General features: G+C 65.7%; 54 protein-coding genes (2 of these 54 cut by a window edge). 31 read left to right on the top strand and 23 right to left on the bottom strand.

What is annotated here, in order from left to right:
* Positions 1-838, top strand: the 3' portion of a protein-coding gene (locus tag AC3D24_RS18700) for an MATE family efflux transporter (protein ID WP_489033232.1). Its footprint begins 644 nt before the window's first position; the window shows 838 of its 1,482 coding nt (coding positions 645-1,482); its start codon lies beyond the left edge, outside the window; its stop codon occupies positions 836-838.
* A 162-nt stretch (positions 839-1,000) separates the two neighbouring features.
* On the opposite strand, the gene AC3D24_RS18705 is transcribed toward AC3D24_RS18700, so the two are convergent.
* The 3 genes from AC3D24_RS18705 to AC3D24_RS18715 all read right to left on the bottom strand — a co-directional run bounded on the left by AC3D24_RS18705 (position 1,001) and on the right by AC3D24_RS18715 (position 4,508).
* Entirely contained in the window at positions 1,001-1,771 is a 771-nt protein-coding gene (locus AC3D24_RS18705) for an NYN domain-containing protein (RefSeq protein ID WP_489032568.1), read from the bottom strand.
* Between the two features lie 62 nt (positions 1,772-1,833).
* Entirely contained in the window at positions 1,834-2,310 is a 477-nt protein-coding gene (gene greB, locus AC3D24_RS18710; RefSeq protein ID WP_489032569.1) for a transcription elongation factor GreB, read from the bottom strand.
* Between the two features lie 212 nt (positions 2,311-2,522).
* Entirely contained in the window at positions 2,523-4,508 is a 1,986-nt protein-coding gene (locus tag AC3D24_RS18715) for a lytic transglycosylase domain-containing protein (RefSeq protein ID WP_489032570.1), read from the bottom strand.
* A gap of 102 nt (positions 4,509-4,610) precedes the next feature.
* On the opposite strand from AC3D24_RS18715, the gene dapA reads away from it, so the two are divergent.
* The 11 genes from dapA (at position 4,611) to AC3D24_RS18770 (ending at position 19,589) form a co-directional block, all read left to right on the top strand.
* Complete coding sequence (gene dapA, locus AC3D24_RS18720) at positions 4,611-5,495, top strand: 4-hydroxy-tetrahydrodipicolinate synthase (RefSeq protein WP_489032571.1); 885 nt, start codon at positions 4,611-4,613, stop codon at positions 5,493-5,495.
* A 209-nt stretch (positions 5,496-5,704) separates the two neighbouring features.
* Positions 5,705-6,187, top strand: a complete 483-nt coding sequence (smpB, locus tag AC3D24_RS18725) for an SsrA-binding protein SmpB (protein ID WP_055879372.1) — start codon at positions 5,705-5,707, stop codon at positions 6,185-6,187.
* Between the two features lie 78 nt (positions 6,188-6,265).
* A complete protein-coding gene (locus AC3D24_RS18730) occupies positions 6,266-6,751 on the top strand; it encodes a DUF2062 domain-containing protein (protein WP_489033234.1) in 486 nt (161 codons plus the stop codon).
* A 93-nt stretch (positions 6,752-6,844) separates the two neighbouring features.
* Complete coding sequence (locus tag AC3D24_RS18735) at positions 6,845-8,911, top strand: M13 family metallopeptidase (protein ID WP_489032572.1); 2,067 nt, start codon at positions 6,845-6,847, stop codon at positions 8,909-8,911.
* A gap of 175 nt (positions 8,912-9,086) precedes the next feature.
* On the top strand, positions 9,087-11,129 hold the full coding sequence (locus AC3D24_RS18740) for a M13 family metallopeptidase (protein WP_489032573.1): 2,043 nt from the start codon (positions 9,087-9,089) through the stop codon (positions 11,127-11,129).
* Between the two features lie 390 nt (positions 11,130-11,519).
* Complete coding sequence (locus tag AC3D24_RS18745; protein WP_489032574.1) at positions 11,520-13,934, top strand: hybrid sensor histidine kinase/response regulator; 2,415 nt, start codon at positions 11,520-11,522, stop codon at positions 13,932-13,934.
* A gap of 22 nt (positions 13,935-13,956) precedes the next feature.
* On the top strand, positions 13,957-14,307 hold the full coding sequence (locus AC3D24_RS18750; RefSeq protein ID WP_380778601.1) for a response regulator: 351 nt from the start codon (positions 13,957-13,959) through the stop codon (positions 14,305-14,307).
* 303 nt (positions 14,308-14,610) lie between these two features.
* Positions 14,611-16,332: a dihydroxy-acid dehydratase gene (gene ilvD / locus AC3D24_RS18755; RefSeq protein WP_489032575.1), complete on the top strand. Its 1,722-nt coding sequence runs from the start codon at positions 14,611-14,613 to the stop codon at positions 16,330-16,332.
* Between the two features lie 130 nt (positions 16,333-16,462).
* Positions 16,463-16,876 (top strand): hypothetical protein, encoded by a 414-nt coding sequence (locus tag AC3D24_RS18760; protein ID WP_489032576.1) that lies wholly within the window; start codon positions 16,463-16,465, stop codon positions 16,874-16,876.
* Positions 16,873-18,363 (top strand): NAD(P)H-hydrate dehydratase, encoded by a 1,491-nt coding sequence (locus tag AC3D24_RS18765; protein WP_489032577.1) that lies wholly within the window; start codon positions 16,873-16,875, stop codon positions 18,361-18,363. The genes AC3D24_RS18760 and AC3D24_RS18765 overlap by 4 nt, the downstream gene beginning before the upstream one ends.
* Positions 18,360-19,589: a class I SAM-dependent RNA methyltransferase gene (locus AC3D24_RS18770; protein ID WP_489032578.1), complete on the top strand. Its 1,230-nt coding sequence runs from the start codon at positions 18,360-18,362 to the stop codon at positions 19,587-19,589. The genes AC3D24_RS18765 and AC3D24_RS18770 overlap by 4 nt, the downstream gene beginning before the upstream one ends.
* A gap of 55 nt (positions 19,590-19,644) precedes the next feature.
* Here AC3D24_RS18770 and truA read toward each other — a convergent pair whose 3' ends face one another.
* Complete coding sequence (truA, locus tag AC3D24_RS18775; protein WP_489032579.1) at positions 19,645-20,403, bottom strand: tRNA pseudouridine(38-40) synthase TruA; 759 nt, start codon at positions 20,401-20,403, stop codon at positions 19,645-19,647.
* Positions 20,400-21,326: a methionyl-tRNA formyltransferase gene (gene fmt / locus AC3D24_RS18780; protein WP_489032580.1), complete on the bottom strand. Its 927-nt coding sequence runs from the start codon at positions 21,324-21,326 to the stop codon at positions 20,400-20,402. Before fmt ends, truA begins: the two co-directional genes overlap by 4 nt.
* A gap of 52 nt (positions 21,327-21,378) precedes the next feature.
* On the opposite strand from fmt, the gene recR reads away from it, so the two are divergent.
* The 3 genes from recR (at position 21,379) to AC3D24_RS18795 (ending at position 24,415) form a co-directional block, all read left to right on the top strand.
* Positions 21,379-21,975, top strand: coding sequence for a recombination mediator RecR (gene recR / locus AC3D24_RS18785; protein ID WP_056052820.1), 597 nt, complete (start codon positions 21,379-21,381; stop codon positions 21,973-21,975).
* Positions 21,976-22,006: 31 nt separating this feature from the next.
* On the top strand, positions 22,007-22,531 hold the full coding sequence (gene def, locus AC3D24_RS18790; protein WP_489032581.1) for a peptide deformylase: 525 nt from the start codon (positions 22,007-22,009) through the stop codon (positions 22,529-22,531).
* Positions 22,532-22,966: 435 nt separating this feature from the next.
* The gene (locus tag AC3D24_RS18795) at positions 22,967-24,415 is read left to right on the top strand and encodes a DNA recombination protein RmuC (protein WP_489032582.1); all 1,449 of its coding nucleotides are present in this window, start codon (positions 22,967-22,969) and stop codon (positions 24,413-24,415) included.
* 399 nt (positions 24,416-24,814) lie between these two features.
* Here the strand turns inward: AC3D24_RS18795 and rplI are convergent, their stop codons facing one another.
* From rplI to AC3D24_RS18815, 4 genes are all read right to left on the bottom strand, one after another.
* On the bottom strand, positions 24,815-25,411 hold the full coding sequence (gene rplI / locus AC3D24_RS18800) for a 50S ribosomal protein L9 (protein WP_056050886.1): 597 nt from the start codon (positions 25,409-25,411) through the stop codon (positions 24,815-24,817).
* A gap of 11 nt (positions 25,412-25,422) precedes the next feature.
* Entirely contained in the window at positions 25,423-25,647 is a 225-nt protein-coding gene (gene rpsR, locus AC3D24_RS18805) for a 30S ribosomal protein S18 (protein ID WP_031393978.1), read from the bottom strand.
* Positions 25,648-25,649: 2 nt separating this feature from the next.
* Positions 25,650-26,084, bottom strand: a complete 435-nt coding sequence (gene rpsF / locus AC3D24_RS18810; RefSeq protein ID WP_056062596.1) for a 30S ribosomal protein S6 — start codon at positions 26,082-26,084, stop codon at positions 25,650-25,652.
* A 160-nt stretch (positions 26,085-26,244) separates the two neighbouring features.
* Complete coding sequence (locus tag AC3D24_RS18815) at positions 26,245-26,601, bottom strand: RcnB family protein (RefSeq protein ID WP_489032583.1); 357 nt, start codon at positions 26,599-26,601, stop codon at positions 26,245-26,247.
* 186 nt (positions 26,602-26,787) lie between these two features.
* On the opposite strand from AC3D24_RS18815, the gene fabD reads away from it, so the two are divergent.
* From fabD to mltG, 6 genes are all read left to right on the top strand, one after another.
* Positions 26,788-27,747, top strand: coding sequence for an ACP S-malonyltransferase (gene fabD, locus AC3D24_RS18820; RefSeq protein ID WP_489032584.1), 960 nt, complete (start codon positions 26,788-26,790; stop codon positions 27,745-27,747).
* A gap of 33 nt (positions 27,748-27,780) precedes the next feature.
* Positions 27,781-28,200, top strand: coding sequence for a GxxExxY protein (locus AC3D24_RS18825; RefSeq protein ID WP_489032585.1), 420 nt, complete (start codon positions 27,781-27,783; stop codon positions 28,198-28,200).
* 12 nt (positions 28,201-28,212) lie between these two features.
* On the top strand, positions 28,213-28,953 hold the full coding sequence (gene fabG, locus AC3D24_RS18830; protein WP_489032586.1) for a 3-oxoacyl-[acyl-carrier-protein] reductase: 741 nt from the start codon (positions 28,213-28,215) through the stop codon (positions 28,951-28,953).
* A 77-nt stretch (positions 28,954-29,030) separates the two neighbouring features.
* Positions 29,031-29,267: an acyl carrier protein gene (locus tag AC3D24_RS18835; protein ID WP_031393971.1), complete on the top strand. Its 237-nt coding sequence runs from the start codon at positions 29,031-29,033 to the stop codon at positions 29,265-29,267.
* A 121-nt stretch (positions 29,268-29,388) separates the two neighbouring features.
* Positions 29,389-30,651 carry a beta-ketoacyl-ACP synthase II gene (gene fabF, locus AC3D24_RS18840; RefSeq protein WP_489032587.1) on the top strand — a complete coding sequence of 421 codons (1,263 nt, stop codon included), beginning with the start codon at positions 29,389-29,391 and terminating at the stop codon, positions 30,649-30,651.
* 72 nt (positions 30,652-30,723) lie between these two features.
* Positions 30,724-31,692 carry an endolytic transglycosylase MltG gene (gene mltG, locus AC3D24_RS18845; RefSeq protein ID WP_489032588.1) on the top strand — a complete coding sequence of 323 codons (969 nt, stop codon included), beginning with the start codon at positions 30,724-30,726 and terminating at the stop codon, positions 31,690-31,692.
* Between the two features lie 159 nt (positions 31,693-31,851).
* Here the strand turns inward: mltG and eda are convergent, their stop codons facing one another.
* The 8 genes from eda to AC3D24_RS18885 all read right to left on the bottom strand — a co-directional run bounded on the left by eda (position 31,852) and on the right by AC3D24_RS18885 (position 39,239).
* Positions 31,852-32,460 (bottom strand): bifunctional 4-hydroxy-2-oxoglutarate aldolase/2-dehydro-3-deoxy-phosphogluconate aldolase, encoded by a 609-nt coding sequence (gene eda / locus AC3D24_RS18850; RefSeq protein ID WP_093399289.1) that lies wholly within the window; start codon positions 32,458-32,460, stop codon positions 31,852-31,854.
* Entirely contained in the window at positions 32,457-33,425 is a 969-nt protein-coding gene (glk, locus tag AC3D24_RS18855) for a glucokinase (RefSeq protein ID WP_056486103.1), read from the bottom strand. Before glk ends, eda begins: the two co-directional genes overlap by 4 nt.
* A gap of 156 nt (positions 33,426-33,581) precedes the next feature.
* Positions 33,582-35,396 carry a phosphogluconate dehydratase gene (gene edd, locus AC3D24_RS18860; RefSeq protein WP_489032589.1) on the bottom strand — a complete coding sequence of 605 codons (1,815 nt, stop codon included), beginning with the start codon at positions 35,394-35,396 and terminating at the stop codon, positions 33,582-33,584.
* Between the two features lie 2 nt (positions 35,397-35,398).
* Positions 35,399-36,103 carry a 6-phosphogluconolactonase gene (gene pgl / locus AC3D24_RS18865; protein ID WP_132739130.1) on the bottom strand — a complete coding sequence of 235 codons (705 nt, stop codon included), beginning with the start codon at positions 36,101-36,103 and terminating at the stop codon, positions 35,399-35,401.
* Positions 36,104-36,152: 49 nt separating this feature from the next.
* Entirely contained in the window at positions 36,153-37,616 is a 1,464-nt protein-coding gene (gene zwf / locus AC3D24_RS18870; protein WP_489032590.1) for a glucose-6-phosphate dehydrogenase, read from the bottom strand.
* A 27-nt stretch (positions 37,617-37,643) separates the two neighbouring features.
* Positions 37,644-38,567 carry an N-acetyl-gamma-glutamyl-phosphate reductase gene (gene argC / locus AC3D24_RS18875; RefSeq protein ID WP_489032591.1) on the bottom strand — a complete coding sequence of 308 codons (924 nt, stop codon included), beginning with the start codon at positions 38,565-38,567 and terminating at the stop codon, positions 37,644-37,646.
* Complete coding sequence (locus AC3D24_RS18880) at positions 38,564-38,983, bottom strand: SH3 domain-containing protein (RefSeq protein ID WP_489032592.1); 420 nt, start codon at positions 38,981-38,983, stop codon at positions 38,564-38,566. Before AC3D24_RS18880 ends, argC begins: the two co-directional genes overlap by 4 nt.
* Positions 38,910-39,239 (bottom strand): MarR family transcriptional regulator, encoded by a 330-nt coding sequence (locus AC3D24_RS18885; RefSeq protein WP_132897785.1) that lies wholly within the window; start codon positions 39,237-39,239, stop codon positions 38,910-38,912. The genes AC3D24_RS18880 and AC3D24_RS18885 overlap by 74 nt, the downstream gene beginning before the upstream one ends.
* A 234-nt stretch (positions 39,240-39,473) precedes the next feature.
* Here AC3D24_RS18885 and secG point away from each other — a divergent pair, with 234 nt between their 5' ends.
* Both secG and pyrG read left to right on the top strand, forming a co-directional pair.
* A complete protein-coding gene (gene secG / locus AC3D24_RS18890; protein WP_056050855.1) occupies positions 39,474-39,869 on the top strand; it encodes a preprotein translocase subunit SecG in 396 nt (131 codons plus the stop codon).
* 84 nt (positions 39,870-39,953) lie between these two features.
* Positions 39,954-41,588 (top strand): CTP synthase, encoded by a 1,635-nt coding sequence (pyrG, locus tag AC3D24_RS18895; RefSeq protein ID WP_060526950.1) that lies wholly within the window; start codon positions 39,954-39,956, stop codon positions 41,586-41,588.
* Positions 41,589-41,686: 98 nt separating this feature from the next.
* Here pyrG and AC3D24_RS18900 read toward each other — a convergent pair whose 3' ends face one another.
* Positions 41,687-42,163, bottom strand: coding sequence for an Hsp20 family protein (locus AC3D24_RS18900; RefSeq protein WP_489032593.1), 477 nt, complete (start codon positions 42,161-42,163; stop codon positions 41,687-41,689).
* A 231-nt stretch (positions 42,164-42,394) separates the two neighbouring features.
* On the opposite strand from AC3D24_RS18900, the gene AC3D24_RS18905 reads away from it, so the two are divergent.
* The 8 genes from AC3D24_RS18905 (at position 42,395) to AC3D24_RS18940 (ending at position 50,845) form a co-directional block, all read left to right on the top strand.
* Positions 42,395-44,839: a TonB-dependent receptor gene (locus tag AC3D24_RS18905; protein WP_489032594.1), complete on the top strand. Its 2,445-nt coding sequence runs from the start codon at positions 42,395-42,397 to the stop codon at positions 44,837-44,839.
* Between the two features lie 279 nt (positions 44,840-45,118).
* A complete protein-coding gene (locus tag AC3D24_RS18910; RefSeq protein WP_489032595.1) occupies positions 45,119-45,472 on the top strand; it encodes a hypothetical protein in 354 nt (117 codons plus the stop codon).
* A gap of 48 nt (positions 45,473-45,520) precedes the next feature.
* On the top strand, positions 45,521-46,381 hold the full coding sequence (gene panB / locus AC3D24_RS18915) for a 3-methyl-2-oxobutanoate hydroxymethyltransferase (protein WP_489032596.1): 861 nt from the start codon (positions 45,521-45,523) through the stop codon (positions 46,379-46,381).
* 70 nt (positions 46,382-46,451) lie between these two features.
* The gene (locus tag AC3D24_RS18920; protein ID WP_489032597.1) at positions 46,452-47,192 is read left to right on the top strand and encodes a tetratricopeptide repeat protein; all 741 of its coding nucleotides are present in this window, start codon (positions 46,452-46,454) and stop codon (positions 47,190-47,192) included.
* On the top strand, positions 47,189-48,514 hold the full coding sequence (locus AC3D24_RS18925) for an outer membrane protein assembly factor BamB family protein (RefSeq protein ID WP_489032598.1): 1,326 nt from the start codon (positions 47,189-47,191) through the stop codon (positions 48,512-48,514). Before AC3D24_RS18920 ends, AC3D24_RS18925 begins: the two co-directional genes overlap by 4 nt.
* A 194-nt stretch (positions 48,515-48,708) precedes the next feature.
* Positions 48,709-50,097 (top strand): ribosome biogenesis GTPase Der, encoded by a 1,389-nt coding sequence (der, locus tag AC3D24_RS18930; RefSeq protein ID WP_489032599.1) that lies wholly within the window; start codon positions 48,709-48,711, stop codon positions 50,095-50,097.
* 6 nt (positions 50,098-50,103) lie between these two features.
* Complete coding sequence (locus tag AC3D24_RS18935; protein ID WP_489032600.1) at positions 50,104-50,322, top strand: sulfurtransferase TusA family protein; 219 nt, start codon at positions 50,104-50,106, stop codon at positions 50,320-50,322.
* 82 nt (positions 50,323-50,404) lie between these two features.
* On the top strand, positions 50,405-50,845 hold the full coding sequence (locus tag AC3D24_RS18940) for an Hpt domain-containing protein (RefSeq protein WP_489032601.1): 441 nt from the start codon (positions 50,405-50,407) through the stop codon (positions 50,843-50,845).
* Between the two features lie 172 nt (positions 50,846-51,017).
* On the opposite strand, the gene bfr is transcribed toward AC3D24_RS18940, so the two are convergent.
* The 5 genes from bfr to AC3D24_RS18965 form a co-directional block, all read right to left on the bottom strand.
* Positions 51,018-51,533 (bottom strand): bacterioferritin, encoded by a 516-nt coding sequence (bfr, locus tag AC3D24_RS18945; RefSeq protein ID WP_132739097.1) that lies wholly within the window; start codon positions 51,531-51,533, stop codon positions 51,018-51,020.
* A gap of 102 nt (positions 51,534-51,635) precedes the next feature.
* Entirely contained in the window at positions 51,636-51,806 is a 171-nt protein-coding gene (locus tag AC3D24_RS18950) for a (2Fe-2S)-binding protein (RefSeq protein WP_489032602.1), read from the bottom strand.
* A gap of 75 nt (positions 51,807-51,881) precedes the next feature.
* Entirely contained in the window at positions 51,882-53,174 is a 1,293-nt protein-coding gene (locus tag AC3D24_RS18955; protein WP_489032603.1) for a DUF418 domain-containing protein, read from the bottom strand.
* 586 nt (positions 53,175-53,760) lie between these two features.
* A complete protein-coding gene (gene purL, locus AC3D24_RS18960) occupies positions 53,761-55,989 on the bottom strand; it encodes a phosphoribosylformylglycinamidine synthase subunit PurL (RefSeq protein ID WP_489032604.1) in 2,229 nt (742 codons plus the stop codon).
* A 79-nt stretch (positions 55,990-56,068) separates the two neighbouring features.
* Positions 56,069-56,313, bottom strand: partial view of a BrnA antitoxin family protein gene (locus AC3D24_RS18965; protein ID WP_489032605.1) — the 3' portion only. Its footprint extends 31 nt past the window's final position; the window shows 245 of its 276 coding nt (coding positions 32-276); the start codon falls outside the window, past its right edge — the gene reads right to left on this strand; its stop codon occupies positions 56,069-56,071.

Consider the following 56,313-nt stretch of genomic DNA (forward strand, 5'->3'; position numbering starts at 1 on the left):
CTCGGCGACCGCGACGCTGATCGCCAGCCACGTCTCGCTGCTGGGATTGGTCATCTACATCTACCTCCGCGACCTGCCGATCCGGCTGCGTGGGCAGGAACTGCGCTATCTGATCCCAGAGCGCGTGCTGACCGGCCTGATCGTGCGCAAAGGCCTGCCAATGGGCGCGCAGATGCTGGTCATGTCGACCGCGGGGTTGGCGATGGTCGGGCTGGTCAACCGGCTCGGCGTTGAAACTGCGGCTGCCTATGCGGTATCGCAACAGCTCTGGACGTATATCCAGATGCCGGCGCTCGCGATCGGTGCGGCGGTCAGCTCGATGGCTGCGCAGAATATCGGTGCGGGCCGCTGGGATCGGGTCGGCGACATCACGAAGTACGGCCTGGTCTTCAATGTGGCACTGACTGGCGCGATGGTCGCCGTGGTGATCTTGTTCGATCGCCCGGTGATGACGCTGTTCGTCAGCGGCGACAGTCCGGCGATACCGATTGCGCGCCACATCCAGTTGATTGCGAGCTGGAACTTCATCCTGTTCGGCGCGACGATGGTGCTGTTCTCGACCGTTCGCGCGAACGGCGCGGTGATCGCGCCGCTGATCGCGCTGATCGTGGCGATGTACCCGGTGCGGATCGGCTTTGCGCTATTGGCCAAGCCGTGGCTCGGGGCGGACTCGTTGTGGTGGAGCTTCCCGCTCGGGTCACTCACCACGCTGGCGATCGCGATCGGTTATTATCGCTACGGCAATTGGCGAAAGGGCGCGCTGGTCGTGCCAGACGAGGGTGAGGAACAGGCGCACGGGTTGAGTGAGCCGGGTGGGCGGTTGCAGCCTACGGGGTAATGCCGAAATCTGGCCCCGCTAGATCAAAGCCACCTCCCCGGCGGAGGCCGGGGTCCAGTTGGAGAGGTTGCAGTAACAAAGCGCGGCGCTCGGTTAGCAACGTTCCCCAACTGGGCCCCGGCCTCCGCCGGGGTGGTGGACCTTTAGTCAGGCTTGAACTGCCTATCGCAGCCGCTTCACGAACGACCGGCCACCCTCGCGCCGCTCATGCTGGAAGTTCGGGATCGTCTCGATCAGGTCCGACAACCGGTTGAAGCCATAGTTCCGCGCATCGAAACTCGATCGGTTGCCCGCCAGCTGCCCCAGTTCGGCGACGCTGGCATAACCCTTCTCGTCGCGCTTCACCGCGTTGTAGGCGTCGATCAGGAGCTTGATGACCTCCTCGTCGATCGGCTGCGCGGTCTTGGGACGCTGAGTCGGCGCCGGCGCCGGTGTCGCCACCTTCTCGCCGGCGACCGGCGCTGGAGCCGGTGCGGGCATCGCCTGAGATGTCTCGTTCAGCGCCCCCACATCGATGAACCGCGTGCAAGCCTGACGGAACCCCTCCGGCGTGCGGCTGGTACCGAAGCCATAGACCGGGATGCCGTCCTGCCGGATGCGGGTTGCGAGCGGCATGAAATCGCTGTCCGACGACATGATGCCGAACCCGTCGATGCGACCGCGGAACAGCAGGTCCATCGCGTCGATCGTCATCTTCATGTCGGTCGCGTTCTTGCCCTTGGTCAGGTCGAACTGTTGTTGCGGCTCGATGCCGTGCTTGATCGACATGTCGCTCCAGGCTTTCAGCGCGGGCTTCGACCAGTTTCCATAGACCCGGCGGACGTTGACCGTGCCGAGCTCGGCGAGGACGGTCAGCACCGGATCGAGGGTCGCGGCGGACGCATTGTCCGCGTCTATCAGGAGGGCGATGTTGCGTGTTGTCGTATCGATCATGCGCGTGAGATTAGACCCCGCCGCGCCCGACGTCCACGCTCCGTACCAAACCCCGGCAATGTTCAGGGATAGGCGATCGCGATCACTTCATACTCGCGCTCGCCGGCCGGCAGGTCGACGCGCCGAACATCGCCGATAGTCGCGCCGCGCAGGGCGCGCGCGAATGGCGAGTTCCAGCCGATCCGCCCGTTGCTCGCATCTGTCTCGTCGTCGCCGACCAGCGTCAGCACGCGCTCGACATCGTCCTCGTCCGCAACCGTCACGCACGCGCCGAACCACACGCGCGAGCGATCTTCCTGGACCGCGGGGTCGACGACCTTGGCCGCCTTCATCCGCTTCGACAGCCAGCCGAGGCGGCGGTCGATTTCACGCAGACGTTTGCGGCCGTAGATATAGTCGCCGTTCTCGGAGCGGTCGCCATTGCCCGCTGCCCAGGAGATGACTTCGACCAAGGCGGGGCGCTCGGTCGACAGGAGTTGCTCGTATTCGGTGCGGAGGACGGTGTAGCCGGCGGGGGTGATGTAGTTGGGGCGATCCATCTCAAATTCCGTCGTGCCGGGCTCGTTCCGGCATCCACCGTTCCGCACACTCTAGGGCGTTTGAGTATGCGGTGGGGTGGACCCCGGAACAAGTCCGGGGTGACGGAAGGCGTGGGAATTGGGGTAAATCCTGCGCGTCCTCGCCGCGTTCTCCCGCGAAGGCGGGAGTCCCGTCTGGGCTCCCGCCTTCAGGGGAGAACAATATTAGGTGATCAACCTGGACGGTTTTTGCCCAGATACCACGACAACCGCGCAGCCCCCCGGCTTTTCGCCCGTGCCGGGTTCATCAGGTCGTACACCACCGCATTCTCCAGCACGCGCTGCACGTAGTTGCGCGTCTCCTGGTACGGGATCGCCTCGACCCAATCGACCATGTCGACAGCCCCGGTCCGCGGGTCGCCGTTCGCGCGGAGCCATTTGTTCACGTTGCCGCCGCCTGCATTATACGCCGCCACCGCCAGCGGATAACTGCCGTAATTGGCGTAGACCCGCTGGAAATAGCTCGAGCCGAGCATGATCGACATGTTCGGATCGGTCGTCAGCGCCGCCTGGTTGTAGGCGAGGCCGATTTTCCCCGACTGCTCGCGCGCGGTCGCCGGCATAAGCTGCATCAGGCCACGCGCACCGGCATGCGACACAGCGGCCCGATCGAACTGGCTCTCCTGCCGCGAGATCGCGTGGATGATCGTCCAGTTGTCCTCATATCCCGCCGGCACCGACACCATCGGGAAGCCCACCGCGGAATAATCGCTGAGCCCGTTCGCCAGCGCGCTGCGCCCGACCATCACGCCGAGATCGGGCCGGTTGAGGCTTTTCGACAGTTCGGCGGCAAGCAGGTGATCGGTGTCGGTCGTTGCATCCGCCGCGATCTGGCGGACGAACGCGGTCTGGTCCTGCCAGTCGCCGATCTGCCCGAGGAACTTCACCGCGCGCACCGTCTCGCGGCGATCGAACGCCGCGCGCGTCGCCGGATCGATCGCCACCGAAGCAACCGACGGCGGCGCGACCAGCGCACGCCCGGTGCGCTCGTTCGCCAGCTGCCCGTAATATTGATCGCGGTACCCCGCCGCCTGACCGTAGAACGCCGCCGCCTGAGGCGCCAACCCGGCAGCCTCCGCCGCACGCCCCGCCCAGTAATACCCCTTCGACCGCACCTGCGGCGAGCGCGAGCCCCGCGCATACCGGTCGAACAGCGTCATAGCGTCCGCCGGCCGCCCGAGCTGCTTCATCGCCACCCGTCCGCCGAGCCAGGCGAGATTGGTATATTCGTCACGCTCGGCATAGGATTTTGCCGCGATGTCCGCGCCATACGGATATGCGTCGTCGATCTGCCGCGCGATGTCGTAGGCGACCTGATACTGCCCGTCGTTCGCCGCGCCGTTCGCGTTGGTAACGAGCACCTCATACCATTCGGCGGCATTGCCCGGCCGCGTCACGAGCGACCGAGGCCGCGCCAGCCACGCGCGCGCCGACGGGCTCGCGCCCGAATTGCGCAACCACTGCGCCCGGTCCGCAACATAGCCCGCGTCGTTCGCATACAGCGTCTGCGTCGAGGCCGAGATATCCGACGCGTTCGGCGCATTCGTCCGGAACGCGAGCCGTGCCTCGAAGATCGGCCGCCGCGCCGCACTCGTCCACACCAGTTGCCGCTGCGCCGCGCCGGTCTGGCCCGCCCACAACAGCGCATCCATCCGCGCATCCTGATCGTCCGGCGTCAGCGCACCCGGAAAGCCCGACACGACCATCGCCTCGTCGGTCGGCGTCAGTCCGCTGCTCCGCCACGCCGTCCGCACCGCCGCATACGCCTGATCCCGCGCGCCCGTCGCTTGCAAGGCCCGCGCATAGGCGACGCCGCCCGACGCGGACTGCGGCGGGTAACGACGGAAAAACGCGACAACGCTGGTCGGCGATCCGGTCGCCGCCTTGCGCTCCGCCGCACGCCGGTTGGCAGTCTCGTTAGGCCAGCCCGGATGCGCCATCAGGAAGCCAGCATAGCTGTCGAACGGCAGCGCATCGGTCTGCTGCAACGCCCGCCACTGCGCGATGGTCGAGGCGATCGCGCCGTCCGTCGCCATCGGCTGTGCATTGGGGCCCATATTGGCCAGTTGCGTGCTGTAGCGATCCAGCGTCTGCTGGCCGCCTCCCGACGCGGCGACCGTCCCCGCCACGACTGCAAGGAGAAGGCTCGTTTTAAACATCGATGCTACCATGTGGACAGCATACGCCCCGAACCCGTATCTGTCCTGAACGAAATCCGGATTTTGCTAGACATCCGGCGCAACAGGACTGCAGGCCACCGCATGTTTTCAGGATCTATTCCGGCGCTCGTCACGCCGTTCGCCGCCGACGGCAGCTTTGACGAACCCGCCTATCGCGACTTCATCGAATGGCAGATCGTCGAGGGCTCGTCGGGGCTGGTCGCGTGCGGGACGACCGGCGAAGCGGCGACCCTGTCGTACGACGAGCATTTCCACGTCGTCCGCGTCTGCGTCGACCAGGCGAAGGGCCGCGTGCCCGTCATCGCCGGTGCAGGCTCGAACGACACGCGCGTCGCATCGGCAAACCTGCGTGCCGCGAAGGATGCCGGCGCCGACGCTGCACTGATGGTGCCACCCTATTACAACCGGCCGGGGCAGGAGGGCATCTTTCGCCATTTCGAGGCGCTGGCGACGTCGACCCCGCTGCCGATCATCCTCTACAATGTCCCCGCACGGACGGTGACGGACATCCAGCCGGCGACGCTGGCGCGGATCGTCGCCGCGTTCCCGGACGTGTTCGTCGGGGTGAAGGATGCCAGCGGCGTCCTCGCCCGCGTTTCTCAGCATCGCGCGGCATGCGGCCCGGATTTCTGTCAGCTGTCGGGCAATGACGACCTCGCGCTGGCGTTCAACGTCATGGGCGGCACCGGCTGCATCTCGGTAAGCGCCAACGTCGCGCCGAAGCTGTGCGCGGAGTTCCAGGCGGCGTGCCAGGCCGGCGATTTCGTCAAGGCACTGGCCTATCAGGATAAGCTCTACCCGTTGCACGAGGCGCTGTTCACCGACGCCTCGCCAGGCCCGGTGAAGTACGCGATGACGAAGGTGCGGGCGGGCTTCCCGGAGACGCTTCGCCTGCCGATGACTCCTGCGGGCGACGCTGCGCGTGCGGCGGTCGACGCGGCGCTGGCACACGCTAAACTCGGCTGAGGCAGACTTACGATCCTCCCCCGCCAGGGGGAGGTGGCTGGCTCTTGCCAGACGGAGGGGGAGGCAGGAGCAACCGCTGTTTCGCATCCTCCCCCTCCGTCGCCTTGCGGCGCCACCTCCCCCTGGCGGGGGAGGATCGAAATGGGGACTACAAGAAACACAAGGCTAAGCTTCCCCTAAGCCCTCGGACCCCCTACATCGCGCGTCCCATGGCACGTCCCAAACCCCCGACCTTCGAGAAGACCAAGATCGTCGCCGAGAACCGGCGCGCGCGGTATGATTATTACATCGAGCAGGTGTTCGAGGCGGGCATCGCGCTCACCGGCACCGAGGTGAAGGCGCTGCGCGGCGGCGAAGGCTCGATCGCCGAGGCGTATGCCGAGGTGAAGGGCAAGAACGTCGTCCTGGTCAATTCGAACATCCCCGAATTCAGCCACGGCAACCGCTTCAACCACGAGCCCAAGCGGCCGCGCAAACTGCTGCTCCACGAGCGCGAGATCAACAAGATGTTCGGTGCGGTCGCGCGCCAAGGTATGACGCTCGTGCCGCTGATGATCTACTTCAATTCGAAGGGCCGTGCGAAGATCGAACTGGCGCTCGCCAAGGGCAAGCAGAACCACGACAAGCGCGATTCGGTGAAGGAACAGGACTGGAAGCGCGAGCAGGGCCGGATCATGCGGGATCGCGGATAGCCTGTGTCGAAGGCGCCGGGCAGTATCTTCGGGCGCCTCGCGGCGTGGTCGCATCGCAATTTGCCGACCCGCGAATCGATGGAGCGGAACCGCCTCCTCCGTCCGGTAGCGCACCGCGTGCTCGCGCCCGAACTCTGGCGCTTCACCCGCCGCTCGGTCCCGCGCGGTGTTGCGCTCGGTATGGTTGCCGGCATCCTGATCCCGGTCGCGCAGACGCCCGTGGCCGCGATCTTCGCGCTGCCGTTCCGCGCCAACGTCCCGACCGCTGCGCTGACCACCTTCATCACCAACCCGCTGACCACGCCTCCGCTCTGGATCGCCGCCTATTGGATCGGCTCGTCGCTGCTCCGGCTGGACGAACACGTCCCCGGGCAACCCGTTGCCGATGCCGCGGCGCGGACCGAATGGATCCCGTGGCTGATGCAGGCGGGCCCCGCCACCGCGCTCGGGCTGCTGGTCATCACGATCGTCTGCTCGATCGGCGGCTATGCGCTCAGTGCGCTCGGCTGGCGGTTGTGGATCGCGCGCAAGTGGCGGCACCGTCACGATAATCGCGGTTCGTAACAATCGTCACTAATATTGACCTACCCGAATTGACGGACCGTCTTATCGGCGTAGAACACGCCGCATCCAGACGATCTTTCTCCGAGGTTCTTGATGCGTAAGTCGATTGTTACCGTGATCCTGCTCGCGTCCGCCGCATCGGCGATCGCGCAAACCGCTACACCGTCGCCGACCCTCGCCAAGGCCGCCAAGGGCCCCGTTGCCGCCAAGGATGCCAACAAGCCGCAGATCGGCGATTTCGGCTTCGACATGGCCGGCCGCGATACGAGCGTGACGCCGGGCACCGACTTTTTCGATTACGCGAACGGCGGCTGGGTGAAGACCACGCCGATCCCCGCCGACCGTTCGTCCTACGGCATGTTCCACGTCCTTCAGGACCTGTCGCTCGAACGCACCCGCACGATCCTCGACGTCTCCGCCAAGACGCCCGGCGACAAGGTCGGCGATTTCTATTCCAGCTTCATGGACGAGGCCGCGGTCAACGCGAAGGGCGCGACGCCGGTCAAGCCGATGCTCGCCGCACTGAAGGCAACCAGCGACAAGACCGCGCTTGTCACCGAGATCGCCAAGCTCCAGCGGCAGGGCGTCGGTGGCCTCGTCGGTGTCGGCGTGCAGCAGGACGACAAGGATCCGACCACCTACGTCGTCAGCCTCGGCCAGAGCGGCATCGGTCTCCCGGACCGTGACTATTACCTGAAGGACGACGCGAAGCTCGCCACGATCCGCACCGCGTACCAGGCGTATCTCACGCGGATGCTGACGCTTGCGGGCGAGCCCAATGCGGCAGCCCGCGCTGCCGCCGTGTTCAACATGGAGAAGGGCCTCGCGACCGCGCACTGGACCCGGATCGAGAGCCGCGACGCCGACAAGACCTATAACAAATGGACCGCCGCCGACTTCGCCGCGAAGGCGCCCGGCTTCCCCTGGGCGCAGTACATGACCGCGATGGGCGTCACCGGCCGTCCGTTCTACCTCGTCGCACAGCCGAGCGCGGTGACGGGCGAGGCGAAGGTGTTCGCCGACACGCCGGTCAACGTCCTCCAGGACTATGCGATGCTCAAGGTGCTGCGCGCGTACGCGCCGTACCTGTCGAGCGATTTCGACAAGACCAACTTCGCCTTCTACGGCACCACGCTGTCCGGCACGCCCGAGCAGCAGGTCCGCTGGAAGCGCGGCGTCTCGACCGTGTCGGGCGCGATGGGCGAGGCGATCGGCCAGCAATACGTGGCGAAGTATTTCCCGCCCGCATCGAAGGCTGCCGCCGACGATCTCGTCAAGAACGTTATCGCGGCGATGGGCGAGCGTCTCCGAAACCTCGAATGGATGGCGCCCGAGACCAAGACCAAGGCGCTCGCCAAGCTTGCCGCCTTCACCCCGAAGATAGGCTATCCGGACAAGTGGCGCGATTATTCGGCGCTCCAGATCCAGCGCGGCGATCTCGTCGGTAACGTCGCGCGCGCCAATGCGTTCGAATATGATCGCGACCTGAAGAAGCTCGGCCAGCCGATCGATCGGGCTGAGTGGTTCATGACGCCGATGACGATCAACGCCTACGCCAACCCGACGATGAACGAGGTCGTCTTCCCGGCCGCGATCCTGCAACCCCCGTTTTTCGATCCGAAGGCTGACCCGGCGGTAAACTACGGCGGCATCGGCGCGGTGATCGGCCACGAGATCAGCCACCATTTCGACGACCAGGGCCGCAAATACGACCTCAACGGCAAACTCACCGACTGGTGGACGCCGCAGGACGTCGCGCGCTTTAAGGTCTTCACCGACGCACTCGTGAAGCAATATGATTCGTACGAACCGCTTCCCGGCCAGCACATCCAGGGTGGCCTGACGCTCGGCGAGAACATCGCCGACTTGGCGGGCCTCACGGTTGCCTACGACGCGTACCACAAGTCGCTCGGCGGCAAGCCGGCGCCGATCATCGACCGCACCACCGGCGACCAGCGCTTCTATTACGGCTGGGCGGGCGTCTGGCGCACCAAGTTCCGCGACGCCGCACTGCAGCAGGCGCTGTTGTCGGACCCGCATTCCCCGGGCCACCAGCGCGTTCTGACGGTCCGCAACCTCGATCCGTGGTACGCCGCGTTCGGCGCCAAGCCGGGTGAGGCCAGCTACCTCGCCCCCGCCGACCGCGTTCGTATCTGGTAGATCAACCTCGCCGCATACCCCGATTTGGTACCTCCCCGGCGAAGGCCGGGGCCCAATTGGGGAACAGGCGTAACGGTAAATTGCCCCTCGTTATCAAGACCTTTCCAGTTGACCCCGGCCTTCGCCGGGGAGGTGGTCTTGATAGTTTGTGCCAACGAAACTCCCGGAGAACCCCATGAAGTCCTTCATCGTCGCCGGCCTGCTCGCCGCAACCGCCATCACCGGCGTCACCGCCGCCATCTCGCAAACCACCGCACCTGCCGCCCCCGAAGCGTCCACCGGCGCCCAATTCGGCAGCTTCGGCTTCGACGAGAAGGGCATGGACAAGACCGTCCAGCCCGGCGACGATTTCTACACCTTCGCCAACGGCAACTGGTCCAAGAACACCCCGATCCCCGCCGACAAGTCGAACTACGGCGCGTTCAATCTCCTCTCCGACCTGTCCGAGACCCGCACCCGCGGTATCCTCGACACCGCCGCGAAGGACCCCAACTCGAAGATCGGCCGCGCCTACGCCACCTTCCTCGACACCGGCACGATCGAGGCAAAGGGGCTCGCGCCGATGCGGCCGTGGCTGAAGAAGATCGCCAGCCTCACCGACCGCGCGCAATATCCCGCCCTCCTCGCCGAAGCCGACCGCGCCGGAATTGGCGGCCCGTTCGGCGGCGGCGTCGGCCAGGACGACAAGCTGCCCGAGCAATACGCGCTCTCGCTCGGCCAGTCCGGCCTCGGCCTGCCCGACCGCGATTACTATCTAAGCGCCGACGCCAAGCTGGTCGAAGCCCGCAACGCCTACCGCGCGCACATCGTCAAGATGCTCACCCTCGCCGGCGAACCCAATGCCGAGACCCGCGCCACCGCCCTGCTCGCGTTCGAGACCGAGATCGCCAAGGTCAGCTGGACCCGCGTCGACAGCCGCGACGCCACCAAGACCTACAACAAGATGACCGTCGCCGATCTCGCCAAGCGCGCCCCCGGCTTCGATTTCGCCGCGTACTTCAAGGGTATCGGCACGCCCGTCCCGACCGTCATCGTCGCGCAGCCCTCCGCGATCACCGGCATCGCCAAGCTCGTCGCGACCGTACCGATCGGCGTGCTCAAGGACCAGCTGATCCTGCGCTCGCTCGACGGCTATGCCGACGTCCTCCCCAAGGCGTTCGACGCCGAGCAGTTCGCGTTCTACGGCACCGTCCTCGGCGGCACGCCCGAGCAGGAAGCCCGCTGGAAGCGCGGCGTCCAGTTCACCTCGGGCGCGCTCGATGACGAGGTCAGCAAGCTCTACGTCGCGCAGTATTTCCCGCCCGAAACCAAGGCCGCGGCCGACAAGCTGGTCAAGAACGTCCTCGCCGCGATGGGCCGCCGGATCGACAAGCTCGAATGGATGGCGCCGGAGACGAAGGTCAAGGCACACGCCAAGCTCGCCGCCTTCACGCCCAAGATCGGCTATCCGAGCCAATGGAAGGATTTCTCCGGCCTGACGATCACATCGGGCGATGCGTTCGGCAACGAATGGCGCGCGAACGAATGGCAGCACCAGGATAATATCTCCAAGCTCGGCAAGCCGTTGCAGCGTTGGGAATGGGGCATGACGCCGATGACGGTGAACGCCTACGCCAATTTCGGCATGGTCGAGATCGTCTTCCCCGCCGCGATCCTGCAGCCGCCATTCTTCGATCCGAAGGCCGACGACGCAGTCAACTACGGCGGCATCGGCGCGGTCATCGGCCACGAGCTGAGCCATCATTTCGACGACCAGGGCTCCAAGTATGACGCCAAGGGCCAGCTCACCGACTGGTGGACGCCCAAGGACATCGCCGGCTTCAAGGCGCTCACCGGCAAGCTCGGCGCCGAATATGACGCGTACGAACCGCTCCCCGGCATGCACGTGAAGGGCGAACTGACGATGGGCGAGAACATCGCCGATCTGGCCGGCCTCACGGTTGCGTACGACGCATACCACACCGCGCTCGGCGGCAAGACCGCACCCGTGCTCGACGGGTTTACCGGCGACCAACGCTTCTATCTCGGCTGGGCGCAGGTCTGGCGCCGCAACTACCGCGAAGCCAATCTCCGCAACCGCCTGCTGACCGACCCGCACTCGCCGTCGCAGCAGCGCGCCTGGGTCGTGCGGAACCTCGACCCCTGGTACGCGGCGTACAAGCCGACGGCCGGGCAGAAGTTGTACCTGACGCCCGAACAGCGCGTCCGGATCTGGTAACGGGTGCACCGAGCGCCTCTAGTTCCCCCCGCGAAGACCGGGGCCCAGGAGTCACAAACGCTAGCGCTTGTAATCCTGGACCCCCGCCTTCGCGGGGGAACGGCGTTGTTGTCTTGCGGTGCGCAAAAACCACTCAGCCTGACAGCGGCCGCAAGCCAATCGACGTCACCCCAGCGAAAGCTGGGGTCTCCCTCCAGGCGGGCGACGCGCGCCAAACAGGAAGATCCCAGCTTTCGCTGGGATGACGTATGCAGCGTGGATGAGGTGTTTCGCGCGGACGTCGGCCTCTGCCGGGCTGAAGCTTTCAACGCACAGCGTCGTGAGCGCTTAGAACCTCCAAAACCGCAACCCGCTTGACGCCCAGCCCCGCAACAGCGGATGACTCTCCCGATGGCATCGTTCGCTTTACCCACCCCCCTGCGCAACGGCGCACGCAACGCAGCACTCGTCGCTGCGCTCGCCGGCATCGCTGCCGCCGGACTCGTCCTCCTGCTCGTCGGCAGCTGGATCGCCGCCGCCGGGTTCTTCGCCGCTGCCATCATCGTCATCGGCGCGCTGATCGCCTGGCGCCTGCTCAACCCGGTGGTCAGGGACGCGCCCCGCCCGGTCGACTGGGACCTCACACGCGCCGTCGCTGAGGCCGGCACCGACGCGATCGCGATCACCGACCGTGCCGGGCGGCTGGTCTGCGCGAACGACGCCTACGAAGCGCTGTTCGAAGGGTTTCCCACACCGCCAAACCTGCCGCTTGATGAAGCCGGCGTCGCGGCCCTCGCCGATGCCGGCCGCGCCGCCTGGCGTGACGGCGCCGCGCACGTTGAGCGCTTGAACGCCCGCGGTATCTGCCTGTCCGCGGCAATCACCCGTGCCGGCGACGATGCCGACATGCTCGTCTGGCGCTTCGTCACCGCGCAGGAGCACGATCTCGCCGAGACGCTAGCCGCCTTGCTCGCCGGTCCGACCGGAGACCGGCTCGGCGGGAGCGGCATCATGGCCGCGTTGCTGTCCCCCGACGGCCGCGTCCGCACCGCAAACCGGGTCCTCCGCAAACGCGCCACCGGCAGCGAATACGAACCGATCGACGGCCGTGACTTCGCCCGCTTCCTGATCACCGACAGCCGCGGCCTCGTCCGATTCGAGCGCGAAGGCCTCGAGGGCACGCCCCTCCGTGTCCTCCAGATCCCGTTTCTCGAAGGCGACGACGCCCCCGTGCTGGTCGCGCTACTCGACGACGAGGAGGACGCGCCCGCGCTCGGCGCGAGCGCGTCGGCGCATGTCCGCAGCCTTGTCAGCCTGATGCCGTTCGGCATGGCACTGGTCGACCGCGACGGTCGCTTCCTGCAAATGAACGATTCGTTCCTGCGCGCGGCCGGCGTCAATGCGGTAGCCCCGCCGCTCTATCCGGGCGATCTCGTCGTGCGCGAGGACAAGGCCGCGGTCGCCGACGCAATCCGCAAGTTCGCGAACGGCGCGACGCACTCCGCCGACATGGCGGTCCGCCTCAAGGACCACCCCGACGAGCCGGTCGCGCTCACCATCGCCGGCGCCCGCGGCCTAGGCGACGCCGCCGTCCTGCTCAGTCTCAAGGACAATAGCGAGGAAAGCCGCCTCAAGCGCGAGGTTGCCCAAGCCACCAAGATGCAGGCGGTGGGCCAGCTCGCGGGCGGCGTCGCGCATGATTTCAACAACATCCTGACTGCGATCATCGGCCACTGCGACCTGATGCTGATGCGCCATTCGCCCGGCGATAGCGATTACGACGACATCCAGCAGGTCCGCACCAACTCGAATCGCGCTGCCAGCCTCACCCGTCAGCTGCTCGCCTTCTCGCGCCAGCAGACGCTGCGCCCGCAGATTCTGCAACTTCCCGACGTCGTCTCGGAAGTCTCGAACCTCCTCAAGCGCCTGATGGGCGAGAACGTCCGCCTCGATATGACCCACGGCCGCAACCTCGGCCCGGTCCGCGCCGATCCCGGCCAGCTCGAACAGGTCGTCGTCAACTTGGCGGTTAACGCGCGCGACGCGATCGTCTCGGCCAACGCCCGCGGCGGCGGCGTGCTGACGATCACCACGCGCTCGGTCCCCGCGGTCGAAGTGCGCGAGATGGCGTCCGATATCCTGCCCGTCGCCGACTACACCGCGCTGGTCGTGTCCGACACCGGCACCGGTATCCCGCCCGACGTGCTGCCCAAGATCTTCGAGCCGTTCTTCACGACAAAGGAATTCGGCAAGGGCACCGGCCTCGGCCTTTCCACGGTCTACGGCATCGTCAAGCAATCCGGCGGCTACATCTTTGCGGACAGCAAGCTGGGGCAGGGCGCCACCTTCACCATGTACCTCCCGGTCCACTCGGCGCCGGCGGCGACGCGCCCCGCAGTGGTCAAGCCTGCGCCCAAGCCCGTCGACCTCTGGGGCACCGGCACGATCCTGCTGGTCGAGGACGAGGACATGGTCCGCGCCGTTGCGGAACGTGCGCTCGCACGCCAGGGGTATACCGTGCTGACAGCCGAGAACGGCGAAGTCGCGCTCGAAGTACTCGAGAAACACGGCCGTCCCGATCTGCTCATCAGCGACGTCGTGATGCCGCAGATGGACGGCCCGACGATGGTGCGTCACGCGCGCGAGAAATACCCCGACCTGCCGATCCTGTTCATGTCGGGCTATGCGGAGGAGCAGTTGCGCAAGTCGATCGACCTCGAAAACGTCGCGTTCCTGCCCAAGCCGTTTTCGGTCCAGGAACTGGCAGAAGCGGCGCGAGACGTGCTCGCTGCGCGGCGACCCGAACAAGATGTTGGCAAGTCGTAACAATCCCGACTATGCGGATGCCATGACCGCTACCCAACAGATCCTCATCGTCGAGGACGAACCGTTGATCGCCATGATGCTGGAGGATTTCCTCGAAGTGCTCGACAAGGGGGTCGCGGGGTCTGTCGACACCGTGGCCGATGCGTTGAAGCGGATCGAACAGGGCGGCGTCGACGGCGCAATCCTGGACGTGAACCTGCGCGGCGGTGAAAAGAGCACGGCAGTCGCCGAGGCTTTGGCCGCGAAAGGCGTCCCCTTCGTCTTCGCCACCGGCGGCGGCGACGATGGCGTAGCCCCCGAATTCCGCGACCGCCCCCGCCTGCAAAAGCCCTTCACCATGGACGGCGTAGCAAAGGCCCTGGAAGGCCTCTAACCCTTCTTCACCCCTCCCTGAAAGGGAGGGGCCGGGGGTGGGTAGGCCCCTTGGCGAGCGCGACGTCAGCCAACGGGCCGACCCAGCCCCTCCCTTCCAGGGAGGGAGCATTCATTCACCCTCTCGTCATTCCCGCGAAGGCGGGAACCCCATACTGGCTGGCCTTAGCGATAGGATAGCGAACCCTTGAGCATCTAGATCCCCGCCTTCGCGAGGATGCCGGAGAACGGGTCGAGCCTCCTACCGAAAAATCTACGCAACTCTCTTGCGCAAATGCCCCCTCCCGCGACATAGGCGTTCGCCATGACCCGCACATTCGATAAATCGCGCCTGCCGAGCCGCCATGTCTCCGTCGGCCCAGAACGCGCCCCGCACCGCAGCTATTACTACGCGATGGGCCTCGACGAGGAGCAGATCGCCCGCCCATTCGTCGCGCTCGCGTCCGCCGGCAACAACTCCGCGCCCTGCAACACGACGCTCGACGCGCAGGCCGATGCCGCGCAGGCCGGCGTCATCCAGGGCGGCGGCATGCCGCGCCGGTTCAATACGATCACCGTCACCGACGGCATCGCGATGGGCCACCAGGGCATGAAGGCCAGCCTCGTTAGCCGCGAAGTCATCGCCGATTCGGTCGAACTCAGCGTCCGCGGCCATTGCTACGACGCGCTCGTCGGCTTCGCGGGCTGCGACAAGTCGCTCCCCGGCATGATGATGGCGATGCTCCGCCTCAACATCCCGTCGGTGTTCGTCTATGGCGGCTCGATCCTGCCGGGCCGCTATCAGGATCGCGACGTCACCGTCGTCGACGTCTTCGAGATCGTCGGCAAATACGCCGCCGGCGCGTGCCCGCTCTCCGAAGTCCACGCGATCGAGAAGGTTGCATGTCCCGGCCACGGCGCGTGCGGCGGCCAGTACACTGCCAACACGATGGCCTGCGTCGCCGAAGCGATCGGTTTGTCGATCCCGAACAGCAACATGGTGCCGGCTCCTTACACCACGCGCGAACAGATCGCCGTGGCGGCCGGCGCCCAAGTCATGGAATGCCTGGCCGACAACATCCGCCCCCGTGACATCTGCACGCGCGAGGCGTTTATCAACGCCGCGCGCGTCGTCGCCGCGACCGGCGGCTCGACCAACGCCGCGCTGCATCTCCCCGCGATGGCGTCCGAAGCCGGGATCGAATTCGACCTGTTCGACGTCGCCGAGATATTCAAGACGACGCCGTACATCGCCGACCTCAAGCCCGGCGGTAAGTACGTCGCCAAGGACATGTACGAGGCCGGCGGCGTCTACATGCTGATGAAGACGATGCTAGCGGGCGGCTTCCTCAACGGCGATTGCCTGACGGTAACCGGTAAGTCGCTGGCTGAGAACATCGACCAGGTGACGTGGAACCCCGACCAGAAGGTCATCTACGACATCAAGACCCCGCTGACGCCTACGGGCGGAGTGGTAGGCTTGCGCGGCAGCCTCGCCCCCGACGGTGCGATCGTGAAGGTCGCCGGCATGCACCGCCTCCAGTTCTCTGGCCCGGCCCGCGTGTTCGATTGCGAGGAAGACACCTTCGCCGCCGTCGAGAAGCGCGAGATCAACGAAGGCGAAGTCATCGTTATACGCTACGAAGGCCCCAAGGGCGGCCCCGGCATGCGCGAGATGCTGTCGACCACCGCCGCGCTTTATGGCCTCGGCATGGGCGAAAGCGTCGCACTGATCACCGACGGCCGTTTTTCGGGCGGCACGCGTGGCTTCTGCATCGGCCATGTCGGTCCCGAGGCAGCGGACGGCGGCCCGATCGCCCTGGTCGAGAATGGCGACATCATCCACATCGACGCCGAAGCCGGTACGATCGACCTCGATGTTCCCGACGACGTCATGGCGACGCGCCGTGCGGCATGGGTGCCGCGCACCAACGATTACGGCGCGGGCGCACTCTGGCGCTATGCGAAGACCGTCGGCCCGGCCTACAAGGGTGCCGTCACGCATCCCGGAGCCGCAGCCGAAACCCATGTCTACGCGGATATTTGAGCCCACGCGGATAGGTAAACGAGACCCGCACTCCGCCCGTCACCCCAGCGAAAGCTGGGGTATCCCGGTTGGCGCGCGTAGTGACCCGATCGGGGAGATCCCAGCTTTCGCTGGGATGACGGAAGGCCGCGTGGATGACGGCTTCGGTAGGACATCCAATCGACTCCTGTGGCTCGCCCTCCTTTCGCTGCCCCTAGCGGCATGCGGGCCCGGCAAGCCATCCAGCACGCAGGTCGCGGCCGAGCAGACCAAGGAGGCCGCCGCCGACCTGCGCATCCCCTGCGCCCGCGGGACCGCCGCGCTCGAAACGGTCTGCACGATCGAGCAGGCCAAGGGTGAGACCGGCCCGATCCTGACGATCCGCCACCCCGACGGCGCGTTCCGCCGCCTGCTCGTCACCGACGACGGCCGCGGCGTCGTCGCGGCCGACGGGGCAGAGGTCGCGAAGGTCGGCCTAATCGATGGCAACGGTATCGAGGTGTCGATCGGCGACGCTCGCTATCGTCTTCCCGCCACCGTCAAAGGTGCGGCCAAGCCGTCATGATCGCGATCGAAGGCCAGCCGATCCTGACCGCTGCCGAAATGCGGGCTGCGGAAAATGCGGTAATCGCAACCGGCGTCTCGGTCGAGACGCTGATGGACCACGCCGGCACCGCGATCGCGCACGCGGTCCGCCGGTTGGCGGGCACGAACGAAGTGCTGATCCTCTGCGGCCCCGGCAACAACGGCGGCGACGGCTATGTCGCAGCGCGCGTACTGGCCGAGATGGGTGTTGCGGTCAGGGTCGCGGCGTTGTCGGAGCCCAGGACGGATGCGGCGAAGTCGGCGAGGGCAGGGTGGCTAGGCCCGGTCGAAACGCTGGCGGAGGCAAACCCCGCGCCAATCCTGGTCGACGCACTGTTCGGCACCGGCCTCACGCGGCCCATTGGTCTTCGCACCGGATCTACCCCGAATACCCCCCCGGCGGAGGCCGGGGCCCATCTGGGCAACGCTATCGATAAGGCGACCGGTTCACCCAATTGGACCCCGGCCTCCGCCGGGGGGGTGTCGGTGGTGGGCCGGCTTCACTCCCTAGCCAGCGCCGCCCAACTCAGCATCGCTGCCGACCTCCCCAGCGGTCTCGCCACCGACTCAGGCGAGGCGCTCAGCACACCCCCGGTCTTCAACCTCACCCTAGCCATCGGCGCCGTAAAACCCGCCCACCTCCTCCAACCGGCAGCCCGCTACTGCGGCGAGATCCGCCTCCTCGACATCGGCGTCCCTACCGTCAGCCAAGCCGAAGTCCTGAAAGCCCCAAGCCTCCCAGCCCCCGGCCCGGACTCACATAAATATACCCGAGGAATGGTCGCGATCATCGCCGGCGGCATGTCCGGTGCCTCCGATCTCGCAGCGCTGGCCGCGATGCGCGCCGGCGCCGGCTACGTGACCCTGCTCGGCGACAGCCAAGGCCCCCCGCACGCGCTCGTCCGCACGCCATTCTCCGATCACGCGCTGGCCAACGACCGCATCGGCGCGCTCGTCATCGGCCCCGGCCTCGGCCGCGATGATACCGCCAAGGCGCGTCTCGAAGCTGCACTGACCTCAGGCCGCCCCCTGATCATCGACGGCGACGCCCTCCGCCTGCTCGACCCCGATCGCATCAAGGCGCTGGACGTCCCCGTCATCCTCACACCCCACTCCGGCGAGTTCGACCCGCTCTTCGGCAAATCCGACACCGACAAGATCTCCCGAGCCCGCGACGCCGCCACCCGCGCCCACGCGGTCGTCGTCTTCAAAGGCGCCGACACCGTCATCGCCGCCCCCGACGGCCGCGTCCGCATCGCGCAAGGGTCCAGCGACTGGCTGTCCACCGCCGGCACCGGCGACGTCCTTGCCGGCGCGATCGGCGCGATGCTCGCTGCCGGGCTCGATCCGCTCGACGCAGCCTGCGCCGGAGTGTGGCTCCACGGTGACGCTGCCCGCCGATTGGGCGCGGCTTTCATCGCCGACGACTTGGCGGAAGCGCTCCGGTCGGCCAGAGCGGCCCCATGACCACTGACTCGACCTCTGAAACGAACATCGACACGATCGTCCGCGTCGCGGCGCGCGGCGACGGCATGACCGCCGACGGACGCCACGCCGCCTTCTCAGCGCCCGGCGACACGCTCGCAGCGGACGGCACCGTGATCCCCGGCCCGCACCACCAGACGCCGCCCTGCGTGCATTTCCCGACCTGCGGCGGCTGCCAGCTTCAGCATCTCGACGACCAGGCCTATGCCGAGTTCGTCACCGACCGCATCGCCTCCGCGCTCGACGGCCAGGATCTGTTCGCGCCGATCCGCACGCCGCACATCTCGCCCGAGCGCAGCCGCCGCCGCGCGACGCTCCACGCCGAGGCCAAGGGCGGCAAGATCACGCTCGGCTTCACCGCGGAGAAGGCGCACACGATCGTCGACATCAAGGAATGCTGGATTCTCGATCCGCGCCTGTTCGCGCTCGTCCAGCCCTTGCGCCAACTGCTCAAGCGCCTCAACTTCCGCCGCCGCGCCGACATCCACCTGACGCTCGCCGACCAGGGCGCGGACATCCTGATCACCGGTTTCGCCCCCGAAGGCCTCCCCGCCGCCGAAGCGCTCACTAAATTCTGCGAAGACCACAAGATCGCCCGCGTGGCGTTCGACGACGGTCTCGGCCCCGAGACGCGGTGGGAACCCGACGCGGTCACGATCACCTTGGGCGGCGTCCCCGTGCCGCTCCCGCCCGCGTCGTTCCTGCAAGCCACGCCCGATGGCGAAGCCGCACTCACCGCCGCGGTCCTGGAAGCGATCGGCAAGCCCGCGACCGTCGCCGACCTCTTCGCCGGCCTCGGCACCTTCACGCTCGCGATCCCGGCGAAGGTGTATGCGGCCGAAGGAGCGCGCGACGCACTCGGCTCGCTGAAGGCCGCCGCGCACCGCACCCAGCGCCCAGTCTACCCAGAGCACCGCGATCTTTACCGCCGGCCGCTGACGGTGGCCGAACTCGATCGCTTCGATGCGGTGGTGATCGATCCGCCCCGCTCTGGCGCGCGCGAGCAGGCGACCGCGCTGGCGGAGTGCAAGACGCCGGTGATCGCCTATGTCTCGTGCAATCCGGCCAGCTTCGCGCGCGATGCGAAGGAACTGTGCGACGCGGGTTGGCGGATCGACTGGGTCCAGCCGGTCGGCCAATTCCGCTGGTCGACGCATGTCGAGTTGGCTGCCAAGTTCGTCCGCAACGCTTCCCAGCCGTCATCCTGACGAAAGTCAGGACCCAGGGTACCGAGCGATACGCTTTGTAACTCTGGGTCCCGGATCAAGTCCGGGATGACGAAGAAGGGTAGACGGCACTCACAAAAAACAACCCATCAGGCGGCGCATTCAGCCCCAGCATCGCCCGATCCTTCGCCTCGAGCGCGGCCGCAACATCGTCAACCGCCCAACGCCCCATACCCACCAGCGCCAGACACCCGACCATGGACCGCACCTGATGATGCAGGAACGACCGCGCCGCCGCGTACACAAACAGCCGCTCCCCCTCGCGCACCACCTCCAGTCGGTCCAAAGTCCGCACCGGACTATCCGCCTGGCAATGCGCCGACCGAAACGTCGTGAAGTCATGCCGCCCAACCAGCGCCCCCGCAGCCTCCGCCATAGCCCCCGCATCCAGCGGCTGAGGCACCTGCCAAGCCAGCCCCGCCTCGAACGTCAGCGGCGAGCGTCGATTGACGATCCGGTACTCATACGACCGCCCGACACACGAAAACCGCGCATGCCAATCGTCGTCGACCACCTCGCACGCCAGCACCGACACCGGTGCCGGCTTCACCAGCGCGTTCAGCCCCTCCATCAACCGAAACGCCGCGAGCGGCTTCGCGATGTCGACATGCGCGCGCATCGCCATCGCGTGGACGCCCGCATCGGTCCGCCCCGCGGCCTGTACGGATACGGTCTCGCCGGTCATCTTGAGCACGGCGGCCTCCAGCGCCGCCTGCACGCTCGGCCCGTGCTTCTGCCGCTGCCAGCCCATGAACGGCCGCCCGTCGAATTCCACCGTCAACGCGAACCGCGTCAAAGCTGCGTTCCCGACGGGATCGCAAACCCGCGCAGCATCTCCTCCGCCGAGGTCACGCCGCGTCCAGCGCGCTGCACCAAGGTCGGCCGGATCGCCCCGTCGCCACACCCGATCGTCAGCTCGGCATTGACCGTCAGCCCTTCGCACCCAAGAAACGAGAACGGCAACACGTCCGCCGCCAGCACCTTCACCCGCTCGCCGGCATGCTCGAACCACGCCCCCGGCGCCGGGTTCATCGCCCGCACCAGCCGCTCGACCTCGACCGCCGACCGCTCGAAATCGATCCGCGCCTCCGCCTTGTCGATCTTGGCGGCATAAGTAACGCCCTCCTCGGGTTGCGGCCGGGCAGGGTAGGCGTCCAGATCGGCCAGCACCTCGACCATCAACCGAGCCCCCATCGCGGAGAGTTCGGACGTCAGATCCCCCGCGGTCTTGCCGACGATCGGCGTCCGACCCTCGAGCCGAACCGGCCCGGTATCCAGACCTGCTTCCATCTGCATGATCCCGACGCCCGTCTCGGCATCGCCCGCCAAGATCGCCCGCTGCACCGGCGCCGCCCCCCGCCACCGCGGCAACAGCGATCCATGCACGTTCAGGCACCCGAGCCGAGGCGCCTCCAACACCGCGCGCGGCAGAATAAGACCATACGCGGCGACTACCGCCACATCCGCGCCCAAAGCCGCAAACGCCTCGCGAGCCTCCAGCCCTTCCGGCAAAGACGCCTTGAACGATACCGGCGTTCGCACCTCGATCCCCAGCGCCTCCGCCCGAACCTGCACCGGCGAAGGCACCAACTCGCGCCCACGCCGCCCCCCCGGCCGGGCAGGCTGGCAATACGCCGCCGCCACGTCATGCCCCGCCGCGACGAGGGCCTCCAGCACCGGCACCGCGAAGTCCGGCGTTCCCATGAAGATGATCCGCATGGCCCTCTCGAACACGCTGGCGGGGAGCCGCGCAACCCCCTATCTGTTCCCTATGGCATCCCCCGAGATCGAGGCGCTGACGCAGGCGCTGGCCCGGCTCCCCGGCCTCGGCCCCCGGTCCGCACGTCGCGCCGTGCTGCATCTGCTCAAGAAGCGCGACGCGGCGCTGGGTCCGTTGCGCGAGGCGCTGACCGCGGTCGACGAACGGCTGGAGAATTGCTCGACCTGCGGCAACGTCGACACCACCAACCCCTGCGCGATCTGTGCCGACCCGCGCCGCGACCAGCGTTCGCTGTGCGTCGTCGAGGAGGTCGCGGACCTTTGGGCATTGGATAGGTCCCGCCTGTTCCCCGGCCGCTTCCACGTCCTCGGCGGCCGCCTGTCCGCATTGGAAGGCATCCGCCCCGAAGACCTGAGCATAGACAGCCTCGTCCGCCGCATCGAAGCCGGCGGCATCGACGAAGTCGTCCTCGCGATGAATGCCACGCTCGAAGGCCAGACCACCGCGCACTACATCGCCGAGCGCATCGAACGCTTCCCCGTCCGCGTCACCCAACTCGCGCATGGACTCCCGGTAGGGGGCGAACTCGACTATCTCGACGAGGGCACGCTGGCGCAGGCACTAAGGGCAAGGCGGCCAATGGCTTGACGCACCCCCGCGCGGAACCTAGCTGCGCGTGATGACCGTAATGACCGTTCTCGAAGTCCCCGATCCCCGCCTGCGCCTCGTCGCCGAGCCGGTGGAGACTGTCGATGATTCCACCCGCACGCTCGTCGCCGACATGATCGAGACGATGTACGATTCCAACGGCATAGGCCTCGCCGCGACTCAGGTCGGCGTGCAGCAGCGCGTCCTCGTCATCGATCTCCAGGAGGAGAAGGACGAGGAAGACAAGCCGATCAAGAACCCCAAGGCGTACATCAACGCCGAAATCCTGTCGGTCAGCGACGAGATGTCGACCTACAACGAAGGCTGCCTCTCGATCCCCGAGCAATATGCCGAAGTCGCACGTCCGGCGCGGTGCCGCGTGAAATGGCTAGACGAGACCGGCGCGGCGTTCGAAGAAGACCTCGACGGCCTGCTCTCGACGTGCATGCAGCACGAGATCGACCACCTCGACGGCGTGCTGTTCATCGACCACATCAGCCGCCTCAAGCGCGACATGGTGCTGAAGAAACTGGCGAAGCAGCGCAAGCTGGGGTGAGGGGCGAGCACGAGCACGAGCGCTTGAGGGTGGGCACCCGTTCACCCAACACGCTACCACCCCGGCGAAGGCCGGGGCCCAATTGAGGGCCGTCGCCAACTGAGCGCAGTCCCTCGTTACCGTGACCTTTCCAATTAGACCCCGGCCTCGGCCGGGGTGGTGCTATTCTACGAGGATGTGGAAGCGCCCACCACTAGTTCCCCCGCGAAGGCGGGGGCCCAGGACCAAGAACGCCACCGCTGGTAACCCTGGACTCCCGCCTTCGCGGGAGAACACGATTCTGACTGTCCTACGCCAATCGTTCGACGTATGTTCCACCTATGACGTCTCCAATCTCCGCCCAAACCCGCTCGCTCACGCGCTCATCTCTCCCACGGAAAATGCTGCGCGAGCGTCTATACTTCCTATACTTCACTCCCGTTTCGCCGGTGCAAAATGGCTGAGTTCGCCATAATCGCCGTCCTCGCGCTAGCCGCCGGTGTCCTCCTCGGCTGGCTGCTAGCCTCCCGCCGCGCCGCAACCCTCGCCAGCGAACTCGCCGTCGCGCAGACCAAGGTCGCCGATGCCGACCTGATCCGCACCGCCCGTGACGCCGTCGAGCGCGAACGCAACGCCGCGATGCAGGACCTCGCCACGCTCCGCGCGCAAAACGCCGAACGCGCCACCGACACCGATCGCCTGCGCCTCGACCTCGGCACGATCCGCGCCGACCGCGACGCCGCCCGCACCGAAATTGCCACGCTGAAAGCCCAAGGCGAGGCATTTGAAACCCGCCTGCTCGAACTTCGCGAAGCCAAGGACGTCATGGCCGCACAGTTCGGCGACGTCGCCAACAAGCTGCTCATGGACGCGCAGAAGACCTTCCTCGACCGTGCTGATGCTCGCTTTCGCCAGTCCGAAGAAACATCCGGCATCAAATTGGAGTCGATGCTCCAGCCCGTAAGCGACCGTCTCAAACGCTACGAAGAAGGCGTCGCGAAGGTCGAAGCTGACCGCCGCGACGCATTCGGCGACCTGAAGGGCCAGATCGAACAGATGCGCCTGGGCCAGGAAAAGGTCTCGACCGAAGCTGCCAAGCTCGTCAATTCGCTCCGCAACGCCCCCAAATCCCGCGGACGCTGGGGCGAGCAACAACTGAAGAACGTCCTCGAAACCTGTGGCCTGAGCGAACACACAGACTTCCAGACCGAAGTCAGCGTAACGCAGGAAGACGGCAGCCGTTTGCGTCCTGACGCCATCGTAAAGGTTCCTGGGGGGCGGAGTCTCGTTATCGATGCCAAGGTTTCATTGAACGCATATCAGGATGCATTTGGAGCCGTTGACGAAAGTGAGCGCGAACTTGGTCTACGATCACACGCCGCGTCTATGAGAGCTCACGTTAATAGTCTCGGACAAAAGGCTTATTGGAACCAGTTTGCTGATACTCCAGACTACGTCGTCATGTTCGTTCCCGGCGAGCATTTCCTATCAGCGGCACTCGAATATGACCCGTCACTGTGGGATTACGCGTTTGACCAGCGTGTTCTGCTAGCGACGCCGACTAACCTGATTGCAATAGCGCGGACGGTGGAAGCAGTTTGGCGTCAGGAAAAGATGGCTAAACAGGCGCAGCAGATTGGTGCGCTTGGCAAGGAGATGTACGATCGTCTCGCTAAAGTAGCAGAGGACCTACGCAGAGTGGGAACTGGCCTCAACACTGCCGTGAAAAACTTCAACGGCTTCACCAACTCGTTCAACGGCCGCCTGATGGTAACCGGCCGCAAGTTCCGCGACCTGAATATCGAGACGGGCGCGCGTGACTTGGAGGACGTGTCCTCGGTCGATGCGCTAGCGCTAGGCGAGGGACCTGCACTGATCGAGAAGCCGGAAAACGTCGAAAGCTGACACTAGCAGTTGTGAACCACCCCGGCGAAGGCCGGGGCCCATTTGGGGGACGCGAATGATGAGCGCTGCGATCCGTTACTCTAGCTTTCCCAATTGGGCCCCGGCCTCCGCCGGGGTGGTAAGCAAGTAAAGTTCTTGTACCGAAAACCGATCGGTACAAAATTCGTTCACCTCTCGGCAACCTTTCCTGACCCTGCGCATTAACCGGATAACACCCCCAAGAGTCATCCGGTCATGAAACACCTAGTCCCCCTCTTCTGCGCTTTGATCCCCTTCGCAGCAATGATCGGCGCCTGCGTAACCTGTCCCTGACGCCCGTCGCGCAGACACAAAAGAAAAGGCCCGCCCGGATCGCTCCGGGCGGGCCTTTCTGTATCGGCTAGAAGGGAAGCGAAGGGATCAACCCTGCGCCTCTTCCTCCTGGTCACGCGGTGCTTCGGCGGTCGCGCCGGGCTCTGCGTTCGGATCGTAATCCTCGACGAAGCCAGCCTCGTCGCGCTCGAACATCGACGACATCACGTCGACGCCCGAAGCCTGCATCTCGGCCTCTTCAGGCGAGCGGGCGACGTTGACCTTGACGGCCACCGACACCTCGGGGTGCAGCGATACCTTGACGGTGTAGACACCGATCGCCTTGATCGGCTTGTCGAGCACGATCGCCGACTTGCCGACCTTGTGACCGTCGGCCACCAGCGCATCGACCAGATCGCGAACCGCGACCGAACCGTAGAGCTGACCGGTGTTCGACGCCTGACGGATCAGGGTCACGGTCGCGTCGTTGAAGGTCTTCGCTTCGGTCTCGGCATCGCTGCGACGCGATGCGTTGTCCGATTCGATCTTCGCACGGTTCGACTCGAACACCTTGCGGTTGGCTTCGTTCGAACGAAGCGCCTTCTTGTTGGGAAGCAGGAAGTTACGTGCGTAACCGTCCTTGACCTTCACCACGTCGCCGATAGCACCAAGCTTTTCGACGCGCTCAAGCAGAATGACGTCCATGTGGGCGCTCCTTACTTAACGATGTAGGGCAGCAAGCCCAGATGACGCGCACGCTTGATGGCCTGGGCCAGCTCGCGCTGCTTCTTTGCGGCCACCGAAGTGATACGCGACGGGACGATCTTGCCACGCTCGGACACGAAGCCCTGCAGCAACCGGACGTCCTTATAGTCGATCCGGGGAGCGTCTTTGGCGGAGAACGGGCAGCTCTTGCGGCGGCGGAAGAATGGACGTGCCATAATTATTCTGCTCCCTCTTCACGGTCGCGGCGCGGGCCACGATCGGGACGATCGCCACGATCCGGACGGTCGCCACGGCCACCCTCACGGTCGCCACGACGCTCGCGGTCACGATCCGACTTGCGCATCATCACGGTCGGGCCCTCTTCGAGGGTGTCGACCTTGACCGTCATGTAACGGATGATGTCTTCGTTGATCTGGGTCTGGCGCTCCAGCTCTGCGATCACGCTGCCCGGGGCATCGATCTCGAGCATGACATAGTGCGCCTTGCGGTTCTTGGCGATCTTGTACGCCAGCGAACGCAGGCCCCAGTTCTCGGTCTTTACGACCCGACCTTCGTTGTCGTTCACGATCTTGGTGGCGATTTCCGCCAGTGCGTCCACCTGCGCTTGTGCCAGATCCTGGCGCGCAAGGAACACGTGCTCGTAAAGAGCCATGTCTTGTCCTTCGTCTTGGCCGATCGCTGATACACGCCCCATGCGCGCACCCCTCCGGCTGTCGTCTAGAATGCAAACAGGGGCGAGAGACGCGAATCTCTCACCCCGGTTGCAAAGGGCCTTACCCGATTATCCGGGAAAGGCAAGGCGCTGGTAGGCGTTACCGAAACGCGCCGCCACGAACCTGTACCACATTGCCGCGGCCATTGATCAGGAGCGCATCGTTGCCCGAGCGGACCCACTGGCTGCCACGCGGCGGAGCAGCAAGGCGATACGTCTTGTACGTCGTGATCACCCGATAGTTCTGCGCCTGGCGGCGATCGAACTGCTGGCCGGCGCGCCAGTTGCGATATTGTGGCGCCCGCGTGACGGTCTTCTTGGTGACGACGGTGCGGCCATTGTCGTTGTGGCGCACGGTGGTCACTTCGCGGCGCTGCTGCGCGTCTACCGGTGCTGCGGCGAGCAGCGGGCTGGCGACGAGCGTGGCGGCAAGCGCGCTGAGGATGAACGTCTTCATGATAATCTCCCGTCTGAAACACGGCGCCGTTGCTGCGGCGTCCTCCATAATCTGGGAGCCGATTGTCGCAGGCGCTTGTCGCAAGGCCGGCGAAATGGTCGCATATTGTCGCAAGCCCGCAGGGTTCGTTCAGGTTGCAACTCGCCGCGCACCTTTCTAGGCCGCGGCATCGAATTAGGAGAGGTCATGCGCGCGTTCATCTTCCCCGGCCAGGGGAGCCAGTCTGTCGGCATGGGCAAGGCGCTCGCCGATGCCAGTGCCACCGCCCGCGAGGTCTTCGCCGAAGTCGACGAGGCGCTCGGTCAGCACCTCTTCCGCCTGATGAGCGAAGGGCCCGCGGACGATCTGCTCCTCACCGAGAACGCGCAGCCCGCGATCATGGCGAACGCGATCGCCACCCTGCGCGTCGCCGAGAAGGAAGGCGGCATCCGCCTCGCCGACAAGGCCGACTACGTCGCCGGCCACAGCCTCGGCGAATACACCGCCTTGTGCGCCGCCGGCGCGCTCGACCTGTCGACCACCGCGCGCCTCCTGAAGCTTCGCGGCCGCGCGATGCAGGCCGCCGTCCCGGTAGGCGAGGGCGCCATGGCTGCGCTGCTCGGCACCGACCTCGAAAAGGCGCAGCTGATCGCCGGCGCCGCGGTCGACGCCATCCTCGCGGAAGGCGGTCCCGAACTGATCTGTACCGTCGCCAACGACAATGATCCGTCGCAGGTCGTCATCTCCGGCCACCGCCTCGCCATCGAAAAGGCGATCACGCTGGCGAAAGACCTTGGCGCCAAGCGCGCGGTGCTGCTCCCCGTATCCGCGCCCTTCCACTGCCCTCTGATGCAGCCCGCCGCCGAAGCGATGGAAGCCGCGCTTCTAGATGCCGACCTCCGCGCGCCCTTGGTCCCGGTCTTCGCCAACGTCGACGCGACCGCCGTCGCCGACCCCGGCGCGATCCGTCACCTGCTGGTGCAGCAAGTCACCGGCATGGTCCGTTGGCGCGAATCGGTGCAGGCCATGCATGCGGCAGGCGTCGACCACTTCGTCGAATTCGGCGGCAAGGTCCTCAGTCCCATGGTTAAGCGCATCACCCCCGACGTCGAGACGACGAGCGTCATCACGATGGACGACATCGAGGCGTTGATTAAGGTACTGTAGATTTCGCGCAGAGGCGCAGAGGACGCAGAGCCCATGAAAGATATCGATGTGGTCAGCGGCGACGTCCTGGATGTCGCTTTGCGACTGCATCGAGATCTAGGGCCGGGGCTGCTCGAAAGCGTTTACGAAGCGGTCCTTGCCGGTCGATTGGTGGCCATGGGTTATACAGTCGCCCGCCAGCGGCCAATCGATATCGAATTCGAAGGCTTGCGTTTCGAAGCAGCGTTTCGGATCGATCTGGTAGTTGACGACCGGTTGGTCGTCGAGATCAAATCGGTCGAGCGCCTTCTTCCCGTTCACGCCAAGCAACTGCTAACCTATCTCAGATTGACCAAACAGCCCGTCGGGCTGCTCATCAACTTCGGCGGCGCCACCCTCAAAGAGGGCGTTTGCCGCCTCGTCAACAACCACCGCCCCTCTGCGTCCTCCGCGTCTCTGCGCGAAAAAATCTAGATCGGAGTTAGAATGTTCGACCTTACAGGCATGACCGCCCTCGTCACCGGGGCGTCCGGCGGGATCGGGTCCGAGATCGCCAAGGCCCTAGCCGCCCAAGGTGCGCGCCTCGCCGTATCCGGCTCCAACGCCGACAAGCTCGAAGCCTTCCGCGCCACCCTGAAAGGCGACCACGTCGCGCTCCCCTGCAACCTCTCCGACGCGGCCGCAGTCGACGCGCTCGTCCCGCAGGCCGTCGAGGCGCTCGGCGGCAAGCTCGACATCCTCGTCAACAACGCCGGCGTCACCCGCGACAATCTCGCGATGCGGATGAAGGACGACGAGTGGGACAGCGTCATCCGCATCAACCTCGAAGCCGCGTTCCGCCTCATGCGCGCCGCCGCCAAGCCGATGATGAAGGCAAGGTTCGGCCGGATGATCTCGGTCACGTCGATCGTCGGCGTCACCGGCAATCCCGGCCAGGCCAACTACGCCGCGTCGAAGGCGGGGCTCATCGGCATGTCGAAGTCGATGGCGCAGGAACTCGCCAGCCGCGGCATCACCGTCAACTGCGTCGCGCCCGGCTTCATCACCTCGCCGATGACCGACGCGCTGCCCGAGGCACAGAAGACCGCGCTCACCACGAAGATTCCTGCCGGTCGCCTCGGCGAAGGCGCAGACATCGGCGCGGCGATCGTGTACCTTGCCAGCCGTGAAGCCGGCTACGTCACGGGACAAACCGTGCACGTGAACGGCGGGATGGCGATGATCTGAACTTGCGCGCTGAACTGCCGCGTTCTAGGTGCGTTCAGGAAATACCGAAAACCCCCAGATTTGAAGAGGGAACTACCATGAGCGAGACAGCTGACCGCGTGAAGAAGATCGTCGTCGAGCATCTCGGCGTCGAAGCCGACAAGGTGACCGAGGACGCGAGCTTCATCGACGACCTGGGCGCAGACAGCCTCGACATCGTCGAACTCGTCATGGCGTTCGAGGAAGAATTCGGCGTCGAGATCCCCGATGATGCCGCCGAGAAGATCGCGACCGTCAAGGATGCGATCACCTACATCGACGAGCACAAGGCCTGATCAGGGTTTAGGGTCCGAGACTTTGGACCTGCCCTGATGGGTGTGATTTGAGCGGCTCCCCGTCCTTGGGCAAAGAGGGCGGGGAGCCGTTTCGTTTTGAGAGCAGACGGAGTTTGAAGCCATGCGGCGTGTCGTCGTAACCGGGCTAGGCCTGGTCACCCCTCTGGGGGCGGATGTTGAAACGGCCTGGGCGAATATCCTGGCCGGCAAATCGGGTGCAGCCACGATCACGCGCTTCGACGCGTCCGATTATGTCTGTCGGATCGCGTGCGAGGTTAAGCCCGCCGATCACCCCTATGGCTTCGATCCCGGCAAGCGCGTGGATCACAAGGTCCAGCGCCAGGTTGATCCGTTTATCATCTACGGCATCGATGCCGCCGGCCAGGCGCTCGAGGACGCAGGCCTGACCGAGATGACTCTCGAAGAGAGCTGGCGTGCCGGCGTCTCGATCGGTTCGGGAATCGGTGGGCTGCCAGGCATCGAGAGCGAATCGATCGTTCTCCACACCAAGGGCCCGCGTCGCGTGTCGCCGCACTTCGTCCACGGTCGCCTGATCAATCTGATCTCGGGCCAGGTCTCGATCAAATACGGCCTGCGCGGTCCGAATCACGCGGTCGTCACCGCCTGCTCGACCGGCGCGCACGCAATCGGCGACGCCGCGCGGATGATCGCGATGGACGACGCCGACGTGATGCTCGCAGGCGGCGCAGAGGGCACGGTGTGCCCGCTCGGCATCGCCGGGTTCGCACAGGCGCGCGCGCTGTCGACCAACTTTAACGATACGCCTGAAAAGGCTTCGCGTCCCTACGACAAGGATCGCGACGGCTTCGTGATGGGTGAGGGCGCGGGCGTGCTGGTGCTCGAGGAGTATGAGCACGCCAAGGCACGCGGTACGAAGATCTATGCCGAGGTGATCGGTTACGGTCTGTCGGGCGACGCGTACCATGTGACCGCGCCGCATCCCGAAGGCGACGGCGCGTTCCGGTCGATGCAGATGGCGATCAAGAAGTCGGGCCTCAAGCTCGAGGACATCGACTACATCAACGCGCACGGCACCTCGACGCCGCTGGGCGACGAGCTCGAATTGGGCGCAGTCCGCCGCCTGTTCGGCGATGCGATCTCGGGTCTGTCGATGTCGTCGACCAAGTCGGCGATCGGGCATCTGCTCGGCGGCGCCGGTGCGGTCGAGAGCATCTTCTGCATCCTCGCGCTGCGCGACCAGATCGTTCCGCCGACGCTGAACCTCGACAATCCGAGCGACAGCTGCGTCGGCGTCGACCTCGTCCCGCACGTGGCCAAGAAGCGTGAAGTCCGCGCAGTGCTGAACAACTCGTTCGGCTTCGGCGGCACCAACGCTTCACTGGTGATGACCAAGGTCCGTTAAGAAGGTTTGTTCCCCCGCGAAGGCGGGGGCCCAGACTGGGCTCCCGCCTTCGCGGGGGAACAAGAGGTAGTGATGCGCAAGGTCGGCTGTTTCGGACTCGTCTTAGGCCTGGCGGCAGTCGTCGCGCTGTTCCTGGTCGTCCAGGGCTGGGGCGGCGCAGGCCCAGCCGCGCGCACACTAACCGTCCAGATCGGCGAAGGCAGCACGCTGGCCGGCGCTGCCACCGAACTCGAAAAGGCCGGCGCGATCCCCTCGGCCCGACGCTTCCGCTTGTATGCGCGCGTGTTCGGCTCGGGCGACCCGATCAAGGCCGGTGAATACCGCATTGCGCCACACACCAGCCAGTCCGATATCCTCAAGCTGATGCAAGGCGGCAAGGTCGTCCAGCGCCTCGTCGTCGTCCCCGAAGGCTACCCCTCCGTCCTCGTCCACGATGCGCTGATGAAGGCGGATGGCCTCACCGGCACCGTGCCCGTCCCGGCGGAAGGCTCGATTCTCCCCGACAGCTACGCCTTCCAGGCCGGCGACACCCGCGCATCGGTCGTCACGCGGATGCAGGCTGCGATGAAGACCTACCTCGCCACCGCCTGGGCCGCGCGCAAGCCCGGCATCGCGGTGACGGCGCCCGAACAGGCGATCATTCTCGCCTCGATCGTCGAAAAGGAAACCGGCAAGTCCTCCGAACGCCGCACCGTCGCCGCGGTCTACGGCAATCGCCTGCGCAACGGCATGCCGCTCCAGGCCGACCCCACCGTGATCTACCCGATCACCAAGGGCCGCCCGCTAGGCCGCCGGATCTTGCGGTCGGAACTGCACGCGAAGAACGGCTACAACACCTATGCCGAAGCCGGCCTGCCGGTCGGCCCGATCGCCAATCCCGGCCGCGCCTCGATCGACGCGGTGCTGGACCCTGCGCAGACTCAGGCGCTGTATTTCGTAGCAGACGGGACCGGCGGCCACGTGTTCGCCAACACGCTGGCCGAACACAACGCCAACGTGAAGAAATGGTACGCCATCCGCAAAGCCCGCGGCGAGATGTAATCCTCCCCGGCACGGGGAGGGGGACCATCCGCAGGATGGTGGAGGGGGCTCACCGCGAGCGTACCAGCAGTGGCGACTACGGCAGGCGGAACGCTCGTGGCGCTCCCCCTCCACCCCGCCGCTACGCGTCGCGGTCCCCCTCCCCGTGCCGGGGAGGAGTTACCCCCGCAGAGCGTTAGCCGCGCGCGCCTTGATCTCGATCTCCGCCATCGTCCCGCCGGTTACCCAGCTCCCCCCCACGCAGAGCACCGGCTTGAACGCCAGCCACTCGGGCGCGCTCGCCTCGGTGATCCCGCCGGTCGGGCAGAAGCTGCACTGGTAGAACGGCGCAGCCAAAGCCTTCAGCGCCTTCAACCCGCCATTCGCCTCGGCCGGGAAGAACTTGAAGTGCGTCAGCCCCAGGTCGAGCCCGGTCATGATGTCCGCCGCATTGGCGATCCCCGGCAGGAACGGGATGCCGCTCTCGATGATCGGCATAGCAAGGCGTTCGGTCAGCCCTGGCGACACGATGAACTCCGCGCCAGCGTCCCGGACCTGCGCGAACTGCTGCGTGTTGACGACGGTACCCGCGCCGACGATCGCGCCCGGCACCTTCTTCATCTCGGCGATCGCCTCCAGCGCGGCGCCGGTGCGCAACGTCACCTCGAGCACGCGCAGGCCACCGGCGACCAGCGCCTCGGCGAGCGGACGGGCGAGCGCCGCGTCCTCGATGACCAGCACCGGGATGACGGCGCTGGTCTGCATGATGTCTGCGATAGTTGCGGTCATTGCGTATGTTCCTGTGCGAAGGCGGCCGCGGCGCCGAACAGGCCGGGCTGGGGATGGGTGATGAGCTTGACCGGCATCGCTGCCATCATGCCCTGGAAGCGGCCCTTGGCGACAAAGCGCTGGTCGAAGCCCGAGCGAATCAGGCGATCCTTGATCCGGAAGCCGAGCCCGCCCGCGATCACGACCGCCTTGGCGCCCTGCGCCAGCGCCAGATCGCCCGCTACCGCGCCGAGCGCGAGGCAGAAGCGGTCGAGCGCGGCGAGCGCGATCGAATCGGTCCCGTCGATCGCTTCGGTCCAGATCGTCTTGTCGTCATGGCTGGGAACCGCGCGGCCCTCCAGTGCGGCGAGCGTCTCGTAGATCGCGACGATGCCCGGGCCGGCGACGACGCGCTCGGCGGAGACACGCGTGAAAGTCTTCCGCAGTCGCTTCAGCAAAGCATCCTCGATCCCGTCGAGCGGCGCGAAGTCCATATGCCCGCCCTCGGTTTCGAGGACCTGATAGCCGTCCTTGCGCCGCAGCAACTGTGCGACGCCGAGCCCGGTACCGGGGCCGCAGATCGTCGTGATACCCTCGGACGGCAACGGCGTATCGGGGCCGCAAAGGTGGATGAAGTCGCTGCTCGGCACCTGCGCAACGGCATGGCCGACCGCGCCGAAATCGTTGACGACCACCCACTGGTCGGCCTTCAGCCGCTCGGTGATCAGCGACTTGCGGATGATCCATGGATTGTTGGTGAGGCGAATGACGTCGTTCGCGACCGGCGACGCGACCGCGATCGCCAGCGCGCGGGGGAGGGGGCGCCCGAGCCCCGCCTCGAACGCCTGGTACGCGGTCTGGAGCGACGCGTGGTCCGCGGTCTTCAGCGTCGCCGGCTCGCCGAGCGACACGACGCGGCCGTTCTCGACCTCGGCGATCGCGAAGCGCGCATGCGTCCCGCCGATATCTGCCGCTACGATTTCCATGTCATCCTCCGTCCGATTTTATCATTACCGCCACCCCCGTCATCCCAGCGAAAGCTGGGATCTCAAGCCGCATGGTCCGTCCCCGTGGAGCGAGGTCCCGGCTTTCGCCGGGATGACGGGGTGTGGCCAAGACGACGGCGGCGTGTGAGATGCGCTTTAAAGCCCAGCCCCCGCCAGCATCGCTGACGCGCCCTTCTCGGCCTCGTCGGCGAGCCCGCGGAACATGCCGAACAGCTCGCGTCCCATGCCGCTTACCGGTGGCGGTATCGCGACCATCTCGCGTGTTGCCCACACGTCCGCATCGACGAGCGCCTCGAGCGTGCCATTCACCGCGTCCACCCGGATCATGTCGCCATCACGGATCAACCCGATCGCACCATCGAGCAGCGCCTCGGGCGAACAATGGATCGCGCACGGCACTTTCCCGCTCGCCCCCGACATCCGCCCGTCGGTGACCAGCGCCACCTTGAACCCACGATTTTGCAAAACGCCCAACGGCGGCGTCAGCTTGTGCAGCTCCGGCATCCCGTTCGCGCGCGGCCCCTGGAACCGGACGACGACGACGACGTCCTTCTCCAGCTCACCGCGCTTGAACGCCTCGATCACGTCCAACTGATCGTCGAACACCATCGCAGGCGCCTCGACGATCCACCGCTCGCGCTCGACCGCGGACACCTTGATGCACGCTCGGCCGATATTGCCGGCCAGGATCCGCATCCCGCCATCCGGCGAGAACGGCGCGGTGGCAGGGCGCAGGATCGTCTCGTCGCCGCTGTCCGGCGTATCGCGCCAGGCGAGCGTGTCGCCCTCGACGACCGCCGTCTTCGCATAGGCGGACAAGTCGTCGCCGCCGATCGTCATGATGTCGCCGTGCAACAACCCTTCGCCGAGCAGCTCGCGGATCACATAGGGCATGCCGCCCGCCGCCTCGAACGCGTTCACGTCGGCCGAGCCGTTGGGATACACGCGCGCGATCAGCGGCACCGCGCAGGAGAGGCGGTCGAAATCCTCCCAGTCGATGATGATCCCCGCCGCGCGAGCGATCGCCGGCACGTGGAGCAGGTGGTTGGTGGAGCCCCCCGTGGCGAGCAGGCCGACCGCGGCGTTCACGATCGCCTTCTCGTCGACGCAATGCCCGAGCGGCCGGTAGGAATCGCCGCGTGCGCCGATCTTCGCCAAGCGGTGCACTGCGGCCCGCGTGAGTTCCTGGCGCAGCTTGGTACCTGGATTGACGAACGCCGCGCCCGGCATGTGGAGGCCCATGACTTCCATCATCATCTGGTTGGTGTTCGCCGTACCGTAGAAGGTGCACGTGCCCTTCGAATGATACGCGCCGATCTCGGCTTCGAGCAGCTCGTCGCGGCCGACCAGCCCCTCGGCGAACTTCTCGCGAACCGCGGCCTTGGCCTTGTTGGGCAAGCCGGTCGGCATCGGCCCGCCGGGGATCAGCACCATCGGCAGATGCCCGAAGCGCAGCGCCCCCATCAGCAGGCCCGGCACGATCTTGTCGCAGATGCCGAGCAGCGCAGCGCCTTCGAACGTGCCATGCGACAACGCGATCGCGGTGCTCAGCGCGATCGTATCGCGGCTGAACAGCGACAGCTCCATCCCCGGATAGCCCTGCGTGACGCCGTCGCACATCGCCGGCACGCCGCCCGCGACCTGCGCCGTCGCACCCGCTTCGCGCGCCCAGATCTTCATCAGCTCCGGATAGCGATAATAGACGGCGTGTGCGGAAAGCATGTCGTTGTACGCGGTGACGATGCCGATGTTCATGCCGGCATCGGCCTTCATCGCGTCGCGGTCTTCCTCGGTCCCGGCATAGGCGTGCGCGAGGTTTGCACAGCCGAGGCCGGGACGCCGGACCTGCGCCGCCGCCTCGCGCTCGATCAGCGCCAGATAGGCGGCGCGGCTGTCACGCGAGCGTTCGATGATCCGATCGGTGACCGCGGAGACGACGGCGTTGAGCATCGTCACGGTGCCCAGTGCACGTCGACCGGTAACTCGACCTCGGCCAGCACGCGGCCGATCGGGTAGGACGACGACGGGCCCTGTTCGATCGCCTGCTCCAGCACCTTCTTCTTCGCGTCGCCGGTGATCATGATCATCAGCGCCTTCGACGATGCGATTGCGGCCGCCGACAGTGTCACGCGAGCAAGCGGTGCCTCGGGCGGCAGCGGATCTGGCATCACGCCGAGCGCACGGCGTTCCTTGGGACCGCTCAGCGCCTCGTCGTAATCGGGGCCGGGGAAGATCGACGCGGTATGCCCGTCGCCGCCCATGCCGAGCAGGCAGAAATCGAGCGGCCAGTGCAGGTCCTGCATCAGCGCATCCGCCGAGCGCCCAGCTGCCTTGTAGTCCGACATCGCCTCGGGAACGATCGGCTTTACGCGCGCGCCCTTGGGCAGGAAGATCTTCGCCAGCGCGGTCACGTTGGACAGCGGATCACCGAGCTTCACGATACGCTCGTCGCCGGGGATGATCGTGACCTTCTTCCAGTCGAGCTTGGCCTGGGCCAGCTTCTCATACGCGGCGAACGGCGTCTTGCCGCCCGCGAGCGCGATCACCGCCGAGCCGCGCGCGTCGAGCGCACTCTCGATGACGAACTGGATATCGCCCGCGACTGCGTTGGCGAGCTCGTCGGAATCCTCGTAATCCCACCATTCGATTTCGGTCATTCGATCTTTCCTTGAAAACCTTTGGGAGGAGTATTGCCTCCCCGAAAACTCAGTCGTCCTGCCAGGTCACGCCGTCGCGCTCGGTCAGCGCGATCGCGGCGGACGGACCCCAGCTGCCCGACGCATAGCTCTTGGGCTTCATCGCGTTGGCCTTCCAGCCCTCGCGGATCGCGTCGATCCAGGTCCATTGCGCCTCGACCTCGTCACGGCGGACGAACAGCGTCTGGTCGCCCTCGATAAGGTCGAGCAGCAGCCGCTCATACGCGATCCGCCGACGCGAGCCCGCGAACTCGGCATCCATGCTGAGGTTTAGCGGTACTTCCCGCAGGCGTACGCCTTCGCGGTCGAGGCCCGGCTCCTTCGCCATCACCAGCAGCTGGATATATTCCTCCGGCTGGAGGCGGATGATCAGCATGTTGGGCTGGAGCAATCCGCCACGCCCGGCGAACATCGAATGCGGAACCGCCTTGAACTGGATCGCTATCTCGCTGCGGCGGGTCGCCATGCGCTTGCCGGTGCGCAGGTAGAACGGCACGCCCTGCCAGCGCCAATTGTCGACATGCGCCTTGATCGCGACGAACGTCTCGGTGGTCGAGGACTGGCCGAGTTCGTCCGAATAGCTCTTGACGAACTTCCCCTTTACCGCGCCTTCGCCGTACTGGCCCGTCACCGTGACGTGCGGCACTTCCTCGGGCTTGATCATGCGGAGCGAGCGGAACACCTTCGACTTCTCGTCGCGGACGTCGGTGCCCTCGAACCGCGCGGGCGGCTCCATCGCGATCAGCGCGAGCAGCTGGAGCATGTGGTTGGCGACCATGTCGCGGAGTGCGCCGGCGGTCTCGTAATAGCCTGCGCGTTCTTCCAGCCCGACCGTCTCCGAGATCGTGATCTGGACGTTGTCGATCCCCTGCGCGTTCCACACAGGCTCGAAGAACGAGTTGCCGAAGCGCAGCGCGAGGATGTTCTGGACGGTTTCCTTGCCGAGATAATGGTCGATCCGATAGGTCCGGTCTTCCGGGAAAGCCTTCGCCACCGCATCGTTGATCTCTCGGCTGGTCTCCAGATCATAGCCGAGCGGCTTCTCAAGGCCGACACGGACGGTCTCGCCAGCCAGGCCGACCTTGTGCAGTCCCTCGATCGCAGCTTCGAACAGCGACGGCGCGGTCGACAGGTAGATCGCCAGCCCTCCGGAGATATCGCCGATCTTGTCCGCCAGCGGCTGGAAACTCGCCGGGTCCGATAGGTCGGTCGGCTGATAGAAGATCCGGTCGAGGAACGTCCCGATCGCGCTTTCGTCCTTGCGATCCTCGGGCAGGAACTCGTCGAGCGCCTTCTTCGCGAACTTGCGGTAATCCTTGTCGTCATGCTCGTGACGCGCGGCACCGGTGATCGTCAGCTCCTCGGGCAGCAACCCGTCGGCGTGCAGGCCATAGAGCGACGGCAGCAGCATGCGCTGCGCGAGATCGCCGGTCGCGCCGAACAGGAGCAGCTTGGCTACGGGATTACGGTGCATGAAAGCTCCTGGAACTAGCCGGTTTCGTTAGAAAACCAGGCCGGCGACCGGGTCGACCCCGGCCATGATGTTGAGGTTCTGGACCGCAGCACCGCCGGCGCCCTTGCCCAGATTGTCGAGCGTCGCGACCAGCCGCGCATGACCGACCGCATCGTTGCCGCAGACCCGCAGCGTCAGCCGATCGGTCCCCGCATTCTCCTCGATATCGACCGCGCCGATATCGCCGGGGGCGACCGAGACGAGCTTCGAGCCATCGAACGCCGCGCGCAAGACGTCGTCGATTGCGGCGAGCGACGGGCGGCGGGGCAGGGCGTGCAGATGCAACGGCACCTCGACGACCATCCCGCGATAGGCGTTGGCCACCGCGGGCGCGAAGATCGGCGCGTGCGTAAGGCCCGCGTGCTGCGTCATCTCGGCGATATGCTTGTGCGCGAGGCCGAGTGCGTAGGCGCGGAACGCCGTCGCGGACTCACCATTCTCGAACGCGGCGATCATGGCCTTGCCGCCACCCGAATAGCCCGAGGTCGCGTTGACGCTGAGTGGGAGGTCGGCGGGGATAAGCCCGGCGCTGATCAATGGCGCGACGAGCGCGAGGAAGCCGGTCGGATAGCAGCCGGGGTTCGACACGCGCATCGCGGTCGCCACCTTCTCCGCCTGACCCGGCAATTCGGGGAAGCCGTAGGTCCAGCCATCGGTGACGCGGTGCGCGCTCGAGGCATCGATGACTCGCGTGCGGGCATTGTCGATCAGTGTCACAGCCTCGCGCGACGCGTCGTCGGGCAGGCACAGGATGACGAAATCGGCGTTGTTCAGCGCCTCGCGACGTGCCGCTGGATCCTTACGCCGATCCTCCGGCAGCAAAGCCAGCGTGATGTCGGTCCGACCGGCGAGCCGTTCGCGAATCTCGAGACCGGTGGTGCCGACCGCGCCATCGATGAAGACCGTGGTCATGCCGCGTCCGTCGTGGACAGATCGAGTGCAGCGGCCTCGACATAGCCGACCAGCCCGCTCGGGCGCGCAACGCCCCATGCGGAAACGCCAGCAATTTCCAGCACTTCGAAACTGTCGCCGGGATTGAGGTCGACCATTGTATCGCTCGTTTCGTCTCGTCCGCTGCGCAACAAAGCTGTGCGCGCGACGGCCCGTATCATCGGCACCGCATAGTGTGGAGCGAATACGTATTCGGCGAGGCGAATATCGGCGATATCGCGGCGAACGGCGTGCGTGCGCGGGTCGAGGCTGACAGAGCGGCCCGTCAGCGAAAAGCTCGTCCGGGCCTTGTCGTCGAACGGCTCAAGCGTGAGCGGCGTGGCCGTTTGAGCCTGCAGGGGCGGGGCCGTCGCCGATGAATTGCCCGAACTCTTCAAGAAAATCTGCCCCTTCGGTGGTGCGCGCGACGAAGATATTACGCTTGTCGCTATCGTCGCGTTGCCGGCGCAGATAGCCGAGGGCACCCAATCTGTTCAAGGCGCGCGTGACGACCGGCTTCGATACGTTGAGCGCACGCGCCAAGCCGCGCACCGTATGCGGCCCCGGTTTGAGGTAGACGAGCAGTAACAAGGCCATCTGACGATTGGTCAGATCGGGTTCGCCCGAGCGGACATAATCCACCAGAGCGGTCATCCAGGTCGATAAGGTATTGGCTGCCATTGATGCCACAGCGTTGATCCGCCATCTGAATTAATATGCACGATACCCAGTCATGAGCGTCATTACGGGTTCACAACGCTGCCCGGACGTCATGTTTCCGTAGTTTTGCGATTGGCTTGCGATATGCCGTGCCACCGTTCCGGTTGATCGAAGCCGCTGTGTCGCCTATGTGCGCGCCTTCGCAAAAGTTCCGGGGTTTTCCGCGCAATGTTCGCCTTTCTGCTCGTCATCCACGCGATCATCGCGGCCGCCCTCGTCACGGTGATCCTCATGCAGCGGTCGGAAGGCGGCGGCCTGGGCATGGGCGGCAGTCCTTCGGGCCTGATGTCGGCGCGCGGTGCGGCCGATTTCCTGACCCGCGCGACCGGCGTGCTAGCGACGATGTTCGTGCTGTTCTCGATCCTGCTCGCGGTCCTCGCGGCGAATCACCGCACCACGACGATCGACACGTCGCTCGCGCGTACCCCGGCGGCGGCAACCGCCGTTCCGACCGCGCAGCCCAAGGGTGACGCGGCACCGTTCGCCGGTGGCGCAGAAAACGCCGGTGTTCCGGCCGGCACGACCAAGCCCGCCGACAACGGCGCGGTCCCGCTAGCCAACTAAACACTCCATTCGCCGATAAATGCGCCCCGCGTGATCCGCGGGCGCTTGTCGTTCGTCCCCAACACACGCTACGAGACTCTTCCCATGGCTCGGTACATTTTCATCACCGGGGGCGTGGTTTCGTCGCTCGGTAAAGGTCTCATGGCGGCATCGCTTGCCGCTCTCCTCCAGGCGCGCGGATATACCGTCAGGATTCGGAAGTTCGATCCGTATCTGAACGTCGATCCCGGCACGATGTCGCCGTATCAGCACGGCGAGGTCTACGTCACCGACGATGGCGCCGAGACCGATCTCGACCTCGGCCATTACGAGCGCTTCACCGGCGTTCCCTCGCGCCAGTCGGACAACGTCACCTCGGGCCGCATCTACCAGCAGATCATCACCCGCGAGCGTCGTGGCGATTATCTCGGCGCCACGGTGCAGGTCATCCCGCACGTCACCGACGCGATCAAGGCGTTCGCCCGTGCCGAGACCGACGGCATCGATTTCATCCTCTGCGAGATCGGCGGCACCGTCGGCGATATCGAATCGCTGCCGTTCATCGAAGCGATTCGCCAGCTCAAGAATGAGGAAGGTCGCGGCAACGCGATCAGCATCCATGTCACCCTGGTGCCGTATATTGCGGCGGCCGGCGAGCTGAAGACCAAGCCGACCCAGCATTCGGTCCGCGAACTCGCCGCGCTAGGCGTGCAGCCGGACGTGCTCGTCTGCCGCTGCGAACATCCGCTGCCGCCGTCGGAGCGCGCCAAGATCGCGCTGTTCTGCAACGTGCCCGCCAGCGCGGTCATCCCGGCGCTGGACGCGAAGAGCATCTATGCGGTGCCGCTCCAGTATCACGGCGAAGGCCTCGACATCGAAGTGCTCCGCGCGTTCGGGATCGAACCCGCCGAGGCGCCCGACCTGTCGCGCTGGACCGAGATCATGGACCGCCTGACCAATCCCCAAGGCGAAGTCACGATCGGCGTGGTCGGCAAATATGTCGGGCTCCAGGATGCGTACAAGTCGCTCAACGAAGCGCTGGTCCACGGCGGCATCGCGAATCGCGTAAAGGTCAACGTCCGCTGGATCGACGCCGAACTGTTCGAGAACGCCGAAAGCGACATCGCCGGCCAACTCGAGCCGTGCGACGCGATCCTCGTCCCCGGCGCGTTCGGTGAGCGCGGCGCGGAAGGCAAGATCGCCTCCGTCAAGTTCGCGCGTGAGCGGAAGATCCCGTATTTCGGGATCTGCTTCGGGATGCAGATGGCCTGCGTCGAGGGTGCGCGCGATCTCGCCGGCATCCCCAATGCGTCATCGACCGAGTTCGGCCCGACCGACGAGCCGGTGGTCGGCATGATCACCGAATGGATGGGACGTGAAGGCCTCGAAACGCGTGCGGCGGAAGGCGACATGGGCGGCACGATGCGGCTCGGCGCGTATGACGCCAAGCTCGACGGCAACAGCGTGGTCGCGTCGATTTATGGCGGCACCGAGATTTCGGAGCGTCACCGTCATCGCTACGAGGTCAACACGGGATACAAGGAAGCGCTCGAACAGGGCGGCCTCGTCTTCTCCGGCATGTCGCCCGACGGCACGTTGCCTGAAATCGTCGAACGCCCCGACCACCCCTGGTTCGTCGGCGTCCAGTTCCATCCGGAACTGAAGAGCAAGCCCTTCGACCCGCACCCCTTGTTTGCCAGCTTCATCGAAGCTGCGGTAAAGCAAAGCCGCTTGGTCTAATTTTCCTCTGTCACCGGAAGAAAATGCGGTGTGAAGGGTGAGGACGATACGCCTCACCCTTCCGAGACATAGTCCCCCGTTAGCAGGAGGACGCGATATTATGCCGCCTGCTCGATCGCCGCAGTGTCACCGCTAGTCTCGACCGCGGCCAGCGGCGCGCCCGTCTTGATCGCAATGCTCTTCGGCTTCATCGCCTCGGGCACCTCGCGCATCAGGTCGATTACCAGCAGCCCGTCGTTCAGCCGCGCATCCTGCACCAGCACGAAATCGGCAAGCTCGAAGCGCCGCTCGAATGAGCGGTTGGCGATCCCGACGTGGAGCAACTGCCCCTCGGACGCAGGCTCGTCCTTCTTGCCGGCGACCAGCAACAGGTTCTGCTGCGCGGTGATCGCGATCTCGTCGCGGGTAAACCCGGCGACCGCGAGCGTGATCCGGTAGCGATCCTGCGCGATCCGCTCCAGGTTGAACGGGGGGTAGTTGTCCGACGTCGCGGCGCGCGCGTTCGTCTCGATCATGTCGAACAGCCGATCGAAACCGACGGTCGAGCGGCGATAGGGGGTCAGGTCTAGTCGCATGTCAAAATCCTCATCTGAGCACTTTGTCGAACGCCCGGATCCGCCTGTGCGCGACCCGGGCGCACGGCCCATCAGGCGCCGTGCGGCGGTGATCTGGTAAGCGCTTTCGTAGCGTCAAGAGGCGCGCGCAAAAATCGGGAAAGTCCCGCTTTCCATCCCCCAAGAGATACCGTCATTGAATATCCCCCAAATCAATAGACTTTGCGCGCCAAGGTTCAGGGGAAAAAATTCATGTCGCTAACGCTTGCTCTGTTGCTCGCCGGCCAGGCCGCTACCGTATCGACGCCGCCCGTCGCGCAGCAGGCACCCGTGGGTGATCAGGCGACTGAGCCGGCTACTGGTCGTCTCGGTAACCAGCAACAGGGTGGCGGCGGCGATATCGTCGTCACCGCACGCCGCCGCGCCGAGACCATCCAGACCGTCCCGATCGCGATGTCCGTCATCGGCGGCACCGCGCTCGCCGAGACCGGCGCATACAATGTCAGCCGCCTCACGCAGCTCCAGCCGACGTTGCAGTTCTACTCCACCAACCCGCGCAATTCCGCCGCCAACATCCGCGGCCTCGGCGCGCCGTTCGGGCTGACCAACGACGGGATCGAGCAGGGCGTCGGCATCTATGTCGACCAGGTCTATTACAGCCGGATCGCCTCGGCGACGTTCGACTTCACCGATACCGAACGGATCGAAGTCCTCCGCGGACCGCAAGGCACGCTATACGGCAAGAACACCACCGCCGGCGCGATCAACATCACGACGCGCAAGCCCAGCTTCACGCCCGAGGCGCGAATCGAACTCTCCACCGGCAACTACCAGTTCATCCAGGCCAAGGCCTCGGTGTCGGGGCCCCTCATCCCCGACAAGCTCGCGATCCGGCTGTCGGCGTCGGTGACCGAGCGCGACGGCACGATCCACAATGTCGTGACCGGCAAGGACCTCAACGCGCAGGACAATAAGAGCGTACGCGGGCAGCTCTACTGGAAGCCGACCGACAATCTCGATCTGGCCTTGTCGGGCGACTACGGCCAGCAGAACCCGAATTGCTGCGTACAATATTACGCCCGTACCGGCGCCACCCAGCGGCCGCTCACTCGCCAGTACGCCGCGCTTGCCGCCGCGCAGGGCTATGTCGTGCCGTCCACCAACGCGTTTGACCGGGTGACCGACGTCGACACGCCGTTGCGCGCGAAGCAGGAGCTTGGCGGCGTGTCGCTGCTCGGTAATCTGGATCTCGGCGCGTCGACGATCACCTCGGTCAGCGCGTGGCGGTTCTGGAACTGGGATCCGTCGAACGATCGCGACTTCATCGGCCTGCCGATCACCACCGTCTCCGCCAATCCGTCGCAGCAGACGCAGTATAGCCAGGAGCTGAGGATCGCCTCGAACGGCAAGCACACGCTCGATTACGTGCTCGGCGCGTTCTATTTCTACCAGACGATCGATACGCAGGGGCTTCAGGTGCAGGGCCCGGCGGCAAGTGCGTTCCTGCTCAACCCGACCAGCGCGGGCGGCAAGGATCCAGCGACGTTGAACGGGCTGACCTCACGCAACACGATCGGCTTCACCAACACCAGCGCGGCGCTGTTCGGCAAGCTGACCTGGAACGTCAGCGACCGGTTCCAGATCGCGCCGGGCCTGCGGCTCAACTACGACAAGAAGAAGGGCGACTATGTCTCGGTCGTCACCAATGGCACCGGTACCGCGCTGACCACGGACCAACGCGGCGTGCTCGCGCCACAGAGCTACCAGCCCGATTTCGACAATTGGAACCTGTCAGGCGACATCACGGCCGCCTACACCGTGACCTCCGACATCCACGCCTATGCCACCTACGCGCGCAGCTACAAGTCGGGCGGCATCAACCTGTCGGGCCTGCCGCTCGACGGAAGCAACAATCCGATCCTGTCGGCTGCCACGGTGAAGCCCGAGAAGGTCAACCATTTCGAGCTTGGCCTGAAAACGCAGTTCCTGGACCGCCGGCTGACCCTCAACCTCGCCGGGTTCTGGACCGAGATCAGCGATTACCAGGCAACCGTTACCAACGGCCAGCTTGGCGTGTTGCGCGGCTATCTCGCCAATGCCGGCAAGGTCCGGACGCGCGGCCTCGAATTCGACTCGGCATTTCGCCCGACCGACCGGTTCAGCGTCTACGCCAACGGTGCGTATACCGACGCGAAATACGTCAAGTTCGTCGATGCGCCGTGCCCGCCCGAACTGTCCGGCGGCACCACCGCCGATGCGACGCACCCGGCGAGCCCGGCCGGTCAGGCGGGAACGTCGACGACACCGTCCTACAGCCCGGCCAATTGCGACATCTCCGGTCAGCGTCTGCCCGGCGTGTCGAAATGGGCGTTCTCCTACGGTGCCGAATACGACCTGCCGGCAACGATCGGCGGGCTCGATGGGCAGGTCTATCTCGGCTATGACGGCAGCTATCGGTCGACCTTCTCGTCCAACCCATCGCGCTCGCTCTACACCGACATCAACGGCTATGCGCTCAGCAACTTCCGCTTGGGATTCAAGGCGAAGGACAGCTGGAACGTGTTCGGCTGGCTGCGCAACGCGTTCGACCAGAACTATTACGAAGTGCTCGCGCTCCAGTCCGGCAGCACTGGTCTGGTCGTCGGACAGCCGGGCGATCCGCGTACCTATGGCCTGACCGTGTCGCGATCGTTCTGATCGTCATGCACAAATCGTCACGACGCGTTCAGGTTGCGCGCATTACATCGTAGATTCGGCCCGGAGGGACATCGCAGTCGGAAGCTCCCGATGTTCCTCCGGTTCCGAAACCACGACATCTTGCCGCATAGTGGCGGCCTATTGCGCGTAACCTCGGCGGGGCGCAGTCTGGTGCCCTGAAACAACAGGGGCGGCGGTATGTTCTTCGTGCGACAGGGGCCCTTGTGGTTTCGACTGACCACTGGTGTCCTCGTACTCTGGGGATTGCTCGGATGCTTCATGTGCCTGCAGCAGGTCCGGCTCGGCGCCGACGCGATGGGCCATGCGACCGCCTATGATCGCGCGCTCTATGCCACCTTGCCCAACTGGTACGATCCGCTGTTCGCCGTCGCGGTGCTCACTGGTCTGGTCGGCGCGATCCTGTTGTTCATGCGCCGCGCCAATGCGCGCCCGTTCCTGCTCGCCTCGCTGGTCGCCACGATCGCGCAGTTCGGCTGGCTGTTCGCCTCCACCGATATCGTAGCGCAAAAGGGCGCCAGTGAGACGCTCGGCTTTCCGCTGGTGATCGTCGCGATCGCCGCATTCACGCTCTGGCTCGTCGGTCATGCCCGCGTGAAAGGCTGGGCGGTTTGATTCCGCTCAGGCTGGGCGAGCGTCGAGCCGCGCGCTACTAGCGTCACCATGTCCACGACCTACACCCTCGACACCGCGACGAGTCGCGCCAACCCGACGCCCGCCCCGCTGAAGCGGCTGACGATCCCCGCGATCCGTCGCCAGAAGGGCAAGACGCCGCTCGTCATGCTCACCGCCTATACGGTCCGCACGGCGCAACTGCTCGATCCGCACTGCGACATGCTGCTGGTCGGCGACAGCCTGGGGCAGGTGATCTACGGCCTGCCGTCGACCGTGCCCGTCACGCTCGAGATGATGGCAGCCCACGGTGCTGCGGTGGTGCGTGGCAGCTATCATGCGGTGGTCGTCATCGACATGCCGTTCGGCAGCTATGAAGCGTCGCCCGAAAAGGCGTTCGAGAGCGCGGCGTGGCTGCTGAAACAGACCGGCGCGGCGGCGGTGAAGCTCGAAGGCGGCACCGCGATGGCGCCGACCGTCAAGTTCCTCACCGAGCGCGGCATCCCGGTGATGGGCCATGTCGGCCTCACTCCACAGGCGGTCAACGTGCTCGGCGGCTACGGCGCGCGCGGTCGAACGCCCGAGGAAGCCGCCAAGATCGTCGCCGACGCGCAGGGCATCGCCGAGGCAGGCGCCTTCTCGCTCGTGATCGAAGGCGTGGTCGAGCCGATCGCGATCGAGATCACCAATACCATCGCCTGCCCGACGATCGGCATCGGCGCGTCGGCGCAGTGCGACGGCCAGGTGCTGGTGACCGAGGACATGCTGGGGATGTTCGAGCGTACCGCCAAGTTCGTGAAGCGCTTCGCCGACATCGCCGACACCATATCGTCGGCGACGCAGACCTATGCCGACGACGTCCGGTCACGCGCTTTTCCCGGCGCGGAGCAGGTCTACGCCCCCAAGGATTGATCCGCTTCCGTTTCGGTCCCGGCGCGGCTAAGGTCCGCGCCGCCACCCCCTTATTATTCCGGAGCTGTCCTTGGCCCTCCCGCCGAAAACCGATGAAGCATTCCTGCGTGAGGTCGACGAAGAACTCCGTCGCGACCAGCTCGCGGGATTCTGGACGAACTGGGGCATCTGGGTCGCGGTCGGCCTCGTCGCCGCGCTCGCCGCACTTGCAGGCTTCCTGTACTGGCAACATCACAATCGCGAAGTCGCCGGTGTCGAGGGCGAACAGCTTCAAGCCGCCTATGACTCCTTGGGCGCGAACAACGCCGCAGTCGCTGCCAAGCCGCTCGCCGAACTCGCCAAGTCGAACCGCGATGGCTACCGCGCACTCGCGCTGTTCACGCAGGCCGACGTCCTCCTCCAGAAGGACGATCTGAAGGGCGCCGCCGCCAAGCTCGGCGCGATCGCCGGCGATACCTCGCTGGCCAAGCCGTTCCGCGATCTAGCGTTGGTCCGCCAGACCTCGGCCGAGTTCGATACGCTGAAGCCGCAGGTCGTCGTCGAGCGTCTCCGTCCGCTCGCCGTCCCCGGTGGTGCGTGGCTCGGCAGCGCGGGCGAGATGGTCGCGATCGCCTATCTCCGCATGAACCAGCGCCAGCAGGCAGGCATTTTGTTCGGCCAGATCGCGCGTGACACCGGCGTGCCGGAGACGATCCGTCAACGCGCGGTTCAGATGGCTGGCGTACTTGGTGTGGACGCTGTCGCGAGCACTGGGCCGACTGCCGGGACAATCGCCCCGGCCGCATCAAACGAGGATACCAAGGCGCAATGATGAAGACATATCGGGTGACGGTCGCCGTTGCCGCGCTCGTGGCGCTGAGCGGGTGCGGGATCTTCAAGGGCGGCGGCGGCAAGAAGACGCCGACGCTGGGCGATCGCGTATCGATCCTGGTCTCGGAGAACGAGGTCGAGACCGACAAGACGATCGCGGACGTCCAGGTCCTGCTGCCCGCCCCCACGGTCAATGACGCCTGGGCGCAGCCCGGCGGTAACCCGGCCAAGTCGATGGGGCAGCTCGCGCTCGGCGACCAGCCCAAGCGCGCATGGCAAGCGTCGATCGATGGCGGTTCGAACCGCGAGCGGATGGCGGCATCGCCCGTCGTCGCAGACAACAAGCTGTTCGTGACCGACGTCACTGCCACCATCCACGCGTTCGCAGCCGACACCGGTGCGGCGCTGTGGACCGCTGGCATCACCGAGGGCAAGCTTAACAAGGCCGCACGTTTCGGCGGCGGCGTCAGCTATGACGATGGCAAGCTCTACGCCACCGACGGCGTCGGCGATGTCGTCGCGATGGACGCGGCGGACGGCAAGATCCTCTGGCGCGCCAAGCCGGGTGCGCCCCTTCGCGGTTCGCCGACGGTCGCCAACGGCGCGGTCTATGTGCTGACACAGGACAACCAGGTCTTCTCACTCAACCAGGCCGACGGCAAGGTCCAGTGGGTCCAGTCGGGCACGCTGGAGACCCAAGGCGTGTTCGGCGTGGCGGCGCCCGCCGTCAGCCAGGGGACCGTGGTCGCCGGCTTCTCGAGCGGTGAACTCAGCGCGTATCGCTACGAGAATGGCCGCATTCTCTGGCAGGACGCGCTTTCGCGGACCTCGATCACGACGTCGGTTTCCAGCCTGTCGGATATCGATGCTGCCCCGGTGATCGATGGTGGCCGCGTCTATGCGGTCGGGCAGGGTGGCCGCATGGTCGCGCTCGAACTGTCGACCGGACAGCGGCTGTGGGAGCAGAATTTCGCGGGCATCTCGACGCCGTGGGTTGCGGGCGAATGGCTGTTCGTGATCACCGACGATGCGCGGCTCGTCTGCCTGTCGCGTTCAAACGGCAAGGCGCGGTGGATCGCGCAGTTGCCGCGCTTCCAGAACGAGAAGAAGCGCAGCAATGCGATCACGTGGTTTGGGCCGATCCTGGCAGGTAATCGCCTGGTGCTGACAAACTCGCGCGGCGAGATCAATTTCGTTTCACCGACCGATGGCAAGGTGAGTTCTACGATCGAGACGAAGACCCCGTTCTCGCTGCCGCCGATCGTGGCGAACTCGACGCTGTATACGCTCGACCAGAAGGGCAAGATCACCGCGTATCGGTGACATTTACTCCCTCTCCCCGCCGGGGAGAGGGAAGGGGCCCGGCGCACTTGCGCTGGGAAAGGTGAGGGGAGTGAGGCTCGAAACGCTCTCCGCAACTCCCCCTCACCCTTCCGTCGCTTAGCCCCTTCCTTCCTCTCCCCTCAGGGGCGAGGGACATAGGTGACCTTTGCCGCGACACGCGCTAAGGCCCCCTCATGTCCAAACTCCCCGTGGTCGCGATCGTCGGCCGCCCAAATGTCGGCAAGTCGACCCTGTTCAACCGCCTCGTCGGCAAGAAGCTCGCGCTGGTCGACGATCGCCCCGGCGTCACGCGTGACCGTCGCGAGGGCGACGCGTCGCTGATCGGCCTCGAATTCCGCATCATCGACACCGCCGGCTACGAAGACCATGACGCGCAGACTCTGCCCGGCCGCATGCGCCAGCAGACCGAGGCGGCGGTCGAACAGGCCGACGTCGCGCTGTTCCTGTTCGACGCGCGCGCCGGCATCGTCCCGCTCGACGAAGAGATCGCCCGCTGGCTCCGCACCGCCGATGTCCCCGTCATCCTCGTCGCCAACAAGGCCGAGGGCCGCGCCGGCGAAGACGGTATCCTCGAATCGCTGTCGCTCGGGTTCGGCGACCCGGTCCAGCTGTCAGCCGAGCACGGCGAAGGCATGGGCGACCTGTTCGAAGGCCTGCTCCCGCTGCTCGAAGGCAAGGAAGAGCCCCCCGAGGAACAGCCCGACAACGAATATGAAGGCCCGCTGAAGCTTGCGATCGTCGGCCGCCCGAACGCGGGCAAGTCGACGCTCGTCAACCGCATCCTCGGCGAAGACCGCATGATCACCGGCCCGGAAGCCGGCATCACGCGCGATTCGATCAGTGTGGACTACGACTGGCACCCGACCGGCGGCGAAGCGCGCAAAGTGCGCCTGATCGATACCGCCGGGATGCGCAAGCGAGCCAAGGTGCAGGACAAGCTGGAGAAGATGTCGGTCGAGGACGCGCTGCACGCGGTCGACTTCGCCGAGGTCGTCGTGCTGCTGCTCGACGCCACGCTCGGCCTCGAGGCGCAGGATCTCCGCATCGCCGACAAGGTGCTGCAGGAGGGCCGCGCGCTCGTCATCGCGCTCAACAAATGGGATATCGCCGAGAGCGCATCGTCGCTATTCAACGGCGTCAAGCGGGCGCTCGAAGATGGCCTGAGCCAAGTCAAGGGCGTCACCGTGATGACCGTGTCCGGCGCGACCGGCAAGGGCATCGACCAGTTGCTCCAGGCCTGTTTCGACACGCGCGACGCGTGGTCGAAGCGCGTCGGCACCGGCGAACTCAACCGCTGGTTCGAGCGTGCTATCGAGGCCACGCCGCCGCCGGCCCCCGGCGGCAAGCGGATCAAGATGCGCTACGTCACGCAGGTCAAGACGCGTCCGCCAAGCTTCGTCATCTTCGGCACGCGCGTCGATCAGCTGCCGGCGAGCTATGAGCGTTATCTGGTCAATTCGATGCGCAAGGATCTCGGCTTCGGCGCGGTGCCCGTCCGGCTGATGTTCCGCGCGCCGAAGAATCCGTACGACGACAACGGCAGGGGCGGCGGCGGCAGCTAGGCGGTAGTGTCCGGCGTCGTCCATATCGACGCCAGGGGCATGCGCTGCCCCTGGCCCGCGGTGCGGCTAGCGAAAGCGCTGCGCGACGGGGCGAAAGCGGTCACGGTGATTGCCGACGACCCCAAGGCGCCAGCCGAACTCGCGTCCGTTGCCGCGTCAGCGCATGCGACGGTAGAGATCATTTTGGATGAATTTTACCGGACCTTTGTCGTAACTTGTCCGTAGTGTGACAACATTGTGTTTACCCAATCGGGGTATGACGCGATCTGACCTTCATGGCGCTATTGCTCAACGGGAGAAGGCGACAGTGTCGTTTGAAGGAAGCACCTTGATCAACTGGCCCGCGTTCTCGCAGGCGCGGAGCGAACTGGGCGCCGGATTTGTGCGCATTCTCGGGTATTTTCGCGAGGACGGCGTGAAGTCGGTCGCGGCAATCGAGGCTGCGATGCGCGCTCTCAACGCGGCAGCGATGGTCATCCCCGCGCATACGCTAAAGGGTGAGGCACGCCAGTTCGGTGCCGAGCCGTTGGCCGATCTGGCCGAAGCGATCGAAACCATCGCGCGGGACTGTGTGGAAATGCAGGATACACCGGAGGAGGCGCTGGAGCATATCGTCCGCTTGCGTCCACTATTCGGCGAAACGCTGACGTTGCTTGAACGCGAGGCCAATCCGATCGTGGCACGCAAACCGATCGCTGGCGGTGGCTTTGGTCGTCGTGCGATCCCCACCGGCTTCGGCGAAGACTAGAGTTAATCCTCCCCCGCCAGGGGGAGGTGGCAGGCGCCAGCCTGACGGAGGGGGCGGTAAGCGAAACCGCTGTTCCGTGTCCTCCCCCTCCGTAACCTTCGGCGACACCCCCCGCTGGCGAGGAAAGATTACACCTTTCAGGCGATACCGGCTCACCGGCATCGCCTGTAGCTCACCCCTTCAGATACGGCGCCGCGCCGGCCTTGGGCGAATCATGCTCCGAGATCGAGTTCAGCTGGATGTAGTTGTGGATGCCCATCCGCGCGATCATCTCGAACTGACGCTCGAGCGTGTCGACATGCTCTTCCTCGCTGGCGAGGATGCGCGCGAACAGATCGCGGCTGATGTAGTCCTTGACCTCTTCGCAGTACGAGATCGCGCCCTTGAGCTGGACGGTCGCCTCGACTTCGAGTGCGAGGTCCGACTTCAGGACCTCCTCGACGGTCTCGCCGATGCGGAGGCGGCCGAGTAGCTGGAAGTTGGGCAGGCCATCGAGGAACAGGATGCGCTCCGACAGCCAGTCGGCGTGCTTCATCTCGTCGATCGATTCCATCCGCTCGTACTGGGCGAGCTTGTAGACGCCCCAATGCTCGAGCATCCGGTAATGGAGCCAATATTGATTGACCGCGGTCAGCTCGTTCTTGAGCGCCTCGTTCAGATATTCGATTACTTGGGGGTCGCCGCGCATGGCCATATCTCCGTCACCTCTGACGGACATGTAGCGCCGGCGATACCGCAACCGCAACCCGGAAAGTGGCGGATTTCTGCGGTTTCTTAGCTGTTGCGACGCTTATGCAGCAGCGCGCTCGTCGTCGATAATCGCTCGCGCTATCGACGCGCACTGACCGCATTTGGGTTTCCGGCCCATCGAACGGAAGGCCTGGCAAGGTGTGGTGCAACCGCCGCGTGCGCAGTTGCGAACGTCGGATTCTCGTATGGCATTGCAAACGCAGACGACCATGGGAACTCCCTAGCTGTACGCAGGGAGTACCGATACTGCGAACCAGTCGCAAGCGGTTTTGCGTCTTATTCGCAACTACTCCGATCGGTTCGTCGTGAACGCCGAACCGCGCATCGGTTGCCACGCGAATCGCGACAGGCTGCGCCAGAGCCATTCGAGTGGGCCGTAGCGGAAGTGATCGAGCCACGGCTTCGACCAAGCGAGCATCAGCGTCCAGACCAGCACGACCACGATATAGAGCTGCGCCCGCGGCACATAGGCGAACAGCCCAAAGCCGAACCCGTAGAACAGCGTCGTGCAGATCAAGGAGGTGCCGATGTAATTCGAGAACGCCATTCGCCCCGCAGCTGCCACTCGGGTCGTCAGCCAGCCCCCAGGCCGTGCAAGCAGGATGATCAGCGCCGCATAGCCGGCGATCACGATCGGCCGGACCGGAGTCGCCAGCGTGATCCACGAGAACAGCACATAGCGCGGATCGAAGTCGTGACCGATCTCGACGGAGGCGATGGCGGCATAGGCGGCCCAGCCGATACCGATGCCGGCGACCGCGATGCCGCGATAGACGCGATGCGACCAGGTGCCGGTCAGGAAGCCCGATCGCAACCCCGCCATGCCGAGCAGCATGTAGCCAAGCGTTTCCGCACCAACCACCGCGATCACCGTGAACGGACCGGTCGGATTGGCCCAGCGCTGGGCGAGCTGCTCCGCGTAGCTGCCGCGGCCGATCGCGATCTGGCGGGCGATCTCCTGAGGGGTGGGCCCGCCGAACGAGGCGGCAAAGGCGTTCCAGTTCGCGACCGCTCTCGCGCTGGCCTGCGGGGCGAATGCGGTGGCGCGAAGGTCGAACGCATAACCCGCGAGGACGACCGCCTCGATCGACTGGAGCAGGACGAGCATCAGCCCGACGAGCAGCAGCGCGCGGGTCGGCAGGCGGCGGAACATGAACGCCGCGCACCCGACCAGCGCGTAATGCAGCAGGATATCGCCCCACCAGATCAGGTAGATATGGATCGCGCCGAACACCGCCAGCCAGGCCATCCGCGGAAAGTGCACGGAAGCGGCGCTATCGCCGAGCGTTTCCGCGCGGTCCATGACGAGCAGCATCGACGCCCCGAACAGGAACGAGAACAGCCCGCGCATCTTTCCATCGATGACGATGAAGTTCGTCGTCCAGGCGATCGTATCCGCCAAGCTCGGCACGCCCATCGAGGCGGGGGACATGTAGGCGAAGTCCGGAAAGCCGAACGCGGCGATGTTGGCGGCGAGGATGCCCATGACGGCGACGCCGCGGATCAGGTCCAGCGCGGCGATTCTGGGGGCGGCGGAGACGGAGGCGGAGACGGGGGCGGGGGCGGGGGCGGGGGTCATGCCGGGCGACCGAAGTGCACGAAGTGCAGACGCTGGCGCAGCAGTTCGTAGGATTTTTGCGGCGGCGATGCGCGGGGGGAAGGCGATGCGTCGATCATCGTAGGATGCTGGCACATTGTGGGGGTGTAGGACAGTGCGGCCTGGTGGCGGTACCGTCTCTGCGACGCCTTACGGCTTTATGCGTCGGTCGGCGCTTTTGTATACCTCGCTCCTTCTTTTCCGTCACTCCAGCGGAAGCTGGGGTATTCCTGTTGGCCGTCCTGCGACCTGAACGGGGAGATTCCAGCTTTCGCTGGGATGACGGGGGAATGGCAGGTCGGGACTCGATCTGATGGTTGCTCTGGCTTGTTCTCCCGCGAAGGCGGGAGCCCAGACTGGGTCCCCGCCTTCGCGGGGAAACATGCTGGAGGTGCGATGGCTTCTCCGCGCGACCACCCCGGCGGAGGCCGGGGCCCAATTGGGGGACGGTCGTGGCAGGGCACCGCACTTCGTTACCGCTGCTTTCCCAATTGGACCCCGGCCTTCGCCGGGGTGGTTGCTTCGGGTTGTGGCCGCGGCGCGTTTGATCGCTCGCCGACGCGGTGCGTTACGCCAGCGCCGCGTCGACGCCCATCAGCTTCGGGAAAAACCCCTCGTGCGCAGCCCGCAGCGTATCGAGCGCGATGACGTCGTCGCGGTCGGGGCGTTCGAAGATCAGGCGCTTGCCACCGGTGCGACCCAGGGGCTCTGCCTCGACGTCGGCAGCATGCGCCGCGCCGAGGAAGTCGAGCAGCGAATGGTCCTCGACCGTGACGATGTAGACGCCCTGGTCCTCCGCGAAGAACGAGCGCGCGCAGTCAAACGGCTGCTTGCGGTCGATCATCGCGCCGATGCCGCCAGCAAGCGCCATCTCGGCGAGCGTCACAGCGATGCCGCCGTCGGACACGTCATGAACCGCGGTCAACTGCCCCAACGCGATCGCCTCGCGGATCAGGTCGCCGACGCGGCGTTCGGCGGCGAGATCGACCGGCGGCGGCGGGCCGGCGTCGAGCTGTTCGCGGCCGTGGCACTCGCGCAGCCAGAGCGACTGGCCGAGATGGCCGCCGCGCGTGCCGACTGCGAGGATGATGTCGCCCGAGCCCTTGAACGCGATCGTCGCATTCTTCTGCCAGTCCGCCAGCAACCCGATCGCGCCGATCGCCGGGGTCGGCAAGATCGCGGAGCCGCCGCCGGTCGCCTTCGATTCGTTGTAGAGCGAGACGTTGCCCGACACGATCGGGAAGTCGAGCGCGATGCAGGCGTCGCTCATCCCTTCGAGGCAGCCGACGATCTGGCCCATGATCTCGGGGCGCTGCGGGTTGGCGAAGTTAAGGCAGTTGGTCACGGCCAAGGGCAGTGCGCCGACTGCGGTCAGATTGCGCCACGCTTCGGCGACCGCCTGCTTGCCGCCCTCGACGGGATCGGCGAAGCAATAGCGCGGCGTGCAGTCGGTGGTGATCGCCAGCGCCTTTTGCGTGCCGTGGACGCGGACGACCGCGGCGTCGCCACCGGGGCGCTGCACGGTGTCGGCGCCGACCATGTGGTCGTACTGCTCCCAGATCCAGCGGCGCGAGGCGACGTCCGGCGAGCCCATCAGCGTGAGCAGGTCGGCGGCGATGTCGCTGCTATGCGGCGCGTTCGCGAGCGGCGCCGGCTTCGGCGTCGGGACGTGCGGGCGGTCGTACAGCGGCGCTTCGTCGGCGAGCGGCCCGAGCGGGATGTCGCAGACGGTCTCGCCCTTGAATGTCAGAACCATGCGGCCGGTGTCGGTGACGCGGCCGATCACCGCGAAATCGAGCTCCCACTTCTTAAAGATCGCCTCGGCCTCGGCTTCGCGACCGGGCTTGAGGACCATGAGCATGCGCTCCTGCGATTCCGAGAGCATCATCTCGTACGGCGTCATGCCGGTCTCGCGCTGGGGCACGTCGTCCATCGTCAACTCGATGCCGACGCCGCCCTTCGATGCCATTTCCACGGCCGACGAGGTGAGGCCCGCGGCGCCCATGTCCTGGATCGCGACGATGACGTCGGTCGCCATCAACTCAAGGCAGGCCTCGATCAGCAGCTTCTCGGTGAAGGGATCGCCGACCTGGACGGTCGGGCGCTTGGCGTCCGAATCCTCGCCGAAATCGGCCGAGGCCATCGTCGCGCCGTGGATGCCGTCGCGGCCTGTCTTGCTGCCGACATAGACGATCGGATTGCCGATGCCGCTCGCGGCCGAATAGAAGATCTTGTCCTGGTCGGCGATCCCGACGGTCATCGCATTGACCAGGATGTTGCCGTCATACGCGCTGTGGAAGTTCACTTCGCCGCCGACGGTCGGGACGCCGACGCAATTGCCGTAGCCGCCGATGCCGTGGACCACGCCCGAGATCAGGTGGCGCATCTTGGGGTGATCGGGGCGGCCGAAGCGGAGCGCGTTGAGGTTGGCGATCGGTCGCGCGCCCATCGTGAAGACGTCGCGCAGGATGCCACCGACGCCGGTCGCCGCGCCCTGGTACGGCTCGATATAAGACGGGTGGTTGTGGCTCTCCATCTTGAAGATCGCCGCCTGGTTGTCGCCGATATCGACGACGCCGGCGTTCTCACCGGGGCCGCAGATGACGCGCGGGCCCTTGGTCGGCAGCTTCATCAGGTGGATCTTGCTGGATTTGTAGCTGCAATGCTCGGACCACATGACCGAGAAGATGCCGAGCTCGACCATGTTCGGCTCGCGGCCGATGGCGCGCAGGACGCGCTCATATTCTTCGGGGGACAGGCCGTGGTCGGCGACGATCTGCGGTGTGATCTCGGTCATGGGGCGGGCTTTAGCGGGGTGGGACGCGTTCGTCACGTAGGCGAACCACGGCAAAACGTCTCAGCACCGAATTACCGCTCTATATCTTGGCAGCGCGCAGCGTTTCGTTGATCCGCGACTGCCAGCCGGGGCCGCTCGCCCTGAACCGTTCGAGTACGTCATTGTCCAGTCGCAAGGACACCAGTGACTTGCCAGAGGTGACGGAGCCCTTTGGCCTACCGCGTGGTTTGCTGCCGTTCGGAAAGGCCGCTGCCAATTCCGGGAAGTCTGCGATCGGCCGCGCGCGCGCGACGTCGGCCTCGGTCCATTCGGGATTGTCATCGT

This window comes from Sphingomonas sp. SL1004 (genome assembly GCF_057815015.1).

Excerpts from the sequence above, each read along its gene's own strand:
- AC3D24_RS18705 (WP_489032568.1), bottom strand. The coding sequence starts at position 1,771 with ATGATCGATACGACAACACGCAACATCGCCCTCCTGATAGACGCGGAC.
- greB (WP_489032569.1), bottom strand. The coding sequence starts at position 2,310 with ATGGATCGCCCCAACTACATCACCCCCGCCGGCTACACCGTCCTCCGC.
- AC3D24_RS18715 (WP_489032570.1), bottom strand. The coding sequence starts at position 4,508 with ATGTTTAAAACGAGCCTTCTCCTTGCAGTCGTGGCGGGGACGGTCGCC.
- dapA (WP_489032571.1), top strand. The coding sequence starts at position 4,611 with ATGTTTTCAGGATCTATTCCGGCGCTCGTCACGCCGTTCGCCGCCGAC.
- smpB (WP_055879372.1), top strand. The coding sequence starts at position 5,705 with ATGGCACGTCCCAAACCCCCGACCTTCGAGAAGACCAAGATCGTCGCC.
- AC3D24_RS18730 (WP_489033234.1), top strand. The coding sequence starts at position 6,266 with ATGGAGCGGAACCGCCTCCTCCGTCCGGTAGCGCACCGCGTGCTCGCG.
- AC3D24_RS18735 (WP_489032572.1), top strand. The coding sequence starts at position 6,845 with ATGCGTAAGTCGATTGTTACCGTGATCCTGCTCGCGTCCGCCGCATCG.
- AC3D24_RS18740 (WP_489032573.1), top strand. The coding sequence starts at position 9,087 with ATGAAGTCCTTCATCGTCGCCGGCCTGCTCGCCGCAACCGCCATCACC.
- AC3D24_RS18745 (WP_489032574.1), top strand. The coding sequence starts at position 11,520 with ATGGCATCGTTCGCTTTACCCACCCCCCTGCGCAACGGCGCACGCAAC.
- AC3D24_RS18750 (WP_380778601.1), top strand. The coding sequence starts at position 13,957 with ATGACCGCTACCCAACAGATCCTCATCGTCGAGGACGAACCGTTGATC.
- ilvD (WP_489032575.1), top strand. The coding sequence starts at position 14,611 with ATGACCCGCACATTCGATAAATCGCGCCTGCCGAGCCGCCATGTCTCC.
- AC3D24_RS18765 (WP_489032577.1), top strand. The coding sequence starts at position 16,873 with ATGATCGCGATCGAAGGCCAGCCGATCCTGACCGCTGCCGAAATGCGG.
- AC3D24_RS18770 (WP_489032578.1), top strand. The coding sequence starts at position 18,360 with ATGACCACTGACTCGACCTCTGAAACGAACATCGACACGATCGTCCGC.
- fmt (WP_489032580.1), bottom strand. The coding sequence starts at position 21,326 with ATGCGGATCATCTTCATGGGAACGCCGGACTTCGCGGTGCCGGTGCTG.
- recR (WP_056052820.1), top strand. The coding sequence starts at position 21,379 with ATGGCATCCCCCGAGATCGAGGCGCTGACGCAGGCGCTGGCCCGGCTC.
- def (WP_489032581.1), top strand. The coding sequence starts at position 22,007 with ATGACCGTAATGACCGTTCTCGAAGTCCCCGATCCCCGCCTGCGCCTC.
- AC3D24_RS18795 (WP_489032582.1), top strand. The coding sequence starts at position 22,967 with ATGGCTGAGTTCGCCATAATCGCCGTCCTCGCGCTAGCCGCCGGTGTC.
- rplI (WP_056050886.1), bottom strand. The coding sequence starts at position 25,411 with ATGGACGTCATTCTGCTTGAGCGCGTCGAAAAGCTTGGTGCTATCGGC.
- rpsR (WP_031393978.1), bottom strand. The coding sequence starts at position 25,647 with ATGGCACGTCCATTCTTCCGCCGCCGCAAGAGCTGCCCGTTCTCCGCC.
- rpsF (WP_056062596.1), bottom strand. The coding sequence starts at position 26,084 with ATGGCTCTTTACGAGCACGTGTTCCTTGCGCGCCAGGATCTGGCACAA.
- AC3D24_RS18815 (WP_489032583.1), bottom strand. The coding sequence starts at position 26,601 with ATGAAGACGTTCATCCTCAGCGCGCTTGCCGCCACGCTCGTCGCCAGC.
- fabD (WP_489032584.1), top strand. The coding sequence starts at position 26,788 with ATGCGCGCGTTCATCTTCCCCGGCCAGGGGAGCCAGTCTGTCGGCATG.
- AC3D24_RS18825 (WP_489032585.1), top strand. The coding sequence starts at position 27,781 with ATGAAAGATATCGATGTGGTCAGCGGCGACGTCCTGGATGTCGCTTTG.
- fabG (WP_489032586.1), top strand. The coding sequence starts at position 28,213 with ATGTTCGACCTTACAGGCATGACCGCCCTCGTCACCGGGGCGTCCGGC.
- AC3D24_RS18835 (WP_031393971.1), top strand. The coding sequence starts at position 29,031 with ATGAGCGAGACAGCTGACCGCGTGAAGAAGATCGTCGTCGAGCATCTC.
- fabF (WP_489032587.1), top strand. The coding sequence starts at position 29,389 with ATGCGGCGTGTCGTCGTAACCGGGCTAGGCCTGGTCACCCCTCTGGGG.
- mltG (WP_489032588.1), top strand. The coding sequence starts at position 30,724 with ATGCGCAAGGTCGGCTGTTTCGGACTCGTCTTAGGCCTGGCGGCAGTC.
- eda (WP_093399289.1), bottom strand. The coding sequence starts at position 32,460 with ATGACCGCAACTATCGCAGACATCATGCAGACCAGCGCCGTCATCCCG.
- glk (WP_056486103.1), bottom strand. The coding sequence starts at position 33,425 with ATGGAAATCGTAGCGGCAGATATCGGCGGGACGCATGCGCGCTTCGCG.
- edd (WP_489032589.1), bottom strand. The coding sequence starts at position 35,396 with ATGCTCAACGCCGTCGTCTCCGCGGTCACCGATCGGATCATCGAACGC.
- pgl (WP_132739130.1), bottom strand. The coding sequence starts at position 36,103 with ATGACCGAAATCGAATGGTGGGATTACGAGGATTCCGACGAGCTCGCC.
- zwf (WP_489032590.1), bottom strand. The coding sequence starts at position 37,616 with ATGCACCGTAATCCCGTAGCCAAGCTGCTCCTGTTCGGCGCGACCGGC.
- argC (WP_489032591.1), bottom strand. The coding sequence starts at position 38,567 with ATGACCACGGTCTTCATCGATGGCGCGGTCGGCACCACCGGTCTCGAG.
- AC3D24_RS18885 (WP_132897785.1), bottom strand. The coding sequence starts at position 39,239 with ATGACCGCTCTGGTGGATTATGTCCGCTCGGGCGAACCCGATCTGACC.
- secG (WP_056050855.1), top strand. The coding sequence starts at position 39,474 with ATGTTCGCCTTTCTGCTCGTCATCCACGCGATCATCGCGGCCGCCCTC.
- pyrG (WP_060526950.1), top strand. The coding sequence starts at position 39,954 with ATGGCTCGGTACATTTTCATCACCGGGGGCGTGGTTTCGTCGCTCGGT.
- AC3D24_RS18900 (WP_489032593.1), bottom strand. The coding sequence starts at position 42,163 with ATGCGACTAGACCTGACCCCCTATCGCCGCTCGACCGTCGGTTTCGAT.
- AC3D24_RS18905 (WP_489032594.1), top strand. The coding sequence starts at position 42,395 with ATGTCGCTAACGCTTGCTCTGTTGCTCGCCGGCCAGGCCGCTACCGTA.
- AC3D24_RS18910 (WP_489032595.1), top strand. The coding sequence starts at position 45,119 with ATGTGCCTGCAGCAGGTCCGGCTCGGCGCCGACGCGATGGGCCATGCG.
- panB (WP_489032596.1), top strand. The coding sequence starts at position 45,521 with ATGTCCACGACCTACACCCTCGACACCGCGACGAGTCGCGCCAACCCG.
- AC3D24_RS18925 (WP_489032598.1), top strand. The coding sequence starts at position 47,189 with ATGATGAAGACATATCGGGTGACGGTCGCCGTTGCCGCGCTCGTGGCG.
- der (WP_489032599.1), top strand. The coding sequence starts at position 48,709 with ATGTCCAAACTCCCCGTGGTCGCGATCGTCGGCCGCCCAAATGTCGGC.
- bfr (WP_132739097.1), bottom strand. The coding sequence starts at position 51,533 with ATGCGCGGCGACCCCCAAGTAATCGAATATCTGAACGAGGCGCTCAAG.
- AC3D24_RS18950 (WP_489032602.1), bottom strand. The coding sequence starts at position 51,806 with ATGGTCGTCTGCGTTTGCAATGCCATACGAGAATCCGACGTTCGCAAC.
- AC3D24_RS18955 (WP_489032603.1), bottom strand. The coding sequence starts at position 53,174 with ATGACCCCCGCCCCCGCCCCCGCCCCCGTCTCCGCCTCCGTCTCCGCC.
- purL (WP_489032604.1), bottom strand. The coding sequence starts at position 55,989 with ATGACCGAGATCACACCGCAGATCGTCGCCGACCACGGCCTGTCCCCC.